At 63.0% G+C, this 51,840-nt stretch carries 47 protein-coding genes; 8 read left to right on the top strand and 39 right to left on the bottom strand.

Annotation, left to right across the window (positions count from 1 at the left end):
- On the top strand, positions 1–2,320 hold a 2,320-nt coding region (gltB, locus tag Q8M42_RS16080), incomplete at its 5' end, for a glutamate synthase large subunit (RefSeq protein ID WP_305284807.1).
- Between the two features lie 34 nt (positions 2,321–2,354).
- Positions 2,355–3,773 carry an FAD-dependent oxidoreductase gene (locus Q8M42_RS16075; protein ID WP_304863901.1) on the top strand — a complete coding sequence of 473 codons (1,419 nt, stop codon included), beginning with the start codon at positions 2,355–2,357 and terminating at the stop codon, positions 3,771–3,773.
- A gap of 69 nt (positions 3,774–3,842) precedes the next feature.
- Here the strand turns inward: Q8M42_RS16075 and Q8M42_RS16070 are convergent, their stop codons facing one another.
- Positions 3,843–4,604: a hypothetical protein gene (locus tag Q8M42_RS16070; RefSeq protein WP_304863904.1), complete on the bottom strand. Its 762-nt coding sequence runs from the start codon at positions 4,602–4,604 to the stop codon at positions 3,843–3,845.
- Between the two features lie 236 nt (positions 4,605–4,840).
- Between Q8M42_RS16070 and hemE the strand changes: the two genes are divergently transcribed.
- Positions 4,841–5,908: a uroporphyrinogen decarboxylase gene (gene hemE / locus Q8M42_RS16065; RefSeq protein WP_304863906.1), complete on the top strand. Its 1,068-nt coding sequence runs from the start codon at positions 4,841–4,843 to the stop codon at positions 5,906–5,908.
- Positions 5,909–5,961: 53 nt separating this feature from the next.
- Here hemE and Q8M42_RS16060 read toward each other — a convergent pair whose 3' ends face one another.
- The 23 genes from Q8M42_RS16060 to Q8M42_RS15950 form a co-directional block, all read right to left on the bottom strand.
- Positions 5,962–6,291, bottom strand: coding sequence for a cytochrome c (locus tag Q8M42_RS16060; protein WP_304863908.1), 330 nt, complete (start codon positions 6,289–6,291; stop codon positions 5,962–5,964).
- A complete protein-coding gene (locus Q8M42_RS16055) occupies positions 6,281–6,724 on the bottom strand; it encodes an excinuclease (protein WP_304863910.1) in 444 nt (147 codons plus the stop codon). The genes Q8M42_RS16060 and Q8M42_RS16055 overlap by 11 nt, the downstream gene beginning before the upstream one ends.
- A 23-nt stretch (positions 6,725–6,747) precedes the next feature.
- Entirely contained in the window at positions 6,748–7,152 is a 405-nt protein-coding gene (locus Q8M42_RS16050) for a hypothetical protein (RefSeq protein ID WP_304863912.1), read from the bottom strand.
- 24 nt (positions 7,153–7,176) lie between these two features.
- Entirely contained in the window at positions 7,177–8,412 is a 1,236-nt protein-coding gene (locus tag Q8M42_RS16045; RefSeq protein ID WP_304863914.1) for a beta-ketoacyl-ACP synthase, read from the bottom strand.
- Positions 8,412–9,140, bottom strand: a complete 729-nt coding sequence (gene fabG, locus Q8M42_RS16040; RefSeq protein ID WP_304863916.1) for a 3-oxoacyl-ACP reductase FabG — start codon at positions 9,138–9,140, stop codon at positions 8,412–8,414. The genes Q8M42_RS16045 and fabG overlap by 1 nt, the downstream gene beginning before the upstream one ends.
- A 5-nt stretch (positions 9,141–9,145) precedes the next feature.
- A complete protein-coding gene (locus Q8M42_RS16035; protein WP_304863918.1) occupies positions 9,146–9,601 on the bottom strand; it encodes a hotdog family protein in 456 nt (151 codons plus the stop codon).
- A complete protein-coding gene (locus Q8M42_RS16030; RefSeq protein ID WP_304863920.1) occupies positions 9,598–10,821 on the bottom strand; it encodes a beta-ketoacyl-[acyl-carrier-protein] synthase family protein in 1,224 nt (407 codons plus the stop codon). Before Q8M42_RS16030 ends, Q8M42_RS16035 begins: the two co-directional genes overlap by 4 nt.
- Positions 10,821–11,321: a hypothetical protein gene (locus Q8M42_RS16025; protein WP_304863921.1), complete on the bottom strand. Its 501-nt coding sequence runs from the start codon at positions 11,319–11,321 to the stop codon at positions 10,821–10,823. The genes Q8M42_RS16030 and Q8M42_RS16025 overlap by 1 nt, the downstream gene beginning before the upstream one ends.
- Positions 11,318–12,046 (bottom strand): class I SAM-dependent methyltransferase, encoded by a 729-nt coding sequence (locus Q8M42_RS16020; protein WP_304863923.1) that lies wholly within the window; start codon positions 12,044–12,046, stop codon positions 11,318–11,320. The genes Q8M42_RS16025 and Q8M42_RS16020 overlap by 4 nt, the downstream gene beginning before the upstream one ends.
- A gap of 8 nt (positions 12,047–12,054) precedes the next feature.
- Complete coding sequence (locus Q8M42_RS16015; protein WP_304863925.1) at positions 12,055–13,314, bottom strand: NAD(P)/FAD-dependent oxidoreductase; 1,260 nt, start codon at positions 13,312–13,314, stop codon at positions 12,055–12,057.
- Positions 13,301–14,458, bottom strand: coding sequence for a sodium:proton antiporter (locus Q8M42_RS16010; RefSeq protein WP_304863927.1), 1,158 nt, complete (start codon positions 14,456–14,458; stop codon positions 13,301–13,303). Before Q8M42_RS16010 ends, Q8M42_RS16015 begins: the two co-directional genes overlap by 14 nt.
- Positions 14,455–16,806, bottom strand: coding sequence for an MMPL family transporter (locus Q8M42_RS16005; protein ID WP_304863929.1), 2,352 nt, complete (start codon positions 16,804–16,806; stop codon positions 14,455–14,457). The genes Q8M42_RS16010 and Q8M42_RS16005 overlap by 4 nt, the downstream gene beginning before the upstream one ends.
- Positions 16,796–17,425 (bottom strand): outer membrane lipoprotein carrier protein LolA, encoded by a 630-nt coding sequence (locus tag Q8M42_RS16000; protein ID WP_304864145.1) that lies wholly within the window; start codon positions 17,423–17,425, stop codon positions 16,796–16,798. Before Q8M42_RS16000 ends, Q8M42_RS16005 begins: the two co-directional genes overlap by 11 nt.
- Positions 17,426–17,451: 26 nt before the next feature.
- Positions 17,452–17,877, bottom strand: a complete 426-nt coding sequence (locus tag Q8M42_RS15995; RefSeq protein ID WP_304863932.1) for a thioesterase family protein — start codon at positions 17,875–17,877, stop codon at positions 17,452–17,454.
- Positions 17,870–19,411 (bottom strand): histidine ammonia-lyase, encoded by a 1,542-nt coding sequence (gene hutH / locus Q8M42_RS15990; RefSeq protein ID WP_304863934.1) that lies wholly within the window; start codon positions 19,409–19,411, stop codon positions 17,870–17,872. The genes Q8M42_RS15995 and hutH overlap by 8 nt, the downstream gene beginning before the upstream one ends.
- The gene (locus Q8M42_RS15985) at positions 19,392–20,330 is read right to left on the bottom strand and encodes a glycosyl transferase (protein WP_304863936.1); all 939 of its coding nucleotides are present in this window, start codon (positions 20,328–20,330) and stop codon (positions 19,392–19,394) included. Before Q8M42_RS15985 ends, hutH begins: the two co-directional genes overlap by 20 nt.
- The gene (locus Q8M42_RS15980) at positions 20,327–21,061 is read right to left on the bottom strand and encodes a glycosyltransferase family 2 protein (protein WP_304863939.1); all 735 of its coding nucleotides are present in this window, start codon (positions 21,059–21,061) and stop codon (positions 20,327–20,329) included. The genes Q8M42_RS15985 and Q8M42_RS15980 overlap by 4 nt, the downstream gene beginning before the upstream one ends.
- Positions 21,062–21,154: 93 nt before the next feature.
- Positions 21,155–22,822, bottom strand: a complete 1,668-nt coding sequence (locus tag Q8M42_RS15975) for an acyl-CoA synthetase family protein (RefSeq protein WP_304863942.1) — start codon at positions 22,820–22,822, stop codon at positions 21,155–21,157.
- Positions 22,819–23,364, bottom strand: a complete 546-nt coding sequence (locus tag Q8M42_RS15970) for a hypothetical protein (RefSeq protein ID WP_304863945.1) — start codon at positions 23,362–23,364, stop codon at positions 22,819–22,821. The genes Q8M42_RS15975 and Q8M42_RS15970 overlap by 4 nt, the downstream gene beginning before the upstream one ends.
- On the bottom strand, positions 23,364–23,624 hold the full coding sequence (locus Q8M42_RS15965) for an acyl carrier protein (protein WP_304863947.1): 261 nt from the start codon (positions 23,622–23,624) through the stop codon (positions 23,364–23,366). The genes Q8M42_RS15970 and Q8M42_RS15965 overlap by 1 nt, the downstream gene beginning before the upstream one ends.
- 11 nt (positions 23,625–23,635) lie before the next feature.
- Positions 23,636–23,896, bottom strand: coding sequence for a phosphopantetheine-binding protein (locus tag Q8M42_RS15960; protein ID WP_090249897.1), 261 nt, complete (start codon positions 23,894–23,896; stop codon positions 23,636–23,638).
- Positions 23,871–24,686, bottom strand: coding sequence for a 1-acyl-sn-glycerol-3-phosphate acyltransferase (locus Q8M42_RS15955; protein ID WP_304863955.1), 816 nt, complete (start codon positions 24,684–24,686; stop codon positions 23,871–23,873). Before Q8M42_RS15955 ends, Q8M42_RS15960 begins: the two co-directional genes overlap by 26 nt.
- Positions 24,659–25,375 carry a beta-ketoacyl synthase chain length factor gene (locus Q8M42_RS15950; RefSeq protein ID WP_304863958.1) on the bottom strand — a complete coding sequence of 239 codons (717 nt, stop codon included), beginning with the start codon at positions 25,373–25,375 and terminating at the stop codon, positions 24,659–24,661. Before Q8M42_RS15950 ends, Q8M42_RS15955 begins: the two co-directional genes overlap by 28 nt.
- A gap of 227 nt (positions 25,376–25,602) precedes the next feature.
- Between Q8M42_RS15950 and Q8M42_RS15945 the strand changes: the two genes are divergently transcribed.
- Positions 25,603–26,373 carry a ParA family protein gene (locus Q8M42_RS15945; RefSeq protein ID WP_304863960.1) on the top strand — a complete coding sequence of 257 codons (771 nt, stop codon included), beginning with the start codon at positions 25,603–25,605 and terminating at the stop codon, positions 26,371–26,373.
- 196 nt (positions 26,374–26,569) lie between these two features.
- Here Q8M42_RS15945 and Q8M42_RS15940 read toward each other — a convergent pair whose 3' ends face one another.
- From Q8M42_RS15940 to Q8M42_RS15920, 5 genes are all read right to left on the bottom strand, one after another.
- Complete coding sequence (locus Q8M42_RS15940) at positions 26,570–27,370, bottom strand: universal stress protein (RefSeq protein ID WP_304863962.1); 801 nt, start codon at positions 27,368–27,370, stop codon at positions 26,570–26,572.
- Between the two features lie 88 nt (positions 27,371–27,458).
- Positions 27,459–27,902 carry a YiiD C-terminal domain-containing protein gene (locus tag Q8M42_RS15935; protein WP_304863964.1) on the bottom strand — a complete coding sequence of 148 codons (444 nt, stop codon included), beginning with the start codon at positions 27,900–27,902 and terminating at the stop codon, positions 27,459–27,461.
- 94 nt (positions 27,903–27,996) lie between these two features.
- Positions 27,997–28,431: a thioredoxin TrxC gene (trxC, locus tag Q8M42_RS15930; protein ID WP_275960483.1), complete on the bottom strand. Its 435-nt coding sequence runs from the start codon at positions 28,429–28,431 to the stop codon at positions 27,997–27,999.
- Positions 28,432–28,491: 60 nt separating this feature from the next.
- Entirely contained in the window at positions 28,492–29,769 is a 1,278-nt protein-coding gene (locus Q8M42_RS15925) for a bifunctional O-acetylhomoserine aminocarboxypropyltransferase/cysteine synthase (RefSeq protein WP_304863966.1), read from the bottom strand.
- Between the two features lie 123 nt (positions 29,770–29,892).
- Positions 29,893–31,689, bottom strand: coding sequence for an SLC13 family permease (locus Q8M42_RS15920; protein ID WP_304863968.1), 1,797 nt, complete (start codon positions 31,687–31,689; stop codon positions 29,893–29,895).
- 237 nt (positions 31,690–31,926) lie between these two features.
- On the opposite strand from Q8M42_RS15920, the gene Q8M42_RS15915 reads away from it, so the two are divergent.
- Complete coding sequence (locus Q8M42_RS15915; RefSeq protein WP_304863970.1) at positions 31,927–32,622, top strand: aspartate/glutamate racemase family protein; 696 nt, start codon at positions 31,927–31,929, stop codon at positions 32,620–32,622.
- A 65-nt stretch (positions 32,623–32,687) separates the two neighbouring features.
- On the opposite strand, the gene selO is transcribed toward Q8M42_RS15915, so the two are convergent.
- From selO to Q8M42_RS15890, 5 genes are all read right to left on the bottom strand, one after another.
- Positions 32,688–34,148 carry a protein adenylyltransferase SelO gene (gene selO, locus Q8M42_RS15910; protein ID WP_304863973.1) on the bottom strand — a complete coding sequence of 487 codons (1,461 nt, stop codon included), beginning with the start codon at positions 34,146–34,148 and terminating at the stop codon, positions 32,688–32,690.
- 75 nt (positions 34,149–34,223) lie between these two features.
- On the bottom strand, positions 34,224–37,580 hold the full coding sequence (gene mscK, locus Q8M42_RS15905; protein WP_304863976.1) for a mechanosensitive channel MscK: 3,357 nt from the start codon (positions 37,578–37,580) through the stop codon (positions 34,224–34,226).
- Positions 37,581–37,657: 77 nt separating this feature from the next.
- Positions 37,658–39,403, bottom strand: a complete 1,746-nt coding sequence (locus Q8M42_RS15900) for a potassium/proton antiporter (RefSeq protein ID WP_304864147.1) — start codon at positions 39,401–39,403, stop codon at positions 37,658–37,660.
- Positions 39,404–39,611: 208 nt separating this feature from the next.
- Positions 39,612–41,429 carry an acyl-CoA dehydrogenase gene (locus tag Q8M42_RS15895; protein WP_304863978.1) on the bottom strand — a complete coding sequence of 606 codons (1,818 nt, stop codon included), beginning with the start codon at positions 41,427–41,429 and terminating at the stop codon, positions 39,612–39,614.
- 212 nt (positions 41,430–41,641) lie between these two features.
- Positions 41,642–42,685 carry a nitronate monooxygenase family protein gene (locus tag Q8M42_RS15890; protein WP_304863980.1) on the bottom strand — a complete coding sequence of 348 codons (1,044 nt, stop codon included), beginning with the start codon at positions 42,683–42,685 and terminating at the stop codon, positions 41,642–41,644.
- A gap of 115 nt (positions 42,686–42,800) precedes the next feature.
- Here Q8M42_RS15890 and Q8M42_RS15885 point away from each other — a divergent pair, with 115 nt between their 5' ends.
- Positions 42,801–43,649, top strand: coding sequence for a 23S rRNA (adenine(2030)-N(6))-methyltransferase RlmJ (locus Q8M42_RS15885; protein WP_304863982.1), 849 nt, complete (start codon positions 42,801–42,803; stop codon positions 43,647–43,649).
- Here Q8M42_RS15885 and Q8M42_RS15880 read toward each other — a convergent pair.
- Both Q8M42_RS15880 and Q8M42_RS15875 read right to left on the bottom strand, forming a co-directional pair.
- Complete coding sequence (locus Q8M42_RS15880; RefSeq protein ID WP_304863985.1) at positions 43,646–44,899, bottom strand: HD-GYP domain-containing protein; 1,254 nt, start codon at positions 44,897–44,899, stop codon at positions 43,646–43,648. The two genes, Q8M42_RS15885 and Q8M42_RS15880, sit on opposite strands and share 4 nt — an antisense overlap.
- Before the next feature lie 86 nt (positions 44,900–44,985).
- Entirely contained in the window at positions 44,986–45,522 is a 537-nt protein-coding gene (locus Q8M42_RS15875; RefSeq protein WP_304863986.1) for a PadR family transcriptional regulator, read from the bottom strand.
- 127 nt (positions 45,523–45,649) lie between these two features.
- On the opposite strand from Q8M42_RS15875, the gene Q8M42_RS15870 reads away from it, so the two are divergent.
- Entirely contained in the window at positions 45,650–47,302 is a 1,653-nt protein-coding gene (locus tag Q8M42_RS15870) for an NAD(P)/FAD-dependent oxidoreductase (protein ID WP_304863988.1), read from the top strand.
- Here the strand turns inward: Q8M42_RS15870 and Q8M42_RS15865 are convergent.
- The 3 genes from Q8M42_RS15865 to Q8M42_RS15855 all read right to left on the bottom strand — a co-directional run bounded on the left by Q8M42_RS15865 (position 47,299) and on the right by Q8M42_RS15855 (position 50,866).
- Complete coding sequence (locus Q8M42_RS15865) at positions 47,299–47,496, bottom strand: putative motility protein (protein WP_304863990.1); 198 nt, start codon at positions 47,494–47,496, stop codon at positions 47,299–47,301. The genes Q8M42_RS15870 and Q8M42_RS15865 overlap by 4 nt on opposite strands.
- 18 nt (positions 47,497–47,514) lie before the next feature.
- Positions 47,515–48,162 carry a peptide-methionine (S)-S-oxide reductase MsrA gene (gene msrA / locus Q8M42_RS15860; protein WP_304863992.1) on the bottom strand — a complete coding sequence of 216 codons (648 nt, stop codon included), beginning with the start codon at positions 48,160–48,162 and terminating at the stop codon, positions 47,515–47,517.
- 61 nt (positions 48,163–48,223) lie between these two features.
- Positions 48,224–50,866, bottom strand: coding sequence for a bifunctional diguanylate cyclase/phosphodiesterase (locus Q8M42_RS15855; protein WP_304863993.1), 2,643 nt, complete (start codon positions 50,864–50,866; stop codon positions 48,224–48,226).
- A gap of 132 nt (positions 50,867–50,998) precedes the next feature.
- On the opposite strand from Q8M42_RS15855, the gene Q8M42_RS15850 reads away from it, so the two are divergent.
- Complete coding sequence (locus Q8M42_RS15850) at positions 50,999–51,475, top strand: hypothetical protein (RefSeq protein WP_304863994.1); 477 nt, start codon at positions 50,999–51,001, stop codon at positions 51,473–51,475.
- Positions 51,476–51,840 lie beyond the last annotated feature (365 nt).

Below are 51,840 nucleotides of genomic sequence, written 5' to 3'. Positions count from 1 at the left end.
GCTGAAGATCCTCTCGAAGATGGGCATCTCCACGGTTGCGTCCTACCGTGGTGCGCAGCTGTTTGAAGCGGTCGGTCTGGCCGATGACGTCACCGAGCTGTGCTTCCGGGGTGTGGCCAGTCGCATCAAGGGCGCGCGCTTCGTCGATATCGAAAACGAGCAGAAGCTGCTCGCGGCCGAAGCCTGGAACGCACGCAAGTCGATCCAGCAAGGTGGCCTGCTCAAGTTCGTCTATGGCGGCGAGTACCACGCCTACAACCCGGATGTGGTCAACACCCTGCAGGCGGCTGTGCAGCAGGGCAGCTACGAGAAATTTAAGGAATACACCACGCTGGTCGACACCCGTCCGGTGTCGATGCTGCGCGACCTGCTGCAGCTGAAGCTGGCCGATCAGCCACTGGCGCTGGATCAGGTCGAGCCGCTGGGCGAGATTCTCAAGCGCTTCGACTCCGCCGGGATTTCCCTCGGCGCGTTGTCGCCAGAAGCCCACGAAGCGATTGCCGAGGCGATGAACCGCCTGGGCGCGCGCTCCAACTCCGGTGAGGGCGGCGAAGACCCTGCCCGTTACGGCACCGTGCGCAGCTCGAAGATCAAGCAGGTGGCCACCGGCCGTTTCGGTGTGACCCCGGAATACCTGGTCAACGCTGAAGTGCTGCAGATCAAGGTGGCCCAGGGTGCCAAGCCCGGTGAGGGCGGCCAGCTGCCGGGCGGCAAGGTCAACGGTCTGATCGCCAAACTGCGTTATGCAGTGCCGGGCGTCACCTTGATTTCGCCGCCGCCGCACCATGATATCTATTCCATCGAAGACCTGGCGCAGCTGATCTATGACCTCAAACAGGTCAATCCACAGGCGCTGGTGTCGGTCAAGCTGGTGGCGGAAGCCGGTGTCGGCACGATCGCCGCCGGTGTGGCCAAGGCTTATGCTGACCTGATCACCATCTCCGGTTACGACGGTGGTACCGGCGCATCGCCGCTCACCTCAATCAAGTACGCCGGTGCGCCGTGGGAACTCGGCCTGGCCGAAACCCACCAGACCCTGCGCGGCAACGACCTGCGCGGCAAGGTACGGGTACAGACTGACGGCGGCCTGAAAACCGGCCTGGACGTGATCAAGGCCGCCATTCTCGGCGCCGAAAGCTTCGGCTTCGGCACTGCGCCGATGATCGCCCTGGGTTGTAAATACCTGCGTATCTGTCACCTGAACAACTGCGCCACCGGCGTGGCCACGCAGAACGACAAGCTGCGTAAGGATCACTTTATCGGCACCGTCGAAATGGTGATGAACTTCTTCACTTTTGTGGCCGAAGAAACCCGCGAGTGGCTGGCCAAGCTGGGCGTACGTAGCCTGGAAGAGCTGATCGGGCGTACCGATTTGCTGGAAATGCTGCCGGGCGAAACCGCCAAGCAGGGTCATCTGGACCTGACGCCGCTGCTCGGCAGCGACCACATTCCGGCCGACAAGCCGCAGTTCTGTCAGGTTGACCGCAACCCGCCATTCGACCAAGGCCTGCTGGCCGAGAAGATGGTCGAGCTGGCCAAGTCGGCGATTGATGCTGCTAGCGGTGCCGAGTTTGAGCTGGAAATCTGTAACTGTGACCGCTCGATTGGTGCCCGTGTCTCCGGCGAAATCGCCCGCGTACATGGCAACCAGGGTATGGCCAAGGCGCCGATCACCTTCCGCTTCAAGGGCACGGCAGGGCAGAGCTTCGGTGTGTGGAACGCCGGTGGCCTGAACCTGTACCTGGAAGGCGACGCCAACGACTACGTCGGCAAGGGCATGACCGGCGGCAAGCTGGTGATCACCCCGCCGCAAGGCAGTCCGTTCAAGACCCAGGACAGCGCCATCATCGGCAACACCTGCCTGTACGGCGCCACTGGTGGCAAGCTGTTCGCCGCAGGTACTGCGGGCGAACGTTTCGCCGTGCGTAACTCCGGTGCCCACACCGTAGTGGAAGGCACGGGCGACCATTGCTGCGAATACATGACTGGCGGCTTTGTCTGCGTACTGGGCAAGACCGGCTACAACTTCGGTTCAGGCATGACCGGCGGTTTCGCCTACGTGCTGGATCTGGATAACAGCTTCTACGATCGCGTTAACCACGAGCTGGTGGAAATTCAGCGGATCAACAATGAGTCGATGGAGGCTTATCGTAGCCACCTGGAGCGCGTGCTTGCTGAGTACGTCCAGGAAACATCGAGTGAGTGGGGCATCAACCTGCTGGAAAACCTCGACGACTACCTGCGCAAGTTCTGGCTGGTCAAACCGAAGGCGGCAAGCCTGAAGTCGTTGCTCTCCAGCACCCGTGCCAACCCGCAATAAGAATGCGCCTGAAGTGGTTTGATGAGGTATTGCAATGACTGAACGTCTGAATAACGACTTCCAGTTCATCGAAGTCGGGCGCAAAGACCCGAAGAAGAAACTGTTGCGTCAGCGTAAGAAAGAGTTCGTCGAGATCTACGACAACTTCAAGCCTGCGCAAGCGGCCGACCAGGCGCATCGTTGCCTGGGCTGCGGCAATCCCTATTGCGAATGGAAGTGCCCGGTGCACAACTTCATTCCCAACTGGCTCAAGCTGGTGTCCGAGGGCAACATCCTCGCCGCCGCCGAACTGTCGCACCAGACCAACACCCTGCCGGAAGTCTGCGGCCGCGTGTGTCCGCAGGACCGTCTGTGTGAGGGTGCCTGCACCCTGAACGACGGCTTCGGCGCGGTGACCATTGGCTCGGTGGAGAAGTACATCACCGATACGGCGTTCGCCATGGGCTGGCGTCCAGACATGTCGCGCGTGGTGCCAACCGGCAAGCGCGTTGCGGTCATCGGCGCGGGTCCGGCTGGCCTGGGTTGCGCCGACGTACTGGTGCGCAACGGCGTGACCCCGGTGGTGTTCGACAAGAACCCGGAAATCGGCGGTCTGCTGACCTTTGGTATTCCTGAGTTCAAGCTGGAAAAGAGCGTGCTGAGCCATCGTCGCGAAGTCTTTACCGGCATGGGCGTCGAGTTCCGCCTGAACACCGAGATCGGCACAGACATCAGCATGCAGCAGCTGCTGGATGAGTACGATGCCGTGTTTATGGGCATGGGCACCTACACCTACATGAAGGGCGGCTTCCCTGGTGAAGACCTGCCGGGTGTCACCGACGCGCTGGATTTCCTGATCGCCAACGTCAACCGCAACCTCGGTTTCGAGAAGAATGCGGAAGACTTTATCGACATGAAAGGCAAGCGCATCGTCGTCCTCGGCGGCGGCGACACCGCGATGGACTGCAACCGCACCTCGATTCGCCAGGGTGCCAAGTCGGTCACCTGCGCCTATCGTCGCGACGAAGAGAATATGCCGGGCTCGCGCAAGGAAGTGAAGAACGCCAAGGAAGAGGGCGTGAAGTTCCTGTTCAACCGTCAGCCCATCGCCATCGTTGGTGAAGGCAAGGTTGAAGGCGTGAAAGTAGTCGAGACCCGTCTCGGCGAGCCGGATGCCCGTGGCCGTCGCAGCCCTGAGCCTATTCCGGGTTCTGAGGAAATCATCCCGGCAGAAGCCGTGTTGATCGCCTTCGGTTTCCGTCCAAGCCCAGCGGCGTGGTTCACTGACTTTAAGATCGAAACCGACAGCCAGGGCCGTGTAGTGGCGCCCGAGCAGAGCCAGTTCAAGCATCAGACCAGCAACCCGAAGATCTTCGCCGGTGGCGATATGGTTCGCGGTTCTGACCTGGTGGTGACGGCGATCTTCGAAGGCCGCAATGCTGCTGAAGGTATCTTGGATTACCTCGGCGTGTAACGAGCGAGCGGTTATGCCGTTATGCACAAAGCCAGCCCTAGGGCTGGCTTTGTTGTTTCTGCGTTTGGCTTAGCTATTGGGCGTGGCAGCGAACCCCACAGTGCGTTCGCGGCGCGTGCTCCAAACCGCAGCAGCTACCAGCACTACCAGGGTAATCGCCAGTGCTGCGGATGAGCCCACCGTGCCAAACCCCATACCGCCGTGATCCAGCGGTTTGCTGAGGAAGTCGCCCAAGGTGGCACCAAATGGGCGGGTTAGTACAAACGCCAGCCAGAACAGGATGACCGGCGATATACGGGTGAAATACTTGGCTGCTGCAACGATGGCAATCAGGCTGCCGATCAACAGTGCGCCACCGGCGAAGCCCAGGCCGGAGTCGTCAGCCAGATAATCGCCCAAGGCGGTGCCGAGGGTGTTGGAGAACAGAGTCGCGGTCCAGTAGAACAGCTCTCCACGGCGACTTTGGATATGCTCGACCGACAGGGTTTTTTCGCTCATGTACCAAATCGCGAAGATGGCGATCAGCAAGGCGACTAATAAGGCTGAGCCGGTGGCGTAGCCCAGGCCCAGGGTGCGGTCCATAAAGTCGGAGATGGTGGTGCCGGCGGTACTGGTGGCCAGAATGACCGTCCAGTACAGCGCTGGGTTGTAGCTGCGGGCGCGCAATTGGCCGATCAGGGTGAGCAGGAACAGGCTGATAAGTATCAACGAGCTGGCTGCATAGCCGACATCCAGGGTCATGGAAAGCAGGTCCCCAGCGGTTTCGCCCAGGGTGGTGGCGCAAATCTTCATCACCCAGAAGATCAGGGTGATGGCGGGCAGTTTGTTCATCGCGGGTGTCCATCAGGGAGGGGGCGGTTGCTAAATTAGGGCTGCGGATGTGAAAAGCGCGTCAAGAACTCATCAGCGATTCGTGATTTAGCGCTTCTTTTTGCTGGGTTGGCTGGGCCGCGAAGCGAGGCAAATCGTCGCAATGGATAAAAGGCATGACCCTCGCCGTGCCTTTTGTGTGGTGCTCTGCGAAAATGCCCGCACTTTTTTTCTGACTACTTTTCTCGGGAACTGCCATGACCGCCCTGAAGAACGACCGCTTCCTTCGTGCTCTGCTCAAGCAACCTGTCGACGTCACCCCCGTGTGGATGATGCGCCAGGCCGGTCGTTACCTGCCGGAGTATCGCGCCACCCGCGCCAAGGCGGGTGATTTCGTCAAACTGATGAAGAACCCGGAGCTGGCCTGCGAGGTCACCATTCAGCCGCTGGATCGCTACCCGCAACTGGATGCGGCGATTCTGTTCTCTGACATCCTGACCATTCCCGATGCCATGGGCCAGGGTCTGTATTTCGAGACCGGTGAAGGCCCGCGGTTCAAGAAGGTGATCAGCAGCATGGCTGATATCGAGGCGCTGCCAATTCCCGATCCTGAGCAGGACCTGGGTTATGTGATGGACGCTGTGCGTACCATTCGCCGCGAGCTGAACGGCCGCGTGCCGCTGATTGGCTTTACTGGCAGCCCCTGGACCCTGGCCACCTATATGGTCGAGGGCGGCTCGTCGAAGGATTTCCGCAAGTCCAAGGCCATGCTCTACGACAACCCGCAGGCCATGCACGCGCTGCTCGATAAGCTGGCGCAGTCGGTCACCGCCTACCTCAACGGGCAGATCAAGGCGGGCGCACAGGCCGTGCAGATTTTCGATTCCTGGGGTGGCTCGTTGTCAGCGGCGGCGTACCAGGAGTTCTCTCTGGCCTATATGCAGAAGATCATCGACGGCCTGATCCGCGAGCACGACGGGCGCCGTGTGCCAGTGATTCTGTTCACCAAGGGTGGCGGTCTGTGGCTGGAGTCGATGGCCGACAGCGGTGCCGAAGCCCTGGGCCTGGACTGGACCTGCGATATTGGCAGCGCTCGCGCCCGCGTCGGCAACAAGGTGGCACTGCAGGGCAACATGGACCCGAGCGTGCTGTACGCCAACCCGGCGGCGATCCGCGCTGAAGTGGGGCGTATTCTTGCCGCTTACGGGCATGGCAGCGGTCAGGTGTTTAACCTTGGTCACGGCATCACCCCGGAAGTCGATCCGGCGCATGCCGGCGCGTTCTTCGAAGCGGTGCATGAGCTGTCTGGGCAGTACCATCAATAAACGCAGATAAAACAAAGGCCGCATTAGCGGCCTTTGTTTTATCTGCGTGCTGTTCAGGGTTGACGTAAATCGCGCACTGCCCTTACCAGCGCCAGCTGTTCGGCTTCGCTGAGCTTGTCGGCGTAGCCGGGCATGGCACCAGGGCCCTCCTGAATGGCTTCGAGGATGTCACTGTCGCTGGTGTTGTCCTGCCACTTGGCTTTGCTCAGGTTCTGCGCAAAGTACAGCCAGCCGCGCATGGTGTTGGCGCGGCCGTCTGCGGCGTGGCATTTGGCGCAGTGCTGGCGGTACAGCTGCTGGCCATCCACTTCGGCCAGCGCGGGCAGGCTGGCGAGCAGAGTCAGCGCAGCGAGCAGGCCAAGCAGCGCTGGCTTATTTGACATTGGCCAGGTTTCCCTTGAGGGCGACGCCCGCCATCACCGCGCCGGCGTGGCATTCGTACTTCTGGCTGTCCTTGTACTCGATGTTCTTGTAGTTGCTGGCCAGGTCGACCACGGCATTGGCGCCGGCAGCCTTGGCCGTGTTCTGGAAGCGGATCAGCGCGGACTGCAGAGCCCAGCTGCAGGCGGCTTCATCGCTCTTGTTGAAAGCATTGGTCTTCTGGCTGGTGGTGACGCCGGATTTGACCACACTGACCGCACCAGCCGGTTTGTTACCTGCCAGGTAGAACTTCACGCTGCCGTCGAGGCGGCCGGCGTTGAGGGCTTCCTGCACAGCGGCTTCGAACGGCAGAAAGTGGGTAGTGTCACGGGCTTGGCTGATGCTCGGCAGTGCCGCGAAGCAGGCAACAGCGACGAGTAGGTGGCGCAATTTCATGGTGACCTCCGTGGTTCTTATGTTTATGAGCTGCTTGGCTCAGGATTGATCGACAGTTTCATATAGTGCTGGGTCAAGCCGTGCAAGCGTTTCACCAAGGCGTTATAGCGCTTGTGAATCTTGCCATCTGCATAGCGTAGCTTTTCGCTGTCGCGGTACAGGATGTCATAGCGAGTGGCGCTGTAATTAAGGGTAATCGAGGCGCTGTGACCCCGGAAGTCGATGCGCGCCAGGATCTGTTGCGGCCTGTCTTCTTCGACCACCCATTTGCCGTGTGCCAGCGCTTGCAGCAGGATTTGATGAAAGTCGCCGTTGTAGTTGGCGAGAGGCACGGGTTGATGAATTTCGCGGATCGGTTGCACCCGACTGCAGGCCAGCAAAGAAACGATGGCAAGGCTGATGAGTAGCAGCTTAGTGAAGCGGTACATGGTGGACTCCTTGTCCAGTGTGGTTTAAGTCCAGCGTTTAAAGATCAACGAAGTGTTCACCCCGCCAAAGGCGAAGTTGTTATTCATCACGTACTGGTGGCTCATCTGGCGGAACTCACCGCGCAGGTAGTCCAGTTCGCCGCAGGCCGGGTCGATTGTGTCCAGGTTCAGGGTCGGCACATAGCTATCCGCATTCATCATTTCGATGCTGAACCAGGACTCCAGCGCGCCGCAGGCGCCCAGGGTGTGGCCGAAGTAGCTTTTCTGCGAGCTGATCGGCATCTGGCTGCCGAACAGTTCCTGAGTGGCCTGGGTTTCCGCCACATCGCCCTGGTCGGTGGCGGTGCCGTGGCCATTGACGTAGCCGATGGCAGAAGGCTGTAAACCGGCATCCTGCAGCGCCAGTTCCATTGCCCCGCGCATGGTCGCCTGCACTGGCTTGGTGGCGTGCTGGCCGTCGGAGTTGCAGCCAAAACCGACGATCTCGGCATAGATGGTCGCGCCACGGGCCAGGGCGTGTTCCAGTTCTTCGAGTACCAGAATGCCGGCACCTTCACCGATCACCAGGCCATCGCGGCCGCTGTCGTAGGGACGCGGCGAGGTGTGCGGCGCATCGTTTTTCAGGCTGGTGGCGTACAGCGCATCGAAGACCATGGCCTCGGTCGGGCAGAGTTCTTCGGCACCGCCGGCAACCATCATCTGCAAGCGGCCGAACTTGATCGCCTCATAGGCATAGCCGATGCCCTGGCTGCCGCTGGTACAGGCGCTGGAGGTGGGAATCAGGCGGCCCTTGAGGCCGAAGAAGATGCTGATATTGGCCGCCGTGGTGTGCGGCATCATGCGGATATAGGAGTTGGCATTCAGGCCATCAGCGACCGAGTTGAGCAGCATATTGCCGAAGGCTTTGACCTCTTCGGTACTGCCGGTCGAGGAGCCGCAGGCCACGCCCATGCGGCCGTCCTGAATGCACGGGTCGCACAGCAGACCAGCGTGCTCCAGCGCACGTTCAGCGGCATACACGGCGAGTTTGGAGACTCGGCCCATGCTGCGCGTTTGCTTGCGCGTCCAGCGTTTAGGCGCTTCAAAGTCATCAACCGGGCCGCCGAGACGGGTGTTCAGCTCGCTGAACCTGTCCCACTCATGCATATAGCGGATACCGCTCTTGCCGGCCTTGAAGTTCGCTTCAATCGTCGGCCAGTCGCTGCCCAGCGAGGTCACGCCGGCCATGCCGGTGACTACAACCCGTTTGCAACCGCTCATCAGCACAATCCACCGTTTACGGCGAGGACCTGGCGGGTAATGTAAGCCGCTTCCTCGGACATCAGAAAATTCACTGCACCGGCCACTTCTTCAGGGGTGCCCATGCGCTGCGCCGGGACCATCTTGAGGATTTCTTCAACCGGAACATCGGCATCGAGGATTTCGGTGTCGATCAACCCTGGTGCCACACAGTTGACGGTGATTTTGCGCTTACCCAGTTCGATCGCCAAGGCCTTGGCTGCACCAATGATGCCGGCCTTGGAGGCGCTGTAGTTGACCTGGCCACGGTTGCCGATCAGCCCGGATACCGAGGTGATGCAGACGATACGCCCGGCTTTGCGGCGACGCACCATAGGCATGGTCAGCGGATGTAGCACATTGTAGAAACCGTCGAGGTTGGTGCGCATGACAATGTCCCAGTCGTCCTCACTCAGCGCCGGGAAGGCGCCGTCGCGGGTTAAGCCGGCGTTGCATACGACACCGTAATACGCGCCATGCTGCTCGACATCGGCCTCCAGCGCGGTGCGGCAAGCGGCACGGTCGGAGACGTCGAATTGCAGGATGCGTGCCTGCTGGCCCAGTTCGATGATCTGCGCCTGCACCGCTTCGGCTTCATCGCGGCGGGCGCGGCAATGCAGCACGATGTCATAGCCGCCCTTGGCCAGACGCAGGGCAATCGCCCGGCCGATGCCACGGCTGGAACCGGTGACCAGAATGGTTTCGCTCATGGCTGTTATTCCTGAAAGTCTTCTTGAAGATAGCTGGCCACCTGGGGTGGACGGAATACGTTAAGGCGGGCCAGGGCCTCGATGCCGGGGCCGCGCAGCTGGCACTCGAATACGCCCATGCCGTTGTCATCCTGCAGCGAGCGGCTCGCATGGATATGCAGCTCGGCTCCTACTGGGAAGCGTTCGACATTGCACTCGTACTTGCGCGTGCCGAGCAGAAAACCCAGCTCTACCGGCTCGCCGCGCAGACGCGCCTGGCAGCCGGCGTAAGCGGCCACGCTCTGCGCCATCAGCTCGATGCCGACCCAGGCCGGCAGGCTGCCGTCGGCCTGATTAAACAGGCCTTCAGGGCGAACAGTGAGCTGGGTTTCGATGTCCTCGTCGCCAAAGCGCAGCACCTGATCGATCAGGATCATGTCGGCGGCGTGGGGGATCAGTTCGGCGATTGGCCATTGGCTCATGCGGGTTCTCCTGGCGCTTCGCTCAGCTCATCACCCAAGAGCAGGCTGATATTGTTACCGCCAAAGGCGAAAGAGTTGCTCATCAGTCGGTGTGCGCTGCTGTTGCTCAGGCGGGTTCCGGGCTGCACCAAATTTAGCGCTGGCAGGGCTGGGTCAGCCTGGCCATCCCACAGGTGCGGGGGCAGTAACTGCTCAGGGTTGTATTCGCTTAAGGTCAGCCAGCAGAAGGCTGCTTCCAGGGCGCCGGCCGCGCCGAGGGTATGGCCGACCATGGATTTGCTGGATGAACACGGTACGCCGTGGGGAAAAATCGCCTGCACTGCCTGGCTTTCCATGGCGTCGTTGTGGGTGGTGGCGGTGCCATGCAGATTGAGGTAATCGACCTGATCAGCGCCGATCCCGGCCGCAGCCAGGGCTTTGCGCATCGCCGCCTGGGCACCGAGGCCATCGGGCTGCGGTGCGGAAATATGGTGCGCGTCAGAGCTGGCCCCGCCGCCGAGCAGGGTGACTGTAGCGCAGCCGGGTAGCGCTTCTCTGCTCATCAGATACAGCGCCGCAGCCTCGCCGATATTGATGCCGTGGCGATTCACGGAAAACGGGTTGCAGCGCTCGGCCGAGACGGCTTCCAGGGCGGTAAAACCGTTGAGTGTCAGGCGACACAGGCTGTCCACACCGCCGCAAATCACTGCATCACATACGCCCAGGTTCAGCAGACGCTGCGCGCTGAGCAGTGCCCGCGCACCTGAGGTGCAAGCGGTGGAGATGCTAAAGCAAGGCCCGCTCAGGCCCAGCCAATCACTAAGAAAGTTCGCCGGTTCAGCCAGCTCCTGCTGGGCGTAGTGATAATTCGCCGGCAACTCGCCCTCTTTGAGATAGGTGGCGATGCTCTGGCTGGCTTCCTCAATGCCCGAGGTGCTGGTGCCGAGTACCACGGCGATACGCTCGGCGCCGAAACGGCTGATGGCGGCGCGTAGTTCTGGCTCGATTTCCAGTGCCGCAGCCAGCAGCAGCTGGTTATTGCGGCTCGGTGGATGGCCCGGCAGCTCGGGTAAATCCGGCAGGTCGCCAGGCACGGCACCGACGGTCAGCGCGCGCTCGGCTACCCAGCCGGTTTGCGCTTGCATGCCGCTGCTATCGCCGGCAAACAGCGCGGTTGCCACCGCCTGCTTGCCTTGGCCGAGGGCGCAGTTAAGGCCCAGTGCGTTGAGGTAGACCGGCATCAGGGAATCTCTTCGTCGGCGAGGGCATAGACCCGGTAACTCAGCATCTGGCCCTGACTCAGGGTGAAATCCAACGGCGCGTGGTAGTCGATCAACCAGTGCGGATTAAGCCGGCGCTGACCGTCGGCCAGTTGCTGCCAGGTGTCCGGTGCATAGCTGGCAGGCAGTTTGTCGATTGGAGTGAGGGCGAACAGTAGGGCAGCGAACAGCTCCTGTGCCTCGCTATTGGGCGGCAGCAGGCCATCGGCACGCCACTGGCCTGCTTCCAGCAGCTGCCGCGCCAGGGGCACGCCGAGGGGGTCGAACAGCGACCAGCGCAGTGCCGATTGTTCGGCCTGCACCACCAGCCACCAGGTTTGCTGGTCCGCGCCTTGCTGGCGTTCGACGCGCAGCGCGGCGGGCAGTGGCGCGCCAAAGCTCGGTGCGCTCAGCGGCAGCGGCGTGCGGGCGGCGCAGGCGCTGAGCAGCAGGCCGAGGCCGATGAGGACGAGGCGCTTCATGCCGAAGTTGCCTCGAGCGGCTTGCGTGCCACCACATTGACCAGGGTTTCATTGCGTTGGCCGACCGGCTTGGGCTTTAGCAGCCCCCAGCGTTCCAGCAGGCCAAAGTCTTTGGCGCGGCTCCACCATAGGTAGGGATAGGAGACATTATTGGCGGCGAACTCGAAGCCCTGGCCGCGCAACATCTGCAGATAGCCTTCGGCGCTTTTCTGCACATGCATGGGGTGGCGGAACAGCCAGCGGATCACCCAGGTGTCGATGTAGTACTGGGTGGATTCGGCGAACAGCAAGCGCCCGCCCGGCTTGAGTACGCGCCAGAATTCGGCCAGAGCCTGCTCCTGCTCGACCAGGTGATGGAAGGTCTGGTGGCAGAACAGCAGGTCGACGCTGGCATCCGGTAGGTCGATGGCCGCGCAGTCGCTGGCGATCAGCTGCACATCCAGGCCCAGACGCTCGGCTTCAGCGCGCGAGCAGTCGAGGCTGTGCGGGTCGGCATCCAGGCCGATCATTCGCGCCGGTTTGAATGCCTCGGCGAGCAGGCCGAAGGATTTGCCCTGGCCGCAGCCGGCATCCAGCAGCACCGGCGCCTCTGGCAGTGGCTCGGCGAACAGGCCACGCAGGTCATTGATTGCCACGCGCAGCACATGGTGGTGCCAGACATGGCTCTGCAAGAACCAGAAGCCAAAGCGGGTTTCCTCGACGTAGGTGGCGGCCGGGTTGTTCATACATGTCCTTATTCGTGGCTGGCGCAGATTTCAGCAAGCACGCGCAGGCGTCGCTTGGGTTCGGCGACGTAGGGGTTGCTCTGGTCCCAGGCGTAGCCGGCGAGGATCGAACTGATCATGCGGCGGATTTCCGGCTGGGCTTTCTCGAAATAGATCACGTCCTGGAAGCTACCGTCGTACCAGCCCTCGACATACACGCGGAAGGTGTCGACGCCGCGCTTGAGCGGGATGGCAAAGTCTGCCTCCCAGTCCACCGTCTCGCCGCTGAGCTGGCGGTGCAACAGGGCGGCGGCCATGCTCGCCGAGCGCATGGCGATGGTTACGCCAGAGCTGAACACCGGATCGAGAAACTCGGCGGCGTTGCCGAGCAGGGCAAAGCCCGGGCCGTGCAGGGTTTTCACGTTGGCCGAGTAGCCGCCGATGCTGCGCGCCGGGGTGTCCCATACGGCATTTTTCAGCACCTTGTGCAGGCTGGGCGTCTCCTCAATAAACTGCTTGAGGCAGGCGTCCAGGTCGTCTGGGCGGCCCTGGAAACGGGTGGCATCCGCGACCACGCCCACCGAGCAGCGGCCGTTGCTGAATGGGATGGTCCAGAACCACACATCGCGCAGTCCGGGGTGGGTGCTGATCAGGATTTTTTCGCGGTCAAAGCCGCTGCCCTCGCTGCGGTCTTCGACGTGGGTAAACACCGCCTGGCGCACCGGGAAGCTTGAGGGGGTGTCGAGGTCGAGCAGGCGCGGCAGCACCCGGCCGTAGCCGCTGCCGTCAAGGACGAAGGCGCATTCGACCTGGTATTCGTGGCCATCGGCGAGGCGGCGTACGCTCAGGCGTGGGCAGTTGCCACTGCGCACGCCACTGAAATCGACGGCGAAGATTTCCTCTTCATAGCGGATTTCCACGCCCTGCAACTCGGCCTGGTCGGCCAGCAGTTTGTCGAAGTCGGCGCGCAGCACCTGATAGGTCGAACCCTGACCTTTGGTGAAGGTGTCGCGGAAATCGAATTCGGTATACCGCTCACCCCAGCCAAAGGCCGCGCCATGCTTGGTCTGAAATCCCGCCGCACGCACCGCGTCGAGCATTCCGGCTTCTTCGACGAAGTCCAGGCAGTGCGACAGCAGGCTCTCGCCGATCGAGAAGCGCGGGAAGCGCTGGCGCTCCAGTACCAGCACGTCATGGCCATTACGCTTGAGCAGCGCCGCGGCAATCGCCCCGGAAGGGCCGGCGCCTATGACTACAACCTGGCGTTGTTCGACTTCAAGAGACTTCATGGCGGCTTCTTGCCTCGTTAATGGCATGGGTGGCTGGGCGCGTGCCGAGCAGGGCTGGCAGCAGTGTGGAAAACAGGCTCATCAGCAGCAAGCTGAAATACACCAGGGCATCGATTAACTGCAATTGCAGCAGCAGGTTGAGGAAGACAATTTCGGTCAGCCCGCGAATATTCAGCAGCAGGCTTTCCTGCCACTTGATCTGGCTTGAGGCCGCCGGGTCGGCCCAGTGCAGGCCCAACCAGCTGCCCAGTACCTTGCTCAGCACCGGCAGCACCAGCAACGCGCCGAGGTAGAGCCAGGAATAGTGCGCGCCGATGTTGTGGAAATCCACGCGCAGCACGCCGTAGGTGAGGATCAGCGGCACTGCCAGGCCATTCAACAGCAACTTCCAGTGATGCGCCGGCAACGGCAGGCGAAACGGCTGCTTAAGCCAGGCCAGGCAGAGCATATAGGCGATGCCGAATACCAGGGCGTTGAGCTTGAGTTGTTGGAACAGCAGCATCAGGGCAAAGAACGGCAGGCTGTAGAACAGGCCGTGACGCAGTTTCAGCGCGCGCAGCAGCAGTGGCAGGCCGGCGGCCAGCAGTGGCCAGAGCAAAGTAGCCGGGTTGCTGCTGCCCTGGGCCAGGCCGAACAGGCTCCAGCACATAAAGTCCATCAGGATGGCCGCGTGCAGCAGGCGTTTGGTCGCTTCCAGCGGGTAGCCGATGCTCTGCAGAAACAGGTACAGCACCGGGATCGCGGTGATCGAAAACAGCAGGCCGATGCCCACCGCGCTCAACCAGTCGCGCTCGCCAGGCAGCAGCCAGACGGCGCAGGCCAAACCGGCCAGCATCGGCACGAGGAAACTCGGCAGGGCGATCTTCAGGCAGGCAGCATTCACCTCCAGGTCGATCACATCACTGAGGATGTAGCCCAGCAACAACGCGAAACACAGGCCGTAGGCCAGGTTCAGCCATTCGGGCGCGAGCAGCTGTTTGGCGCTGAGCTGCCAGTGCGGCTCGACCCACAACAGCAGCAACGCCGGAATCGCCAGGCTGGCGACCAGCAACTGGCCGACGATGGGAATCAAGCGGCGGCCGCCGACCCATGCCACCAGCGCATAGATCGCCAGGGCCAGCAGCCAGAACCCGATAACACTCATGACGCTATTCCTTGATTACGAATTGGCGCGCTCACCTGTTGGGTACCGGCCCAGGGCGCGAGCAGGAAGCAGAACAGCAGGCCAAGGCTGATCGCCAGGCCGAAGTTGGCAATCGCCGGGGTGTCGCTGATCAGCAGCAGGCCGAACGACAGCCAACTGGTCAGCGCCGAGAGCAGGGTGCCGAGCAGGCTGACCGCCGGCCCGCCGATGTTCTCGCGCATCAGAATGGCGTAATCGACGCCGATGGCGGTGATCAACAGCAGGCCAAACAGGCTGAACAGGGTCAGCGGCTGGCCCAGCCAGCCGAGGCAGGCCAGCGCCGCTAGCGCCGCCAGCAGCGGCAGGCAGACCACCCGCAGTGCGCCGCCGAGGCCAAACGGCAGGCACAGCAGCAAGAGGATCGCCACGCTGGAGATGAGTTTTAATTCTGCGGCGCTAAGTTGGGTGGCGCTAAACAGCGCGTTGAGTTCGCTGATTCGATCCACCAGCTGCACCCCCGGCAGGCCCTCGACCAGCGGCTTGAGTTCGCTGCTGTTGCTAAGCCCTTGCAGGCTGACCAGCCCGGCTACGCCTTCTGTATGAGAACCCAGCCATAACGGTCGCCAAGCCTCGCCCAAGGGGCTGGCCAGGGCTTGCTCCAGGCTCGCCTGGTTGTTCTGTTGCAGCGTCAGCAGTTCGCCTTGCAGCGCGGCTGGCGGAATGCCCAGGTCGAGCAGCGGTTGCCAGTGCTGCGGCAGTGCGCCCAGCGCAGCGCGCAACTCCTGTAGCTGACTGTCCGGAGCGACCAGCTGGCTCAGGGCGCGGTAGTCACGCAACTGACCGTTCTGCACCGCCTGATCCAGACGCTGACTCAACGCCGCCTGGCGCTCCAGCAGCTGCTGCGGATTGTCGGCACGCACCAGAAAGAACTGGCTGGTGGGCTGCTGGCCGGTCAGCTCGGCGATGCGCTGGGCTTCGGCGAGCAGTTGCGGCTCCTTGCCCAGCCACTGGCGCAGATCATTCTGCGTATGCAGTTGCCACAGGCCGCCGGCGCAGAACAGCAGCAATAGCATCAGTAGCGGCGCGCTCCCAGTTTTGCTCAGCAGGCGTGCCCGTCCAGCCAGCAGGCGTTGGCTAAGGCTCAGCAGCTGTGGTGATGGGCTTAGGCGCAGGCCGCGCAACCAGGCCGGCAGCAGGCATACCGAGCAGAGGTAAGCGGCGATCAGCCCAGCGGCGGAGAACAGCGCGACCTGGGTCAGCGCCGGAAACGGGGTAAAGGCCAGCGCCAGGTAGCCGATCAGATTGGTACCCAGGCTCAGGCTCAGGCCCGGCAGGGTGGCATGCAGCGCGCCCCAGCTGGTCCAACCGTCCGCGCCCTCGACGTTGCTCCAGCTTTTACTCAAATAGTGTTGCGGGTAGTCGGCGGCGACCCCGACCAGGCTGGCACCCAGTACCAGGGTCAGGGCGTTGATCTGGCCGAACACCAGCACGCAGGCGGTGCAGCCAGCGAGTAGCGCCATGCCGATGGGCAACAGGCTGACCAGCACCCGCACGCGGCGGAAGGCCAGCAGCAACAGCAGCAGGGTGCCGAGCGTGGCGCCGCCGCCAATCAGGCTGATCTCGCGGGTGGCCTTGGCCTGGCCGGCTGCCGCATACAACACGCCACCGGCCGCGAGCAGTTTGCCGCCGGCTGTTTCAACCTGCGCGCGGGTAGCGGCGACTTGGGCGGCAATCAGCGGTGGTTCCTGCATATCGAAGGCGCTGCCTTGGGCGCTGGCGCGCAGCAGGGCCCAGGTCATGCCCGGTTCTTCCAGCAGTAAGGCGCCGCTGCTTAGGTCGGCCTGGATACGGCTGCCGGGGTTCAGTGCCTGCTGTGCGCGTACGCCCAGGCCCAGCCAGTCCTGCTCGATGGGTAGCAGGCTGAAACCGGCGAAGGTGTCGAATAGCTGCGCGGCGCGTTGTTCAATCAGTTGTTGTGGTTGCTCCAGCAACAGCTGGCGATCCGCCGCCGGCAACAGGGCCAGACGGTTGCTGCGCAGGTAGTCGCGCAGCGCCACGAGGTCGCTGTCGACGCTCCACTGCACCTGAGCGAAACGCCCACTGCCGCGCCACTGCTCGCCAATCTGCTGCACCAGGGCAACCGCCTGTTCGCGCTGCGGGTGGCCGATTAGCAGCAACAGGTCGCGATTAAGCGGCTCCTGCATGCGTTGTTCGGCCTGCTGCACCAGGGCGTCGCCGTTACCGGCTGGCAATAGCGCAAGCATATCTGCCGCCACAGGTGGGCCATCGCGCCACTGCCAGGCGGCGAGTGCCAGCAGGGCCGCGAGCAGCAGTAGAAAGCCGCGCGGCAGCCAGCGTTCACTGGGCAAAGTTGCGTTGCTCCTGCTCGGTCAAGGCAGCGCCGGCCTGGCTTTCCGGCAAGCGCAGCACGCTGTGGTCGCCCTGGGTTTCATGCAGCTCGATACGCTGCACCAGGGCGCCGCCTTCGATCTGGATGCGGCTAAAAATCTGCTTGAGCAGTACCGAGTTCGGCACCAGACGCAGCTGCCAGGCTTCGGCGGTGCCGCTCAGGTGCAGCTGAAAATCTTTGGACAGGCCGCTGTGGTCGCCTTTGAGTACGGCGAGAAACAGCCGGCTCTGTTGGGCGGCAACATCCTGCCCCGGTTGCTGTTGCCAGCCTTTGGGCGTGCGCTTGGCGATGCCCTGGCCGTCGATGCGGTAATCCTGTTTGAGCGGGCTTTGCAATTGCCAGAGCAGGCCGAGGTCGCGGCTGAGGATGAACTGGCCACGACTGGTCAGCGGCTGCGGCAGGGCGCGCAGATGCTTTTCCTGAATCAGCGGGCCGCGTACTACGGCAGGTTTGGCTAGCTGGGCGCTGAGTTGGTCGAGGTCGAAGGCATAAGCTTGTGGTGTCAGAAGCAGGAGTAGCAGTAGCCCGGATGCAATCCGCGAGCGTTGCAAGGTCGGAAAACGCTTCCCGGATTTCATCCGGGCTACGAGGTTGTGCAGGCTGTTCACGCCACCACCTTTTCAACGGCGTCGATCAGCGCCTTAGGCGATGCAAATTGCATCTCCCGCGTGGCGATTTCCACCGCCACTTGCACGCTGCTGCCACGGGTCATGCGCTCACCGCTGGCGGCGTCCACGATCAGGTAGTTGATCTTCAGGCGGTTCTCCCACTCCACCAGATCGGCGCGCACGATGATCTTCTGACCAAACTGGGCGCCACGGATATAGCGCAGTTGCAGGTCGATCACCGGCCAGGCATAGCCGGCGTCGCGCATCTGCACGTAGTTGTGGCCGAGCTTGTCGAGCAGGGCGCAGCGCGCCTCTTCGAAGTATTTGACGTAGTGGCCGTGCCAGACCACTTCCATCATGTCGACGTCGAAGAACGGCACCTGCAGTTCGATTTCCGCCTGCAATACCCCCTTGCTACGCATAGAGCCTCCAGTGCTGTGCGCGGATGCGCACCAGGCACAGGCGCAGTTCGGCTTCCAGGGCGCGGTCTTCGATCACCGGGTGGAAGTCCACGGCCAGCTGTTCGCGCATGGTGGCGATCGGCGCGGGGATGTCGTTCTTGCCGTCGCGCAGGCGCAGCCACACGCCCTGGTTGGCGGCCAGCAGGGTGGCGGCGGCGACCTGCTCGGTCAGTTCCAGGCTGCGCAGGGCGTCGCGGGCGGCGATGGTGCCCATGCTCACCTTGTCCTGGTTGTGGCACTCGGTGGAGCGTGAGAACACGCTGGCCGGCATGGTGTTTTTCAGCGCTTCGGCAGTCCAGGCACTGGTGCCGATCTGCACGGCCTTGAAACCGTGGTTGATCATCGCGCTGACGCTCGGCGCGCCGGACAGGTTGCTTGGCAGACCGTGGTTGTAGCGGGTATCCACCAACAGGGCGAGCTGGCGGTCGAGCAGGTCGGCGACGTTGCCCACCAGGTTTTTCAGGCTGTCCATGGCGAAAGCGATATGCCCGCCGTAGAAGTGCCCGCCGTGCAGCACGCGCTCGGCTTCGGCGTCGATCAGCGGGTTGTCGTTGGCGCTGTTCAGTTCGATCTCGATAAATTGGCGCAGCAGACCCAGGCTGTCAGCCAGCACGCCGAGCACATGCGGCGCGCAGCGCAGCGAGTAGCGATCCTGCAGGCGGTGCAGCGGCGCGGTCGGCGCGTCGATGGCCAAGTCCTGGCGCAGCCAGGCGGCGACTTGCATCTGCCCCGGGTGTGGCTTGGCGGCGAACAGGCGTTCGTCGAAATGCTCCGGGTTGCCTTCCAGCGCCACCACGTTAAGCGCGGTGATACGCGTAGCCAATTTCAGCAGGTAATCGGCGCGCGAATAAGCCTGGCAGGCCAGGGCGGTCATTACTGCTGTGCCGTTCATCAGCGCCAAGGCTTCTTTCGGCCGCAGGGTCAGCGGCGTCCAGCCGAGTTCCTTGTGCACATCGGCGGCGCTACGGCGCTCGCCCTTGTACATCACTTCACGCTCACCGCTGAGGGTGGCGGCGACATAGGACAGCGGCGTGAGGTCGCCGCTGGCGCCCACCGAGCCTTCTTCCGGGATCAGCGGCAGCACATCAAATTCAAGAAACGCCTGCAGGCGTTCCAGCAGCTCCACGCGCACCCCGGAGACGCCCTGACACAGCGACTGCAAACGCGCGGCAAGCACGGCGCGGGTCGCTGGCTCATCGAGCAGCTTGCCCAGGCCGCAGCCGTGGAAGGTGTAGAGGTGACGCGGCAGCGCCTCGACCTGGTGCAGCGGCACAGCCACCACGCAGGAGTCGCCGTAGCCGGTGGTGACGCCGTAGATCACGCCTTCCTTGTCCAGCAGGCTGTCGAGAAAACGCGCGCCCTTGGCGATTTTTTCGCGGTAGGCGGCATCGCTTTGCAGCTGCGCCGGGGCGCTGCGGCTGGCTAGGGCGACGACCTGCTCGATGCTCAAGGGGCGCTCGCCAAACACGATGGGATCAGGCTGATGTGTCGTCATCTTCATTCCAGAACGGGTAGAAATTGAACCATTGCAGGGGCGCATCCAGGCAGCGTTGCGCGAGCTGGTCGGCGTAGCGCTGGGTCCAGTGGCGGATCACCTCGTCCCGTTCGCTGCGCTTCCAGTGCAGGCGCTCGGCGAAGGGGTCGATGATCACCTGGTAGCGGTTATCGATTTTCAGGCAGTGAATCAGGTTGACCGGGCATTGCAGCAGCCCGGCCAGCAACCACGGGCCTTGTGGGAAGGCAGCGGGCTTGCCGAGGAAATCCACGCTGACCTTGCGGCTGCCCTTGAGCGGCACCCGGTCGCCGGCAATCGCCAGCCATTCGCCGCGCTCCAGACGCTCGGACAATTGCAGCATGATCGCCGCGTCCAGTTCGCTGACCTGGATCAGCCGCAGGTGGGTGGCACCTGCTTCGCCGAGCAGGCGGTTGAACTGTTCGGCATGTTTGGTGTGCACCAGCACGTTCATCGTCACCCGCTCGCCGAGTTCGGCGAGGGCACGGCAGACTTCCAGATTGCCCAGGTGTGCGGCCACCAGCATCTGCCCGCGGCCTTGCTGGTGCAGCTGCGCGCAGGCATTGCTTGGGTCGATCAGGGTCACCTGCTCCAGCCCGAGCTTGCCGTTCCACACATCGAGCTTGTCGAGCAGGGTGTCGGCGAAGCTCATAAAGTGGCGCAACACCGACAGGCGGCTGGGCTGCAGCTCGGCCCGCCCGCTCCAGTTGGCCAGGTTGCGCTGGTACTGGCGGATGCTGCGCCGTGCCTTGGTGCCGAACAGGTAGAAATACAGCACGATCAGGTACAGCAGCGGGCTGATCAGCCTGCGGCCGAGCAGGCGCGCCAGCAGCGCGGTGAATTTCATCAGGATAAAACTGCCGCGCTCGCGCTGCCCGGCCCAATGCTGCTGGCCACTCATGCGCGCCACCTGTGCCAGAGGATCAGCGGGGCGCGCAGCAACATGCCGAAGAACAGTTTGGTGTGCATCTTCGAGATCAGCGCGTTGTCGAGCCACAGGCGAAAGTGCGAGAGGCCGTCCAGCGGGTAATGCACCTTGGTCGGCAGCCAGTGCATCGGCTGATTGCGCCAGGCCAGGCGCACCAGAATCTCGGTGTCGAAATCCATGCGCGTGCCGAGGTTAACCGCGTCGATCAGCGCCAGGGTGGCCGGCAGCGGATAGACGCGAAAGCCGCACATGGAGTCGCGAATACTCAGCGATAGGGTGTTGATCCACACCCATACGTGGGTCAGGTAGCGCGCGTAGAGGCGGCCTTTCGGCACGCTGTCGTCGTACTGCGGATAGCCACAGATCAGCGCCTCAGGGGCTGCCTGCGATGCGTTGATGAAATGCGGCAGGTCGCTAAGGTCGTGCTGGCCATCGGCGTCCACCTGCAGCGCATGACTGAAACCCAGGCGCGCTGCTTCACGCAGCCCGGCCATGACCGCACCGCCCTTGCCCTGGTTGACCGCCAGGCGCACTAGATGGGTGTCGGGCTGTGTGGCCAGCTGATCCATTACTGCCGCGCAGGCTGAGCTGGAAGCATCGTCCACCAGCACGCAGGGCAGGCCGGCCGCGTGCAGTGCAGCGACCACCACGGGCAGCGCGTGCTCGTGGTTGTAGACCGGTATTACCGCGCAGGGCTTATGCATGGCGTGACGCACCGTAGGATGGGTGGAGCAGCGCGATACCCATCGCCGGCCTGTTGGGTATCGCTGCGCTCAACGCCAACCTACAAAAGCCATTCATTGCGCAGGCCCCAGCAGAATCCGCCCGGATGAGCAGGGGGCTTCGCCGTTGCGGAAGGCGAAGTACAGCTTGCCGCGTGCGGCGTCGAAACGCAGGGTCAGTTGCAGCTGATCGCCGGGGCGTACCAACTGCTGGAACTTCAGTACCTCCATGCCGCTGAAGCGCGGCGGCAGGCCTTTGATCAGGCGGCGCGCCAGTTGCTGCGCCCAATCGACCTGCACCACGCCCGGTAGCACCGGGGTCTGCGGGAAGTGGCCGGTGAAGTGCGCGAGATCCAGCGGCACCACCAGCTCCAGCTGCCATTCGCCGTCCTGTTCGACAGCCGACAGTGGCTCCACTTGGGTTGGGCGTGGCGCGGCCAGCAGTGCTTCGACCGTGGCTTGCGCCAGTTTGCCTTGGTTGGTGTAGGGCAGCTGAGCGAGCAGCCGCCAGCGTCGTGGCAGGGCGATGGCTTCGCAATGACCGGCCAGATGCCGACGCAGGGTTTCGCTGACGGTCTTGCGTCCCTGGTTGCGCAGTGCGTGCAAACCGGCCGGGCTCAGGGCCACCAGCGCACCGAGGTAGGCGCGGCCTTCCTGCACCACGCCCAGGCGGGCATCGCTGAGCCACTCGTGGCTGCTTAGTGCCTGTTCGAGCATGGGCAGGGAGATACGTTTTTCTTCCAGTTTGATAATCCGGTCCAGGCGGCCGCGCAGGGCGAAGCGGCCATCGGCCTGCAGTTCCACCGCATCGGCGGTCTGCTCGCGGTGGCCGGCTGGCAGGTAGGGCGAGGTCAGGTGCAGCGCGCCTTCGCCGTTCTGTCCCAGTTCGATGCCGGCAAAGGGCGTCCACAGTTCGCCGCCCTGGCGCCAGGCAATGCCGCCGGTTTCCGAGCTGCCGTAGATTTCTGTGGGCCATTGGCCAAGCAGCTCATGCAGCTCGGCTGCTGTCTCGCTGGGTAGCGCACCGCCCGAGGAGAACACCTGGCGCACTGCACGTAGGGCAGGCCAGTTGAGGTTGTCGCCCATGCGTTTTAACAACGCAGGGCTGGCTACCCAGGCGAAATCAGTGCCGGTTGCCAGACTTTCGCGCTGCAGATCTTCGGGGAACGGCTGGGCGCGGCGCAGAAAGACGCGGCCGGCGCAGAGTGGCCAAAGCACGCGAAACAGCAGGCCGTAGATATGCTGGGTGGCGACGCTGCCGAGGATGGTCGCACTGCCCAGTTGCTCGCCCCACAGTTGCTCCAGGGCTACGACTTCATTGGCCAGCTGGCGCAGGGATTTGTCGATCAGCTTGGCTTCGCCGCTGGAGCCAGAGGTGCACAGGGTCAGTCGGCATTGGTCGAGATCAAGCGGGGCGGGCGGCAGCGCAGCGCTGTCGGCGTTAAGCAGGCCATCGAGATTGTCCAGCCACAGGTCGCACTGCGTGCTGAGGCGCTGGCGGGTTTGCGGCTGGGCGTCGGCCGGCAGCAGCACGGCAATCCCCGCGTGCCAGGCGGCCAGCAGGGCGATGGCCAGCTCAGCGGCATCGTCGAGGTACAGCGCCAGGCGTTTTACGCCACGGCGTTGCAGCTCAGCCGCCAGCTGCAGGGCGTGCTGGCGCAGCTGGGGGTGATCCAGCTCTGCGGTTACTGCGCGCCCTGGGTGGGCGTCGAGCAGCAGGTGCTCGAGGGGCAGCCAGTTCATTCATGTCTCCTTACACGCTGGCGCACCAGCCACTCACCGGCAAACAGCAGGCCCATCAGGCCGTAGGCGATCAGCCCGGTATACAGCGTCCACCAGCTCAGCGGCGCCCAGAAATTCAGCGCCACTACCACCAGGCCGTTGGCCAGGAAGAACCAGGCCCAGACCTGGGTGACAGTGCGGGTATAGCGCACCGCCACTTCCGGCAACTGCGGTTCGCTCAGGCGCGCCAGGCGTTCGATCAGCGGCGGGCCGAACTTCAGGCTCAGGCCGAACAGCGCCAGCAGCAGGCCGTTGAGCAACACCGGATACCAGCGCAGCAGTGCAGGCTCACCGGCCAGACCCAGCAACAGGCAGAAGCCCAGGGCCACGGCGGTCATCCAGCGGTTGCCCGGTTTGCCCCATTGGCTCAGCGCACGCACCAGCCATAGACCGCCGAGCACGGCGGCAAACAGGCGTGGCGACAGATGCTCCATGCCGTAATACACGGCAAAGGGATAGAGCAGCCCGGCCAGCAGCAGGAGCAGGCCAAATAGGCGACTCATTATTCGCTGGCTGGGGCGTTGACCAGCTGCAGCACCGCCTCGACCACGTCACCGACGGTGCGCACCGCCTTGAACTCTTCGGCCGCGAGTTTTTTGCCGGTCTGGCGCTTGATATGGTCGATCAGGTCAACGGCATCAATGCTATCGATCTCAAGGTCCTGATAGAGGTTGGCTTGCGGCGTAATACGTTCGGGCTCCAGCTCGAACAGCTCGACCAGCGCGTCACGCAGGGTGTCGAAAATCTCTTCACGGGTTTGCATCGGCGGCTTCCTCAGGCGGTCTGTTGCGATGACACGAATGCCGCCAGGCTGGCTACGTTGGCAAAGTGCTTGCGGGTGTCTTTGGCTTCGGCGTCGATCTTGATGCCGAAACGTTTCTGGATCGCCAGGCCGAGTTCCAGGGCGTCTACCGAATCCAGGCCCAGGCCTTCACCGAACAGGGTCAGGTCGGCGGCGATGTCTTCGGCAGCCATGTCTTCCAGGCCGAGGGCGTCAATGATCAGGTTTTTAATTTCCAGCTGCAAATCGCTCATCTTTGGCGAGCTCCTTCATAAAGTGTTGGTGCAGAAAATCGTTGAGTTTGCGTGAGGCGATTGGCGGCGGCCCCATGGCATTGAACTGCTGTGGGTGGATATCCTCGCCTACGCGCAGACGAATGTGAAAACGGCGCGACGGAATGCTGTACCAGGGCTCGGCTTTGGTCAGAGTCGTGGGGCTAACGCTGATCACCACCGGGGTAACGATGCGCGCGCCGCGAATGGCGATGGCCGCCGCGCCACGGTGAAATTCTGGTGCCTGCCCCGGCGTGGTGCGCGTGCCTTCGGGGAAAATCACTAGGGTCTGGCCGCTTTGCAGCGCACCGGCCGCTTCGTCGAGCATGTCCATGCTGCCGCTGTTGCTGATGTAGTGGGCCGCGCGCAGTGGCCCGCGCATGCTCGGGTTATCCCACAGGCTCTGTTTGACCACGCAGTTGGCGTCGCGAATAAAGGCGATCAGCACCACCACGTCGATCAGTGACGGGTGGTTGGCGATGACCATCTGCCCTGGCTGGCCGAGGCGCTCGATGCCTTCAACCTCGTAGGTCAGCACGCCGCTGCGGTACATAAAGCGCACGAACAGGTAGAAGGTCTTGCTCACCACCGCGCGCGCGCGGGTGCGTCGGCTCAGGGCATCGCCGGGCAGCAGGGCCAGCAGCGGGAAGATCAGCACGCGCAGCAGCACACCGCCGATGCCGAACAGGCTGAAACTCAGGGCCGTGGCAATCAGCCGCCAGACATAGGGCGCGCTGTAACGGCTCAGGCCTTGTTGCGTGACCAGGTCCATTGTCGGCTCTTCCAGTGGTGCTGCAGGGTCGGCTGATCGCTGCACAGGGCGCGGACCAGATTGAGGGCATGGGGCCATTCGCTGCCAGCGCCTTCGCCCCGGCTCAGTTGCAGCTGCCAGTCATCACCTGGCGTCAGCAACAGGCCAACGGCATAGGGAAACGGCACGTCATCGATAAACGGTGCGTAAAGCTCGGGTGGGGTTTCCTCGGCAATCACCAGCAGCACCGCCGGTGCGCCGTCATGGAGCATGCCGCAGGCTTCCAGTATGGCGTTTTCCAGGCCATCGCCAGCGCCGGCTATCGCGGTCATTTCGCTGTGATCGCCGCGCTGGATCGACCACAGGCCGATGATCGCGTTATGCACCGAGAGGCTGAACTGGGTCGGCGACAGCGGCTCGCCATGCGCCAGGTCGCTCAGAATCGTCAGGGTGCGTGGGGTTTCGCCATGCCGACTGGCGAACACCATGGGTAATTGCGGGTGTGCTTCGGCCAAGGGCCAGGCGACGTGAAAGGCCATCCGCGCCAGGCGGCTTAAGCGTCTGCGCTGCATGGCCGGCAGTGCGCTGACATCCGGCTGCTGACCAGCATCCACCAGGCGCGAGGGTGCCTGATGCCAGGCGCACCAGTCAGCCGTGCTGTCCAGGCCAGGGGCCCAGGCACGCCATTGTTCGATCCTGAAATGTGTCACGCGGTGGGCGTCCATGTCGGCTACGGCCAGCCGCAACCAGCGAAGGGCTTGGCAGCAGGTGTGGCGAAGTGCTGGCATTATCCAGACCGTACGGGCCATGCGCAAATCTGTGGCCTGCTGTTCTGACCGGAGGCGGCGCGGTTTTGCCGAAAATCTCGCCCTTGTCACGTAGTTTGCATAGAATCCGGGACCATTTCGGGGTTTATGCGGGATTCAGGGGGTATTTCATGCGGCGCGTGATCTTCAATCAGAAGGGCGGTGTGGGTAAGTCCAGTATTGCCTGCAACCTGGCCGCGGTGAGCGCTTCCCAGGGCTATCGCACGCTGCTGATCGACCTGGACGCCCAGGCCAACTCGACCCATTACCTCACCGGCCTGACCGGCGAGGACATTCCCATGGGCATTGCCGAGTTCTTCAAGGGCACCCTGTCATCGGCGCCGTTCGGCAAGAAAGGCAGCGTGGATATCTACGAAACGCCGTTCGACAACCTGCATGTGGTCACCGCCACCGCCGAGCTGGCCGATTTGCAGCCCAAGCTGGAGCAGAAGCACAAGATCAACAAGCTGCGCAAACTGCTCGAAGACCTCAGCGAAGACTACGAGCGCATCTACCTCGATACCCCGCCGGCGCTGAATTTCTACACTGTCTCCGCCTTGATCGCCGCCGACCGTGTGCTGATTCCCTTTGATTGCGACAGCTTCTCGCGCCAGGCGCTGTATGGCCTGCTGCGCGAAATCGAAGAACTCAAGGAAGACCACAACGAAGGCCTGGAGGTCGAAGGCATCGTGGTTAACCAGTTCCAGCCGCGCGCCACGCTGCCGCAGCAGCTGCTCGATGAGCTGGTCGCCGAGGGTTTGCCGGTGCTGCCGGTTAACCTGATGAGTTCGGTGAAAATGCGCGAGTCGCACCAGGCCTGTACGCCGCTGATCTACCTGGACCGCAGCCACAAGCTTACTCAGCAGTTTGTCGAGCTGCATGACCTGCTTAACGCCAGCTAATACGGCGGATGGAAAACAAAAAAGCTGCCTAGGCAGCTTTTTTGTTGGGCTGGTTCAGAGCCTGTTGACGATCTCGCGAGCTAGAGCCATGCAAGGCGAAAACAGGTGAGGAAGCGGAGTGTACTTTTGTACATGAGCATTCCGAACCTGTTTTCAACGCAGCAGGGCCGACGCGCAGCAGATCGTCAGCAGGCTCTTAGCGAACGACGTAGATATCGCAAGGCGCCTTGTGCAGGAAGTGCTGCGCCAGGCTGCCGAGCAGGGCTTGCGACAGTGCGCTGCGGCCGTGGCTGCCGAGTACCAGCAGCTCGGTGTTGGTGCTTTTCAGGCGCGCTTGCAGGCAGCGCAGGATGCCGCCTTGCTCCACCGAGTGGGTCAGGGTCGGGCCTTGCTCCGGCAGGTTCTGTGCTTCATCTTCCAGCAACTGGTTGATCAGGGCTTTCTGCGTGCTCAGTTGTGCTTCGACCTGCTTGGGCGTGCCCTTGTCCGGCTCGAATACGTGCAGGGCATGCAGTTCGGCGGCTTCCGGCAGCAGGCGGTAAGCCTGGCCGAGGGCGCTGCAGGCGCAGAGCGAGAAGTCGATGGCGGCCAGGGCGCGCTCATACGGGCGCGAGTCGTTACGCGCGACCAGCAGCAGCGGCACCGGGCAGTTACGCGCAATGCGGTCGAGGCTGGTGCCGGAGAAGAAATCGTGGCGCTGGTGATGGCCGCCCAGTACCAACAGGTCGCAACCCAGCTCATTGAGCTGCTGCAGCACCACTTCCGAGGGTTTGATGCCGGTGCGGATCAGCAGCTGGCTACCGGGCGGGGCGAACTGGGTCAGGCTGCGGTCCAGTGCCTGCTTGGCCTGCTCATGCTCCTGGCTGCTCTTGCTCGGGTCGAGCACATGGAGGATGGTCAGTTTGGCGTTGAACTGCTTGGCCAGCTGCGTGGCGCGGCACAGGGCCATATCCGCAGTGTCGCGCAGGTCGTGGGCAATAAGGATGTGACTGGGCATGGTCGGCGTTCTCCTGCCGATGCATGTCGGCACATTTATTGTGACCTCGAGTCATAGCTGGACTTTTGACCCAGGGCAAGGTCAGGTGTCAGCGTGCGCGTAATTGGTACAGACCGCGACTCTCGACCACTACTTCACCACTCTCATCGGTCAGCTGCAACTGTAAAACATACTCGGCTTTGCCAAGTTCTGTTGCCTGCTTTTGCAACTGCTGGATTTCTTCCGCTGTAAGGCGTGCCTCGACCCAGATATCGCCGCTGGCGGGGCGGCGAAAGCGCAGGTTCATTTCCTTGACGATGGGGTAAAAACGCTGGGCATCGAAGCTGGTGAGGAACAGCGCGCCGCCGGGAATTTCCGCCAGGGTAAACAGCGCGCCGGCGTACATGCTGCCGATATGGTTCTGGTTACCCACCAGTGGCATGCGCAGGCGCACGTGACCCACTTCCAGCACTTCGGCCTCGAGCCCGCTGCGCTTTACAAAGGCGATCTGTTCTTCGGTCAGCTGGCGTACCAGCTCAGTAGGCATCGACATGCTCGGCTCCACACGTATTGTTGTGCAGCCAGCCTAAAGGTTGGTCGATGGCAGAGTAATGACCAGCAGGTCGCCGCTCGATTGACCGATTCGCTCAGATGCCCTGCTGGCGTAGCCAGCCAAACAGTTGCGGCAAGGGCAGGGCGCCGCTCTGCCGGGCGACTTCCACGCCACCCTTGAGCAGGATCAGCGTGGGGATCGAGCGGATGCCCATTTCTGCAGACAGTTGCGGGTTGGCTTCGCTGTCCAGTTTGCTCAGGCGGCAGTGGCCTTGCAGCTGCGCGGCGGCTTGCTCATAGATGGGCGCAAAGCTGCGGCACGGGCCGCACCAGCTGGCCCACACATCGATCAGCAGCGGCAGGTCGCCCTTGTTCTGCGCATCGAAGTTGGCCTGGGTTAGCTCGAAAGGCGTGCTCGGCAGCACCTCGGCCTTGCAGCGGCCACAACGCGGCGCATCGCCCAGGCGCTCGGCGGGAATACGGTTGAGGCCGTTGCAGTGCGGGCAGGGGATCAGCAGGGGATTGGACATGGGCGACTCCAGAGGCGGTTATCCCTAATCTGGAGTCGCTTGCGCGGATATCAAGGGCGATCAGCTCGCCGCAGCGTCCAGCGCCTGAGCCAGGTCGGCGAGGATATCGTCGCTGTGCTCGATGCCGATGGACAGGCGCACCATGTCGCGCGGCACGCCGGCGCGCTCCAGCTCTTCGTCATTGAGCTGGCGATGGGTGGTCGAGGCCGGGTGGCAGGCCAGCGATTTGGCATCGCCGATATTCACCAGGCGCACCACCAGCTTGAGTGCATCGATAAACCGCGCCCCGGCAGCCTGGCCGCCGACGATGCCAAAGGAAAGGATTGAGGCCGGTTTGCCGCCGGTGTAGCGCAGCGCCAGGTCATGCTCGGGATGATCCGGCAGGCCGGCGTATTTCACCCAGGCTACCTGCGGGTGGTTCTGCAGGTAGTGGGCGACCTTCAGCGCGTTCTCGGTATGCCGCTCCATGCGCAGGGCCAGGGTCTCCAGGCCTTGCAGAATCAGGAAGGCATTGAACGGCGACAGCGCCGCACCGGTGTTGCGCAGCGGCACCACGCGGCAGCGGCCGATAAAGGCGGCGGGGCCAAAGGCTTCGGTGTAGGTCACGCCATGGTAGGACGGATCTGGGGTATTGAGCAGCGGGAAGCGCACTTTGTTGTCGGCCCAGGGGAACTTGCCGGAGTCGACCACGATGCCGCCGATGCTGGTGCCGTGGCCGCCGATGTATTTGGTCAGCGAGTGCACAACGATGTCCGCGCCATGCTCGAACGGGCGGCAGAGAATCGGCGTGGCCACGGTGTTGTCGACGATCAGCGGCACGCCATGGCGGTGCGCGGCAGCGGCGAGGGCAGCCAGGTCGACGATATTGCCGGCCGGGTTGCCGATGGATTCGCAGAACACCGCCTTGGTGCGCTCGTCGATCAGCGCTTCGAGGGCGGCGATATCGTCGTGGGCGGCAAAGCGGGTCTGGATGCCGAAGCGCGGCAGGGTGTGGGCCAGCAGGTTGTAGGTGCCGCCATAGAGCTTGGCCACCGAGACGATGTTGTCGCCGACCTCGGCCACCGTCTGGATCGCGTAGGTGATGGCGGCCATGCCCGAGGCCACGGCCAGTGCACCGACGCCACCTTCCAGCGCCGCCACGCGCTCTTCGAGCACGGCGTTGGTCGGGTTCATGATCCGCGAATAGATATTGCCGGCGACCTTCAGGTCGAACAGGTCGGCACCGTGCTGGGTGTCATCGAAGGCAAAGGAGCTGGTCTGGTAGATCGGCACCGCCACTGCCTTGGTGGTCGGATCGGGGCTGTAGCCGGCGTGGATGGCCAGGGTTTCCAATTTCATGCGCGCGTTCCTTCAGAGCAGATTGAAAGGTTGGCAGCATGGGCAAAGCAGCAAGGCCCGGTCAATGCGCTGGAGCAATGAAAAGGGCCTTGGCTTAGATCGATATGTTCGCCGCTTATGCCGTCAAACCGGTGTCAGCGGGAAGAACCAGGGGATGACGAAACTGGCCACTATCCACAGCAGCAGATTGAGCGGAATGCCGACCTTCATAAAGTCGGTAAAGCGATAGCCGCCGGCGTTATACACAAAGGTGTTGGTCTGATAGCCGATGGGCGTGGCGAAGCTGGCGCTGGCGGCGAACATCACTGCGACCACAAAGGCACGCGGGTCGACGCCCAGGTGCTGGGCCATGCCGATGGCAATCGGGGTGACCAGCACGGCGACGGCGTTGTTTGAGAGCATCTCGGTAAGGATCGAGGTGAACAGGTAGATAAAGCTCAGCATCAACAGCGGCCCAGCCCAGGGCAGCCAGCCCATGACGTTTTCCACCAGCAGGGTGACCAAGCCGACCTTGGCCATGGCGATGCTGATGGCCAGCATGCCGAAGATCAGGCTGAGGATCTTCCAGTCCACCGCCTTGTAGGCGTCTTCCACATCCAGGCAGCGTGTGGCCAGCACGGTCACTGCGCCGATGATCGCCAGGCCCTCGATGGGCATCACGCCGAACGCGGCGAGGATCATTACCGCGAGGGTGGCGATGATCGCAATCGGCGCCTTGTCGCGGCGGAAGGCGCGTTCCTGTACGGCGTTGAGGCTGATCAGTTCACCGTTGTCGGCAAAGCGCTTGATCTGTGTCGGGGTGCCTTCCACCAGCATCACGTCGCCAAACTGCAGCTCGAAGTCGTCGAGGTTGCCCTGGATATTCTCGTCCTGTCGGTGTACGGCGAGTACGGCAATGCCATAACGCGCGGTCAGGTCGAGGTCGCGCATCGGCCGGTGGCTGTAGCGCGAGTTACGCCCGACGATGGCCTCGGCGAGGATCACGTCATGGCTGCTGATGGTCTCGAAGGCATCGCTGCGGTTGAAGATCAGGTGGCCGCTTTCACGCAGATCGACCACGTCCTTGACCTGGCCGTGCAGCACCAGGCGGTCGCCGCTGGCCAGCAGGGTGTCGGCAGCGGGCTCGGTGAGTTCCAGCTCCTCGCGAAACAGTTTCAGCACCAGCAGGCCGCTGCCGCCGTTGAGGTTGGCTTCGTGCAGGGTCTTGCCGATTACCGGCGAATCGTGCGGCACCAGCAGCTCGGTCATAAAGGTGCGGTCCAGATCCGGGCGCAGCTGCTTGGACAGGGTTTCGCGGTTAGGCAGCAGGTGGCGGCCGATGGTCAGCAGATAGAGCATGCCGACACTGGCCAGGATCAGGCCCGCGCCAGTGATCTCGAAGATGCCGAAGGGCGCCAGGCCCGCCTTGCGCGCCACGCCGTCGACCAGAATGTTGGTCGAGGTGCCGATCATCGTCAGGGTGCCGCCGAGGATGGTGGCGTAGGACAGCGGGATCAGCAGTTTTGACGGCAGCGTGCCGGCGCGGCGGGCCAGGGCGATGGCCACCGGGGTGAGGATGGCCACCACCGGGGTGTTGTTCAGGCAGGCGGAAATCACCAGAGCGGTGACGGTCAAGCCGGTGAGCACGCGAATCGGACTGGTGCCCACCAGATTGCCCAGCCAATTGCCGAGGGCGTCGATGCAGCCGGTGCGCTCCAGCGCGGCGGACAGCACGAACATGCAGGCAATGGTCACCGGCGCCGAGTTGCTCAGCACGCTGAGCACTTCCGCAGGCGTCAGCAGCTGGGTAATCAGCAGCGCCGCCACGGCAATGGCCGCGACGATATCCGGGCTCCATTTCTCGCGCACAAAGGCGTACAGCACCCAGATCAGTAGGGCGCCGACAAACAGCAAGGGCAGGGGCAGTGAATCCCAGAACATGGACATCCTTAGCGTGCGAATCTCGTGTGAGGTATCGGGCGCGCCAATCCAGACGGGGCGGCCACGCAGGGCGGAGAAGATAAGGGTTGCTGCTTAGAGAGTCTAAGAATGTTTGGAAAGGTTTATATGCCTTTTCGATTTAATAGATAAGGCTGTACCGACCGCTCTGCCACGCACTGTGCCTGTGCGCCGGGGCGGTGGCGGATTAGGCTCAGGCTTTAGTGAGTGGGAGGTGATATGCGTCAGCTAGGCATTCTGGGTGGCATGAGTTGGGAGTCCACGGCCAGTTATTACCGCGTGCTCAACCAGGGCGTGCGCGAGCAGTTGGGCGGTCTGCATTCGGCACCGCTGCTGCTGCATTCCGTGGATTTTGCCGAGATCGCCGAGCTGCAGCGGCGTGGCGACTGGCAGGCGGCTGGGCAAGTGCTGGCGCAGGCGGCTCAGGGTCTTGAACGAGCGGGAGCAACGGCCTTGCTGCTGGCCACCAACACCATGCACAAGGTGGCGCCGGCCATTGAAGCTGCGGTGGATATTCCCTTGCTGCATATCGGCGATGCCGTGGGCCAGGCCCTGCAACGTCAAGGTGTGCGCCGTGCAGCCTTGCTCGGGACGCGCTTTACCATGCAGGAGGACTTCTACCGTCAGCGCCTGGCCGAGCGCTTTGCCATCGAAGTAATCACCCCGAACGCGGCGCAGATGGCGGAAGTCGACCGGGTGATCTTTGCCGAACTGTGCCAGGGCCATTTTTTGCCGCCGGCGCGGGCGTTCTATCTGGATTGTTTGCGCGCGCTGCAGGGGCAGGGCGCCGAGGTGGCCATCCTCGGTTGCACCGAGATTGGCTTGCTGCTCGATGGTTTGGACGCGTCGCTGCCGCTGCTCGACAGCACCGAGCTGCATGTGGCCATGGGGCTGGAATGGATGTTGGGTTCGTAGGTTTTTTATCATGTGGGAGGCGCTTTAGCGGCGATTGTCGCGGCTAAAGCCCCTCCCACGTCTGGCTACGATGAACAGCTGATTTCCAGGTGTTTACCCCATTCCGGCGGGCGCTGGGCGTAGCGCTCGAAGCCGGGCTGCTCGTCGAAGGGCCGCGACAACACCTGATGCAGCTCGCGCACCGGTGCGTAGTCGCCCTGTTCGGCGGCTTCGATCGCCTGCTGCGCCAGGTAATTGCGCAAAATGTACTTGGGGTTGGCTGCGTGCATGCGCGTGCGCCGTTGCGTGTGCTCGTCGCCATCCAGAGCGCTGCGCGCCAGGTAGTCAGCGGCCCAGGCGTCGAAACCAGCCAGGTCGGTGAAATCGTCGCGCAGACGCGCTACGGCTTGCGCAGCCGGGCCGTCGCCGAGTTCGCGGAAGAACAGGGTGTAATCCACCACGCTGCTCTGCATCAGTTGCAGCAGGCGCTGCACCAGGGCTTCATCGCCGTCATCGGCACTGAGTAGGCCCAGGCGCTTGCGCATCAGGTCGAGGTAATGCGTCTGGTACAGCGGTAGAAACAGGCCGAGGGCTTCACGCAGCGCGTCGACATCGACCAGCGGCACCAGGGCCTGGCCGAGGGCGGCGAGGTTCCACTGGGCAATGGGCACCTGATTGCTGAACGAGTAACGGCCGCTGTCATCGGAATGGTTGCAGATGTGCTGGGCATCGAAATCATCGAGAAAGGCGTAGGGACCGTAGTCGAAGGTGATGCCGAGGATCGACATATTGTCGGTGTTCATCACCCCATGGCAGAAGCCGTAGGCCTGCCAGTAGGCGATCATCGCCGCGTTGCGTTCGATAATCTCGCGGAACATCGCCAGGTACGGCAACTCCTGCTGCAGGCAGTCGGCATAGTGGTTGTGCAGCACATGTTCGGCCAGCTGTTTGAGCTGCTCATGCTGCTGGGTGTAGTAGAAATACTCGAAGTGACCGAAGCGGATATGGCTGGGCGCCAGGCGTAGCACCATCGCTGCGCTTTCCTGCTTTTCGCGCCACACCGGGGTGCTGGAGCCGGTCACACAGAGCGCCCGCGAGCTGGGGATGCCGAGGGCGTGCAGGTGTTCGCTGGCGAGAAATTCGCGGATCGATGAACGCAGCACCGCGCGGCCGTCGCCCATGCGCGAGTAGGGCGTTTGCCCGGCGCCTTTGAGGTGCAGGTCCCAATACTCGCCGGCGTCGTTGATTACTTCACCGAGCAGCAGGCCACGGCCATCGCCCAGGCGCGGGTTGTAGCCGCCGAACTGATGCCCGGAATAGACCATGGCGCGTGGCTCGGCGCTGCTCCACAGCTTGTGCCCGGCGAAGATCTGCGCAAACACCTCGCTCTCGGCTTCACTCGGGTCCAGATCAAGCAGGGCCATGGCGGCCGGGCTGGCAACGACCAGGCGCGGCTCGGCAATCGGCTCGGGCAGCACGTGGGTGGAGAACGCGTCGCCGAGGCGGGCAAAACGGTTGTCGAACTGCAGCTCGATAAGCGGCTTCACGGTCAGGCTCCAGCCGGGCAGATGCGGCCCGGCAGTATGAGGTGGCGGCCCGCGCAGGCAGGCCGAGTGGCTGGCTTACAGCGGGTCTACAGAGGGGGTAGGCGGCAGCTGCTCTTGTTTCGCGGCGGCCGCTGCCCCCGCGTTTATAAGCTGTCCGCTACTCAGATTGAGTTCCTGGCCTTGCAGGTTCTTGATCATCACCTCGACCTGATTGAAGGCCATTTCCACTCCGTGCTCACGGAAGCTCAGGGCGATGCGCGTAAGGATTTCGTCGGTGGACGCGTTGCGGTCGCCCAGCTCGCGCACATGGAAGCGCAGCTCGTAATCGAAGGTGCTGGCACTGATATTAAGGAAGAACAGCTGCGGAGTGGGGTCGCGCAGCACCCGCGGGTTTTCCTCGGCGGCCTGCATCATCAACTTGCGCGCCAGCGGCAGGTCGGTTTCGTAGGCCACGCCAATCTTGATGATCACTCGGGTGACGGTGTCGTTGAGCGACCAGTTGATCAGTTGATCGGTGACGAAGGTCTTGTTCGGTACGATGATTTCTTTGCGGTCGAAATCGGTGATGGTGGTGGCGCGAATGCGGATCTTGCTCACGGTGCCGGACAGGTTGCCGATGGTCACCACGTCGCCGATGCGTACCGGGCGCTCGAACAGGATGATCAGGCCGGAGATAAAGTTGGCGAAGATTTCCTGCAAGCCAAAGCCCAGACCCACCGACAGCGCGGCCACCAGCCATTGCAACTTGTCCCAGCTGACCCCGAGTGTCGACAGGGTGATGACAAAGCCGATGCCGACAATCGCGTAGGACAGCAGGGTGGTGGTGGCGTAGGCGCTGCCCTGGGCCAGCTTCAGCCTGGAGAGCACCAGCACTTCGAGTAGACCCGGCAGGTTACGCCCCAGCGCCACGGTGATACCGATGATGATCAGCGCGCCGAGCACGTCGCTGAGGCTGATCGGCACCAGAGTGGCGGCATCGCCGGTACCGCTGCTGTATTCGTACAGGGCGATATTGTCGAGATAGGTGAACACCGAGATCAGGTCCGCCCAGACCCAGTACAGGCCTGCGATAAAGGTGCCGAGCAATGCCAGGCGGATCAGGCGCAGCGACTGCTGGTTGACCTGCTCGATATCCAGGGTCGGTTCCTCGACCACGTTTTCCGTGCCTTCGCCGCTGTCCTTGCTCTGTGCCTGGCGTTTGCTCATGGCGCGCTGGTAGGCCAGGCGGCGTGCTGCAACGCCCAGGCCGCGGACGAAGGTAGCCTCGACGACCAGCCAGATCACCAGCAGATACAGCGTATTGATCAGGCGGTCGCTGAGTTTCAGCGCGGTGTAGTAGTAGCCGAAGCCGACCGCGACGATCAACGCCAGTGGTAGCAGGCTCAGGGCCATGCCGATCAGCATGCGCAAGGCCGAGGCATGCTCGCGGGCCGGGCCGGTGAGCAGCAGCTTGTGCAGCAGCCAGACCATCAGCGCATAGCCGCTCAGCACCACGGCCAGGCCAATCACATCATCGCCGAGGCCGGCCGGCTGGTGTTTGGCAATCGTCACCACCGCCACCAGCGCCATCACCACCAGGCCCAGGCGGCGCACTTGTTTATGCAAGAAGGCCACTTGCGGGCGGCCCCAGCGGAAGTGCAGCTCGGCCACACCGCCGTCGGCGAGGATGCGGTACAGGGTGTAGAACACCAGCCAGGCCTGGGCCATCTGGAACAGCGCTTCCCCCAGGTTGGCGTTCTGCCCGCGGGCGTCCATCTGCAGGGCGAAACCGCACAGTGCCAGGAACAACGTGCCGGGCAGGGCCAGCAGCACGTTGAGCATGATCGCCATCGGCGTGTGCAACTGGCTGTCGCGTTTGAAATGGCCGATGTCCTGATGCAGCTCGGCGAGCTTGCGGTACAGGTAACCACGGCGCCACAGCAACACGACTATCAGCAGCAGCAATGGCAGGAACAGCAGCGGTCGTTCGGTCAAGCCGGCGCCCAGCTGGCGCAGGTTGGCTCCCCAGGGCAGTTCGGCGATCTGCCGCTCGAGCAGGCGTGGCGCCGATTTGAACCATTCCAGATCCAGCGGCTTGTTGCTGGGTATCCAGAACATTTGCTCGTCGAGGGTGGCGCGCAGGGTGTCTGCGGTGCTTTTCAGCTGTTTCTGACTCAGCTGCAGGGTGATCGACTCGTTGAGCAGGGCATTCAGCTCACGGTTGAGGCGGTCGATCAGCTCGCGGCGGGTGTTGATGATTTCCAGCAAGTCAGTACGCAGCGCCAGGGTGTCGGCGTTGCTGTCAGCAGTGGTGAGCAGCTTCTCGACATACACGCTGGGGTTGTTGATGGCTTCACGCTGCTGGTTGAGCTCGAACTGATACAGGCGCAGGTCGGCGATCTGGTCAGGCAGGCTGCTGTCTATTTTCAGCGTTGGCAGCGCTTGCTGCTGCTTATAAAGGATGCGCGAAAGCAGCAGGCTGCCCTGCAACACGCTGATCTGTTCGGCCAGGGCCTGGTCGCTCTGGCTCAGGCTGTCGAGTTGTTGCTTGGTTTGCAGGTTCAGGCGGGTCAGCTCATTGAGCCGGTCGGTGGCACGCAGCAGGTAGTCGGAAAGCTTCAGGTTGAGCGCGCTTTCGCGGGCCAGTACGGTGTCGCTACCGGCTTTTTCGGCTTCGCGCGATTGCTCGGCAACGGTCTGCTCGGACAAATCGCGGCGCTTGCTGTTGATCAGGTTTTGCAGGTCGAGTAGCTCTTTTTCGAGGCGTTTGATGCGCTCTTCCAAGAGGCTGCGGCGGCTGTTGCCGAGGTCTTGCAGCAGGCTGTTGCCGGCCAGTTCCTGGCGGCGCAGCTGGGTTTGTGCATTGAGCTTGGCCAGCTCGGCATTCAGTTGGTCACGCCGCTCGCTGCTCAGGGGCTTGTTGGCCTCGCGGCCGCTTTTCAGGATGCCGTTGATCGTCTGGCTGCGTGTCTGATTGCTGCTGATTTCCGCCTGGGCGCGCTCCGGGCGGGTTTGCGAGGTGATCACCAGGCTGTTGGCGTCGATGATCTGTTTCTGCCACTCGTTGAGCTGCGCGTTGCGCTCGGCCAGCAGCTGTTCGAGCTGCGGCAGCGCGCTTTTGCCATAGCGCAGATTGACCTCGGTGGGCACGCTGTTTTTCAGTCGATCAAATTCGCGCTGTGCCTCGCCAATCAGGCGTGGGGCCTGCTGCAGTTGTTTTTCCAGGTCAGCCAGGCGCTGTTCGCTGTCGGCTTTTTCACCCAGCAGCGCCAGGGTTTTCTCCAGGGTCTGCTTGACGGCCAGTTGCTCGGCTTCCGGCAGCTTGCGCTCGGCCAGGTTGTCCAGGCTGCTTTGCACGGCCGCGCGGCTCGGCGCCTCGGCGGCATGCAGCAACGGGGCGCTCAGACACAGCCCGAGCAGGGCGACAGCAAGATAAGTGCTAAGAGACGGCATAGTGACGATCGTTGGCTCGAAAAGAAGCTGAGTTTAACAGGCGCCCGACTAAGCGCCTGTGCCGCGTATAACGGCTATTAGAGGAAGAGTCCTGGTCCTGGGCGACTGCCTTCGGGGAATCTGACGCCGACCTTGCGGATCTTGTTCCCTTCCATGGCGGCCACGGTCCAGGTCAGGCCTTGCCATTCCACCTGGTCGCCGATGACCGGCGAGCCGCCAATCTTGTGGGCAATAAAGCGGCCCAGGTGCAGCTGGCCTTCGGCGCCTTCCAGTTTCAGGCCGTAGAGGGCGGCGATGGCGGCCAGTTCGGCATCGCCTTCCAGCACGAAATCACCGAAGAAGCGCAGGTCCTGGCCGCGTGTGGGCGCCTGGCTGAACAGCTTGCCGAGGGCGGGCAGGTCGTGTTCATGGCCGACCACGCAGAGCAGGTCACCGGCATCCAGGGTGGTGCTGCCGGAGGGGTGCAGCAGCTCCTTGCCACGGAACAGTGCGGCGATGCGCGTGCCTTCGGGCATCTTCAGCTCGCGCAACGGCGCGCCGATGCACCATTTTTCCGCCCCGAGACGGTAGATAAACAGCTCCCACTGGCTGGTCGGATGCACGTCCAGCCCCGCGCGCGATACGGGCGCCGGCTCCGGCGGTACGGTGACGCGCAGCAACTTGGCGGCAAACGGCAGGCTGGTGCCCTGCAGCAGCAGCGAGACCAGCACGATAAAGAACGCCACGTTGAAGAACAGCTGGGCATTCGGCAGGCCGGCCATCAGCGGGAACACCGCGAGAATAATCGGCACCGCGCCGCGCAGGCCGACCCAGGCGATAAAGGCGCGCTCGCGGTCATGGAACGCCTTGAAGGGCAGCAGGCCGAGAAATACCGACAGCGGCCGGGCAAACAGGATCATCCACAGCGCCAGGCCCAGGGCCGGCAGGGCAATGGGCAGCAGCTCGTGGGGGGTGACCAGCAGGCCAAGGACCAGGAACATGCCGATCTGCGCCAGCCAGGTCAGGCCGTCGAGCATATGCAGGATGCCGTGGCGCGAGCGGATCGGTCGGTTGCCCAGCAGCAGGCCGCACAGGTAGATCGACAGAATGCCGCTGCCGCCGACGGCGGTGGTGATGGCAAAGATGATCAGGCCGCCGCTGACCACCAGCAACGGATACAGGCCGTTGGCCAGTTCCATGCGGTTGATCAGGTTGAGCAGCAGCCAGCCGCCACCGAGGCCGAACAGCGCGCCGATGCCGAACTGCTGCAGCAGCTGCACCAGCAGGCTCCAGCTCATGCCGTCCTGGCCGCTGGCGAGCATGGCGATCAGGGTAACGGTGAGGAACACCGCCATCGGGTCGTTGCTGCCGGATTCGATTTCCAGGGTGGCGCTGACCCGTTCGTTAAGGCCGCGCCCGCCGAGCAGGCTGAATACCGCAGCCGCATCGGTGGAGCCGACGATGGCGCCGATCAGCAGGCCTTCCATCCAGGTCAGGTCGAACAGCCAGGCCGCCGCGACACCGGTTAACCCGGCGGTCAGCAGCACGCCCAGCGTGGCCAGGGACAACGAGGGCCACAAGGCCACACGAAAACTGGAGACCCGCGTACGCATGCCGCCATCGAGGAGGATGATGGCCAGCGCCAGGTTGCCAACCAGGTAGGCCAGCGGGTAATTGTTGAAGATGATGCCGCCAGGGCCGTCGGTGCCGGCGAGCATGCCGACAGCGAGAAAGATCACCAGAATCGGGATGCCGAAACGCGAACCGAAGGCGCTGACCAGAATGCTCATGGCCACCAGCATTGCACCGATCAAAAACAGATTATTGATGGTGCTGGCATCCAAGGCGCGTACTCCGTGCGGGTTGGTGAGCGTGCCACTATGCATGGCGCGTGCCAGCGATTCTAACCGCTGACCGGTTTTGCCGCTGAAAAAAAAACGCCCCGCGTTCAGCGGGGCGTCAGCATTGCGTAGCCCGGATGCAATCCGGGGGGGGGCGCACAAACTGCTCCCGGATTGCATCCGGGCTACGTCGTTGTCAGCGTTGAGCTTCTTAGAACCAGGCGTCCTGCATCCCCAGACAAGTGTCGTCGCGAGCCTCGAGTATGGCCAGGTCGTGGTGGCAGCTCGGCACTTCCCAGGTGAGGAAGTAGCGCGCGGCCTGCAGCTTGCCCTGGTAGAAGTCGGCATCGGCACTGTTGCCCTCGCCGTTATCGAGGCGTGCCAGGCCTTCTTCAGCGCGGATCGCCTGTTCCAGCCAGCGCCAGCCGATCACGGTATGGCCGAAGACTTTCAGGTACAGCGCCGAGTTGGCCAGGCCCTGGTTGACCTTGCCGCTCATCAGATCGCCCAGCAGTGCCAAAGTCACCGTTTGCAGGCGTGCCAGCAGTTGCTCCAGCGGCTGGCGCAGGGCGGTCAGCGAGGCGTGGGCTTCGGCGCGCTGGCAGGTGCCGTGGATCAGCTTGAGCAGCTGCTTGAGCGCCGCGCCGCCATTCATTGAGACCTTGCGGCCGAGCAGGTCGAGGGACTGGATGCCGTGGGTGCCTTCGTGGATCGGGTTCAGGCGGTTGTCGCGGTAGTACTGCTCCACCGGGTAATCGCGGGTGTAGCCATGGCCACCGAGAATCTGGATCGCCAGCTCGTTGGCCTTGAGGCAGAACTCCGAAGGCCAGGATTTGACGATCGGGGTGAGCAAGTCGAGCAGTTCCAGGGCGATACGGCGCTCGTCTTCAGTCGCCAGGGTCTGGGTGTCATCGAACAGTCGTGCGGCGTACAGGCCGAGGTCGAAAGCGCCTTCCACATAGGCTTTCTGGGTCAGCAGCATGCGCCGCACATCGGCGTGTTCGATGATCGCCACCTGGTTGGAGGTCGGGTCCTTGCCGTCCGGCAGGCGACCTTGCGGGCGTTGGCGGGCGTAGTCGAGGGAGTACAGGTAGCCGGCGTAGCCGAGCATCACCGCGCCCATGCCGACGCCGATGCGCGCCTCGTTCATCATCTGAAACATGTAGCTCAGGCCATGGTGCGGTTTACCCACTAGGTAGCCCACGCAGTCGCCGTTATCACCAAAGTTCAAAGCAGTGGAGGTGGTGCCGCGCCAGCCCATCTTGTGGAACAGGCCGGCCAGGACTACGTCGTTGCGCTTGCCCAGGCTGCCGTCGTCGTTGACCAGAAACTTCGGCACGATAAACAGGCTGATGCCTTTCACGCCTGGTGGGGCATCCGGCAGCTTGGCCAGCACCATATGCACAATGTTTTCCGACAGCGGGTGGTCGCCGCCGGAGATAAAGATCTTGTTGCCCTTGAGCCGGTACGTGCCGTCTTCGGCAGGTTCCGCGCGGGTGCGGATGTCCGAGAGTGAGGAGCCGGCATGCGGTTCGGTCAGGGCCATGGTGCCGAAGAAGCGGCCATCAATCATCGGTTGCAGAAAGCGCTGTTTCTGCTCATCGCTGCCGAACGTCTCGATCAGGTTGGCCGCGCCCATGGTCAGGAATGGGTAGGAGGTGGTCGCCGCGTTAGCCGACTGGAAGTGGGCGAAGCAGGCCTGCGAAAGCAGGTTGGGCAGCTGCATGCCGCCGACCTCGAACTCGCGGGTGGCGTTGAGAAAGCCCGCTTCGAGGAAGGCGTCCACCGCCGGTTTGACCTCGGGGATCAGCACCGCCGCGCCGTCGACATACTCCGGCTCGTGCTCGTCGTTCTTGCGATTGTGCGGAGCGAACAGGTTCTCGGCGATGCTGCGCGCAGTGTCGATGGCAGCATCGAAGGTTTCGCGGCTGTGCTCGGCGAAACGCTCGCGCTGGGTCAGGCCTTCGGCGTCCAGCACTTCATACAGCTCAAAGGCCAGGTTGCGGGAACTGAGCAGGGACTCGGACATGCGTATACCTCCGGTTGCGATGGGTCGAGTCTAAGCAGCCATGTGCGCAGCTCCCAGCACTATCAATTAGCGTGATAGAGGCTTAGCTAGCAAAGCCACGGGCCAGCGCTCAGGTAGGGTGGATGACGCTGTTTTCATCCACCAGTGCCCTGTGTAATTGGTGGATGGGTGAAGCGTCATCCACCCTACGGTTTGCAAGGCCGCGCTCGAGTTTATTGGACAAAGCCTTGAGCCAGCTCGCGGGTTAGTTCGGCGGCGCCGATGCTTTTGCAACCACTGACATTTTGCCCTGCCCACAGTGGCGAGAAGTCACCACTGCCCTGGCTTTCCGCCTTGGCCCGCAAAGGCGCAACGGCCGCCGTGGCTAGAGGGAAGGCTGGCGCCAGTGGGCTGATTGGGCCCAACTCACGCATCAGCCGATTGACGATGCCCCGTGCCGGCCGGCCGCTAAACAGGTTGGTCAGGGCGGTGTGTTGCGCCGCCGGGCTGTGCAGGGCGGCGCGGTGGATGGTGCTGGTGCTGGCTTCGTTGCAGCACAGGTAGGCCGTGCCGATCTGTACCCCGGCCGCGCCGAGGGCCATGGCTGCGCGCACGCCTTGTGCGTCGGCAATAGCGCCAGCGGCGATCACCGGCAGCTGCACGGCCTGGACGATCTGCGGCAGCAGGGCAAAGGTGCCGAGCTGGCTGCTCAACTCATCAGTGAGAAACATGCCGCGATGGCCTCCGGCTTCCAGGCCTTGGGCGATGATCGCGTCAGCACCGTTGGCTTGCAGCCACAGCGCTTCCTCCAACGTAGTCGCCGAGCTGAGCACCTTGGCCCCGCAGGCTTTGACCCGCGCCAGCAACTCGGCCGAGGGCAGGCCGAAGTGAAAGCTCACCACCGCCGGGCGAAACTCATCCAGCAGGTCGGCCATCTCGGCACTGAACGGCAGGCGACCGGGGCCGCTGGCGATAGTCGTTGGGTCGATGCCTAGCTCGGCGTAGTAAGGGCTTAGCGCCTCGCGCCAGGTTGTGTCGCGAACAGAGTCGATGGCTGGCGGGGTATGGCAGAAGAAATTCAGGTTGTAGGGCTTGCTGGTTTTCTCGCTCAGCGCCTGCAGCTCCTTGCGCAACCCGGCCGCGTCGAGCATGGCGCAGGGCAGCGAACCCAGCGCCCCGGCATTCGACACGGCAGCGGCCAAACCATGCAGCTGCACGCCGGCCATCGGTGCCTGAATCAGCGGTAGCGGGGTGCCCAATAGGTCTTGCAGTTGCATGTCGGTTCTCCCTGGCCAGACGGATCAGCGGCCACCGTACTGATCCATCTGGCGCATGGCAAATGCCGTCACCCTGTTGCCCTGTTAAACTGCCCGGCCACAGGAGCCCGCCCCGATGAACTACCGCCACGCCTTCCATGCCGGCAACCATGCCGATGTGCTGAAACACTATGTCTTGAGCCGTCTGATTGCCCTGCTGTCACGCAAGGAGGCACCGTTCGCCTACCTCGACAGCCATGCGGGCATCGGTCTGTATGACCTGCGCGGCGACCAGGCCAGCCGTACCGGTGAGTGGCTGGAAGGCATCGCCCGGCTGTGGCAGGCCACGGAGGTGCCGGACCCGCTGCTGGACTATCTGGAAGTGATCCGCGCAATGAACCCCGATGGCGAGCTGCGCCATTACCCCGGCTCGCCGGAGCTGGCGCGCCTGCTGACCCGCGAGCAGGACCGCCTGCACCTGAACGAGAAGCACCCGGAAGACGGCCGTCTGCTCAAGGAAAACATGCACGGCGACCGCCGTGTGGCGGTGCACCTGGGCGAAGGCTGGTATGTGCCGCGCGCCCTGCTGCCAACCCGCGAGAAGCGCGCGCTGCTGTTGATCGACCCGCCGTTCGAGCAGGTCGATGAAATGGAGCGCTGCGCCCAGTCGCTGAGCGAGGCCATCAGCCGTATGCGCCAGGCGGTGGTGGCGATCTGGTACCCGATCAAGGACCTGCGTCAGCTGCGCCGTTTCTACAGCGACCTGCAGAAGAGCAAGGCGCCCAAGCTGCTGCGCGTGGAGCTCTATGTGCATTCCACCGATGAGCCGACGCGGTTAAACGGCTCCGGCCTGGTGATCAGCAACCCGCCATGGGGCTTGGAAGACGAGCTCAAGCAGATTCTGCCCTGGCTGGCCAAGCTGCTTGGGCAGACGCAGGGCGGCTGGCGTATGGATTGGTTGATCGAGGAAAGCAGCGGCAGCTAACGGCTCTGGCTAGGCTCAACGAAGTACGTCAGCTGCTGGCGCGGATTGAGGTACTCCAGCGCTTCGCGCGGCAGCTGGGCCGGGCGCAGGCTGGCGGCGATGCTCAGGCGTGGCTCCTGTTCCAGATCGATGATCAGCGCCTCGTTCTTGGGCACGGCGGCGTCGTAGACAATCAACGTCGGTTTCAGCGGCTGGCTGGGGTTCATACCCAGTACCAGGCCATAGCGCTGATCCTCCAGCTGCACCAGGCTACCCGGCGGGTAGATGCCCATCACCCGGATAAAGGCCTTGAGCGCCACCGCATCGAAGCGCGCACTGTATTGCTTGAACATCAGCGCCAGCGCCTCGTGCGGGCTCAGGCCGTCACGCGGGTTGAGCGGGTTACACAGGTTGTCGAACTGGTTGGTGATGCACACCAGGCGGCTGAGTCGGCCGATGGCGACCTCGCGCAGCTGGCGCGGGTAGCCGCTGCCGTCGCAGTACTCGTGGTGCTCGTTGATGATGCGCAGCACCTCATCATCCAGCATCAGTTTATGGCCCATGCGCAGGCCGAACTCGCAGTGCAGTTGTAGCAGTTGCTGCTCGGGGCGGGTCAACGGCTCGCTTTTCAGCAGCACCTTGCTCGGTACTTCCAGCTTGCCGACATCGTGCAGCAATGCCCCCATGCCGAGGATATGGCAGTCCTCGCTGTCCAGACCGAGTTGGCGACCGAGCATCAGGCTCAGCACGGTAACGTTCAGCGAGTGCAAGTAGCTGTCTTCGGCGGCCTTGCTGTTGATGCTGTGCAACACCACGCCGCTGCCGCCGAGCAGGGTGTCGACCATGGCGCCGACAATCTCGCCGGCCTGTTTGCTGGCATCTTCCGGGCGGCTGCGCAGGGTCTGGTTCAGCGTCTTGACCTGTTGGCTGGCCTGGACGAATTTGCGGTCCACCTCGGCCAGGCGTTTGCGCAACGCCTTGAGCTTTTCCGCGCGGGCCTGGCTGGCTTGTGCGGCCGGGCTGGGCGTCGGCGCTGTTACGGGCTCGGCCGCAAGCGGAGCCGGGCTGGCGGCCAGCGGCGGGCAATCACTGCGCGCCGGGTCATAACGCAGGCGCTCCAGGCCGAGGGCGCGCAGCGCGCTGATCTGCGCCTCATCCTTGATCTTGAAGTTGCTGAAGGCAAAGTTGTGTTCCCACCAGGCCAGTTCGAGCTGGATATACAGGCCGACGCACAGCTGATCGGGGGATATGTAGGCGGAGGTCGCAGGCATGCGGGTATCAGCGATGGTGGCTATTGGCTGGCAGTCTAGCGGTTTGCCTATCAGCTGGCAGCAATTGCCAGTGAGTTCTGCGGCGCTTAGTTTTTCCGCAGTTCTTGCTCGACTTCATCCGCCCAGGTCAGCCAGGACTGTTCGCCGAGTATGCCGCGGCGCAGGGTCAGGTAGGGCAGGCGCAGCGCCTGGCGTTGCTCATCGGGCAAGGCCTGGTAGTCGCGCTCGATGTTCAGCAGGCTGTCCAGGGTCTTGCGGTGTACGGCGACATGGCGCTGCATTTCCTCGCGCAGGTTATCCAGCGAGGTATGCGCACCGGCGTACAGCTTCACCAGCAACGCATCGTTGATGGTGTTCGGCTGCACCGGCTCGCCCAGCCAGCGCAGCAGCTCGGTGTGGCCGGCCGGCGTAAGGCGGTAGTTCTTCTTGTCCGGGCGGGTGTCCTGGGCCTGCGCCTCGAATTCCAGCCAGCCGGCTTCACTGAGCTTTTTCAGCTCCAGATAGACCTGCTGGTGCTTGGCGTTCCAGAAGTAGCCAAGGCCATCCTTGAAGCGCTTGAGCAGGTCGTAGCCGCTGCCAGGTTCGCTTTCCAGGAGGATAAGGATGGCGTGCTTGAGCGACATAGGCGGGTTTCACCGGCTGCTGTTGGAGGTGCGCCGCAGTATACGGATTATGCAAAAAGTTGCATCGACTCCAATCGCTGTCTAGTATGCAAAAAATTGCATAACAAAAATAACGCAGGAGCTTCCCATGAAACGCACTGGTACCCGCTTGCGTCCGCGCCTGGTTCAGGGTGATTACGACGCCATCATTATCGGCTCCGGCATCGGTGGCCTGACCACCGCCGCGCTGCTGGCCAAGCTCGGCAAGCGCGTGTGCGTGCTGGAGCAGCACTACACCGCCGGCGGCTACACCCACAGCTATGAGCGCGAAGGCTATGAGTGGGATGTGGGCGTGCATTACATCGGCGAGGTGCACAAACCCTGGTCGGCGATCCGCCGGGTGTTCGATGTGATCAGCGACGGCAAGCTGGAGTGGGCGCCGATGGATGCGCACTATGACCGCATCGTCATCGGTGACAAGACCTATGACTACGTGGCCGGGCGCGAGGAATTCAAGGCCGAGATGACGCGCCACTTCCCCGGTGAAGCGGCGTTGCTTGAGCGCTATGTCGACCTGCTTAGCGAGGTCAGCGCCAAGGTGCCGCGCTTCTTCGCCGGCCAGGCGCTGCCGCGCTCATTGGGCATGCTCTACAGCAAGCTGCGCCGCCTGTGGCTGCCGGATTACTTCTTCAAAACCACCCGTGAAGTGCTCGAAGGCCTGACCAGCAATCAGGAGTTGATCGGTGTGCTCACCGCGCAGTGGGGCGATTACGGCCTGCCGCCGGCCGAAGCCGCCTTCGTGATGCACGCCATGGTCGCCAAGCACTACATCACTGGCGGCAACTACCCGGTGGGCGGTGCGACGAAGATTTCCGAAACTATTATCCCGGTGATCGAGGCGGCGGGCGGCCAGGTGTTCACCTATGCCGGGGTCGACAAGATTCTGGTGGAGAAGGGGCGTGCGGTCGGCGTACGCATGCAGAAAGACGGCTTCGAGATTCGTGCGCCACAGATTGTCAGCTGCGCCGGCCTGGTGCCGACCTATACCCGCCTGCTCGACCATCAGGTGGCCAGCGAATATGGCCTGCTGGAGCAACTGCCCAAGGTCAAGCTGTCGGCCGCCACCCTGTGCCTGTACGCCGGCTTCAAGGGCAGCGCCGCCGAGTTGAAGCTGCCGAAGACCAACTACTGGGTCTATCCGACGCACGATCATGACCATAACGTCAGCAGCTTTATGGCGGGGCAGAACCCGGCAATGCCGCTGATCTATATCAGCTTCCCCTCGGCCAAGGACCCGGCCTGGGATGCGCACTACCCGAACAAGGCCACGGTGGAAATCGTCGCGCCGACCCAGCCACAGTGGTTCGCCCAGTGGAAGGGCACGACCTGGGGCAAGCGTGGCGCCGACTACGAGGCGTTCAAGGCCGAGCTGACTGCACCGCTGCTGGAAACCCTCTACCAGCATCAGCCGCAACTGCGCGGTGCGCTGGACTTCTGCGAGCTGGGCACGCCGCTGTCCACCGAGTGGTATCAGTGGAACGAGCAGGGCGAGATCTATGGCATCGACCATACGGTGCAACGCTTCGAGCAGCACTGGATTCACAGCCAGACGCCGATCAAGGGCCTGTATCTGACCGGCGCCGATACGGTGACTGCGGGCGTTGGCGGCGCGCTGATGGCCGGCGTGTTGACCGCTTCACGCATGCTTGGCTGGCGTGGTTACAAGGTCGGCAAGCTATTGAGAAGCTGGAAGGCGGAAACGGCCGCCGATAGCAGTGCGGCGGCGAATGTAGCGAGCTAAACCACTACGTCGACGCTATTGCCCAGGTTTGGCGGATTGCTCGGCGCGCTGGCCGGCGTGGCGGCCTCAACCAGGCCGCCGATGCTGGCAGCCTGCAATTCCAGGGTCTTGCGCAGCAACAGCAATGAGGCCAGGGCAGAGGCCTGAGCCGCTGCCTGGGTAGAAACCTGGTTGGTCAGGCTGCTGAGTTCCATCGCGCTATCCCCTCTGTATCAGCCCGGCAGGCAGGCGCCCGTGCCGCCCAGGCCGCAGTAGCCGCCAGGATTCTTCGCCAAGTACTGCTGGTGATAGGCCTCAGCGTAGTAGAACGGCGGCGCCTCGCGCACTTCGGTGGTGATGGCGCCGAAACCGGCTTTGCTCAATTCGGCCTGGAACTGCGTCTGCGTGCTCTTTGCTGCCGCCAGCTGTTCAGCGCCGTAGCAGTAGATCGCCGAACGGTACTGACTGCCCGTGTCGTTACCCTGGCGCATGCCCTGGGTTGGGTTGTGCGCCTCCCAGAACACTTTCAGCAGTGCGGCGTAGCTGGTGAGCTTTGGATCGAACACCACCAGCACCACTTCGGTGTGGCCGGTCAGGCCCGAGCAGGTTTCGTCATAGGTCGGGTTTGGCGTATGGCCGCCGGCATAGCCAACCGCCGTACTCCACACGCCCGGCTGCTGCCAGAAGCGTCGCTCGGCGCCCCAAAAACAGCCCAGGGCGAATACCGCCTGTTCTAGGCCAGCGGGAAATGGCCCTTGCAGTGCGTTGCCGTTGACGAAATGCGCAGCGGGCACCGCCATGGCTTCGGCGCGGCCAGGCAGGGCCTGCTCGGCGGTGGGCAGTTCGAGTTTGTGGGCGAGAATTTGCGAGCGCAGAACCATGAGCCATTTCCTCAGCAGAAGCATGTGTGTCATAGACCGTCAAAGGGCGAGCTTGTTACAGCTAGCCTCGGTTTGGATAACGCTTGAGGCTTTCCAGTAGGTCGCGGCTGGCGATGGGTTTGTCGAACAGGTAGCCCTGGCCGATATCGCATTGCTGGCGGCGAAGGAAACTCAGCTGCGCCGCCGTCTCGATACCTTCGGCCACCACCTTGAGTTTCAGGTTATGCGCCATGGCGATCACTGCCGAGGTGATTTCCATGTCGTCCTGATTCTCCGGGATGTCCTTGATAAAGCTGCGATCAATCTTGATCACATCGATGGGGAATTTCTTCAGGTAGCTGAGCGAGGAGTAACCGGTGCCGAAGTCGTCCATGGCCAGGGTCAGGCCCAGGCTTTTCAGGCGGCTGAGCTGGTGGCGGGTATCGTCGGTGGCTTCCAGCAGCAGGCTTTCGGTCAGCTCAAGTTCAAGCAGCGCGGGGTCGAGCTGTTCTTCGTGGAGGATGGCGGCGATCTCGCCGACCAGGTCCGGGTCGGAGAACTGTTTGGGCGACAGATTGATGGCCATCTGCAGCGGCATGTGGCCGACGGCGATCAGCTGTTTACTCATGCGGCAGGCCTGGCGAGTGACCCATTTGCCGATGGGGATAATCAGGCCAGTTTCTTCCGCCACGCTGATAAATTTGTCCGGGCTGATCATGCCCTTGTCCGGGTGATGCCAGCGCAGCAGCGCTTCCAGGCCCAGCAGTCGGCCGCTCTTCAGGCACAGCTTGGGCTGGTAGAACACTTCCAGCTCGTTCTGCATCAGCGCGCGGCGCAGGTTGCTCTCAACGAACAGCTTGTAGTGCGCCTCGGCATTCAGCACATCGGTAAACACTTGCAGCTGGTTTTTGCCGTTGGCCTTGGCTTTATGCAGGGCCAGGCCGGTGTGCTTCATCAGGGTTTGCGGGTCGTCGCCATGCTCGGGCGCGCAGCCCAGGCCGATGGAACCGGTGACGCTGATCAGCTGGTTGTCGACAAACAGCGGCTTGTCCAGGGTGTGCAGCAGCTTCTGCGCCACCAGCTGGCTGTCGGCCTGATTGGCTTCGAGCAGCACGGCGAATTCGTTGCTGGCAAAGCGCGCCAGCACGCTGCTGGGATGCAGGGTGTTGCGCAGACGGCGCGCCAGGCTGACCAGCAGTTTGTCGCCGGTCTGGTGGCCAAGGCTGTCGTTGATCCGCTTAAAGTTGTCGATATCCACCAGCAGCAGGCTGATCGGCTTGCCGGGGTGCGCGCTGAAGTGATCTTCCAGCGAGCGGATAAAGGCGTAGCGGTTGCCCAGCCCGGTGAGGTTGTCGCGAAACGCCAGGCGCTCGATATGCTGCTGCGCCTGCTTGCTCGCGGTAACGTCTTCGTAGATGCCGATGTAATGGGTCAGGCTGCCGTCGTCGGCATGCACTTTGGACAGCGACAGCTGGCCCCAGTAGGGGTCGAGGTTCTTGCGCCGGCTCTTGAATTCACCCTGCCAGCTGTTGTGTTCGGCCAGGCTGGAGCGCGCGTCGAACAGCAGATCACTGAGGTTTTCCAGGGCGGGGATTTCGGACAGGCGGCGGCCCTGCACTTCGCTGGCGCTGTACAGGGTGATGGCGGTAAAGCTTGGGTTGACGTACTCCACCAGGCCATCGCGGTCGAGCAGGATAAAGGCGCTGGAACTCTGCTCAACGGCGCGCTGGAACAGGTACAGGGCATTGGCCGCGGAGCGCCGTTGCTGATTGGTCAGCACCTGGGCGTACTGGTCGGCCAGCTCGCCGGCAAAGGCGATTTCGTCGGCCTGCCAGGTGCGCGGCCCGCCGATATGTTCCAGGCACAGTACGCCCACCACTTCACCGGCGATGCGGATGCTGGCATCAAGCATGGAGGTGATGCCCATAGGCAGCAGGTAGCTGCTGCTCAGCTCGCAGGTGCGCGGGTCCTGGTGCGCGTCATGCGCGTCCAGCGCTCGGCCGCTGTGCAGCGCCTGCAGGTAGGCGGGGTAGGGGCTGGCGTCGATATCGTCCTGGGCGACATACCGGCCCTGGTCCTGTTGATAGAGGGCCACCGCTTGCAGCACATGTTGATTGAGGTTCCAGATGCCGACGCGGCTGACGCCATACAGCTCGCAGGCGCTTTTGCTGATCAGTTCGGCGGCTTCACGCAAGGGGTCGCTGTCGCCGTAATGATGGCGCGCGAGGGTGACGATCAACTGTTGCTGGGCCTGCGTGCGTTGCTGCTGCGCCTGCAGCTCGGCCTGGCTGCGCTGGTAGAGTTCGAGGGTCTGTGGCGAGGGAGCGGTCTGCTCGTTCATCACCAGCAAATAGCCGCGCAGCAGATGCCGCCCGCGTTGCTTGAAGGCTTCGCCCACTTCCATCAGTGTCAGGCTGCCGCGCGGGGTGTGCAGGCAGTACTGCACGCTGTAGTGCCGACGGTCGGCAAGCTGTTGCGCAATACTGTCGTGCAGCTGGTGGCGAACCGCAGGTTCCATCAGGCTGGCGTAGGGCGCATCGAGCAGGGAGCAGAGTTCATGAGCGGGTAGGCCAAACTGTTGTTCGCAGCCCGCGTCGAGATACAGCAGAGCCCAGCTGGCTTCATTCAAGCGCTCGAAACGCAGCAAGCCAAGGCGCGAAGGCACTGGCAACTGCGTCACAACCTCGGCCGCTAAACGACTCGCGGCATCGGGATGGCTTTTCATTCGGTGGCTGGCTTCCAGTATGCTGATCGAAGCGGCAATCGACTCACTTCAATTTATAGCGTCGGGTAAGGGTGCATCATGCAATTGCGACTGACAAGAAAACTAATATCCGCCGTGTTGCTGACTAGCTGTATGGCCGCCTCACCGGTGTTCGCCGCTGAGCCTGGCGCGGGTTTGAGCAGTGCCGAACAGGGCAATTACCTGCTCGAACTGAAACGCCTTTATCTGACCCAGAATGACCGCCAGGCGCTGTTGGCGCACTGCAATGATCTGCTGAAAACCTACGCGCTGCGCGCCGCCTATCAGGTCGGTCAGGCGCAGCGCCAGGACCTGTTCTATCAGCTGCGTCAGGGCGAGTCCGGCGAGCTGCTGCTGCGTGAGGAAACCCGTGGCCAGCAGGGCACCGATATAGCCGTGCGCAATCAGCGCGTGCCGCTGTTTGGCGTCGACCCTTTCGTGCGTTACGAGTGTCCGACCAGCGGTATCAGTTGCGTGCTGCGCAACCCCAACGACGGCAGCCCAATGCTGACCATCGTGCGTGATCACAAGGGCGCCGCCGAACTGGCCAAGGCCCTGAGCTTTCTGATTCGTAATCTGCAGAAGGGCTGATCCACCTCCCACATTTCTGCCGCTGTCTTAAGTCTAGAAAAGGCTATGTACCCGTTAGATGTTGAGTCATCCCGAGCAGCGATACGGTGCATGAAACGCGGTAAAATGTAGTGTGGGTTAGGCGCGAACCGGGATCAGGCAAACACCACCGATTTTCAACGCGCCGTAACCCACCATGGCGGTCTACCGGCAAACCGCAATGGTGGGTTACGCGGCGCCCGAATTGCGTGGTGCCGGCCATCACACGCCTCAGCGCCACTAACCCACCCTACAAAAGCAGCCTGCAACACAGTTTTGGTACAGAACCTAAAAAAAACCCCGCCTAACAGGGCGGGGTCGAGGATACGAGCGTGGCTGCTCGAAAG

It is taken from the genome of Pseudomonas sp. (assembly GCF_030684895.1).
In the GTDB taxonomy this organism is placed as follows: Bacteria; Pseudomonadota; Gammaproteobacteria; order Pseudomonadales; family Pseudomonadaceae; genus Aquipseudomonas.
The sequence above is the reverse complement of the archived record's forward strand: the minus strand, read 5'-3'. Positions and strand labels throughout refer to the sequence as shown.

Bases quoted from the DNA above. Each gene is read 5' to 3' on its own strand.
- Q8M42_RS16075 (WP_304863901.1), top strand. From the start codon at position 2,355: ATGACTGAACGTCTGAATAACGACTTCCAGTTCATCGAAGTCGGGCGC.
- Q8M42_RS16070 (WP_304863904.1), bottom strand. From the start codon at position 4,604: ATGAACAAACTGCCCGCCATCACCCTGATCTTCTGGGTGATGAAGATT.
- hemE (WP_304863906.1), top strand. From the start codon at position 4,841: ATGACCGCCCTGAAGAACGACCGCTTCCTTCGTGCTCTGCTCAAGCAA.
- Q8M42_RS16060 (WP_304863908.1), bottom strand. From the start codon at position 6,291: ATGTCAAATAAGCCAGCGCTGCTTGGCCTGCTCGCTGCGCTGACTCTG.
- Q8M42_RS16055 (WP_304863910.1), bottom strand. From the start codon at position 6,724: ATGAAATTGCGCCACCTACTCGTCGCTGTTGCCTGCTTCGCGGCACTG.
- Q8M42_RS16050 (WP_304863912.1), bottom strand. From the start codon at position 7,152: ATGTACCGCTTCACTAAGCTGCTACTCATCAGCCTTGCCATCGTTTCT.
- Q8M42_RS16045 (WP_304863914.1), bottom strand. From the start codon at position 8,412: ATGAGCGGTTGCAAACGGGTTGTAGTCACCGGCATGGCCGGCGTGACC.
- fabG (WP_304863916.1), bottom strand. From the start codon at position 9,140: ATGAGCGAAACCATTCTGGTCACCGGTTCCAGCCGTGGCATCGGCCGG.
- Q8M42_RS16035 (WP_304863918.1), bottom strand. From the start codon at position 9,601: ATGAGCCAATGGCCAATCGCCGAACTGATCCCCCACGCCGCCGACATG.
- Q8M42_RS16030 (WP_304863920.1), bottom strand. From the start codon at position 10,821: ATGCCGGTCTACCTCAACGCACTGGGCCTTAACTGCGCCCTCGGCCAA.
- Q8M42_RS16025 (WP_304863921.1), bottom strand. From the start codon at position 11,321: ATGAAGCGCCTCGTCCTCATCGGCCTCGGCCTGCTGCTCAGCGCCTGC.
- Q8M42_RS16020 (WP_304863923.1), bottom strand. From the start codon at position 12,046: ATGAACAACCCGGCCGCCACCTACGTCGAGGAAACCCGCTTTGGCTTC.
- Q8M42_RS16015 (WP_304863925.1), bottom strand. From the start codon at position 13,314: ATGAAGTCTCTTGAAGTCGAACAACGCCAGGTTGTAGTCATAGGCGCC.
- Q8M42_RS16010 (WP_304863927.1), bottom strand. From the start codon at position 14,458: ATGAGTGTTATCGGGTTCTGGCTGCTGGCCCTGGCGATCTATGCGCTG.
- Q8M42_RS16000 (WP_304864145.1), bottom strand. From the start codon at position 17,425: ATGAAATCCGGGAAGCGTTTTCCGACCTTGCAACGCTCGCGGATTGCA.
- Q8M42_RS15995 (WP_304863932.1), bottom strand. From the start codon at position 17,877: ATGCGTAGCAAGGGGGTATTGCAGGCGGAAATCGAACTGCAGGTGCCG.
- hutH (WP_304863934.1), bottom strand. From the start codon at position 19,411: ATGACGACACATCAGCCTGATCCCATCGTGTTTGGCGAGCGCCCCTTG.
- Q8M42_RS15985 (WP_304863936.1), bottom strand. From the start codon at position 20,330: ATGAGTGGCCAGCAGCATTGGGCCGGGCAGCGCGAGCGCGGCAGTTTT.
- Q8M42_RS15980 (WP_304863939.1), bottom strand. From the start codon at position 21,061: ATGCATAAGCCCTGCGCGGTAATACCGGTCTACAACCACGAGCACGCG.
- Q8M42_RS15975 (WP_304863942.1), bottom strand. From the start codon at position 22,822: ATGAACTGGCTGCCCCTCGAGCACCTGCTGCTCGACGCCCACCCAGGG.
- Q8M42_RS15970 (WP_304863945.1), bottom strand. From the start codon at position 23,364: ATGAGTCGCCTATTTGGCCTGCTCCTGCTGCTGGCCGGGCTGCTCTAT.
- Q8M42_RS15965 (WP_304863947.1), bottom strand. From the start codon at position 23,624: ATGCAAACCCGTGAAGAGATTTTCGACACCCTGCGTGACGCGCTGGTC.
- Q8M42_RS15960 (WP_090249897.1), bottom strand. From the start codon at position 23,896: ATGAGCGATTTGCAGCTGGAAATTAAAAACCTGATCATTGACGCCCTC.
- Q8M42_RS15955 (WP_304863955.1), bottom strand. From the start codon at position 24,686: ATGGACCTGGTCACGCAACAAGGCCTGAGCCGTTACAGCGCGCCCTAT.
- Q8M42_RS15945 (WP_304863960.1), top strand. From the start codon at position 25,603: ATGCGGCGCGTGATCTTCAATCAGAAGGGCGGTGTGGGTAAGTCCAGT.
- Q8M42_RS15940 (WP_304863962.1), bottom strand. From the start codon at position 27,370: ATGCCCAGTCACATCCTTATTGCCCACGACCTGCGCGACACTGCGGAT.
- Q8M42_RS15935 (WP_304863964.1), bottom strand. From the start codon at position 27,902: ATGTCGATGCCTACTGAGCTGGTACGCCAGCTGACCGAAGAACAGATC.
- trxC (WP_275960483.1), bottom strand. From the start codon at position 28,431: ATGTCCAATCCCCTGCTGATCCCCTGCCCGCACTGCAACGGCCTCAAC.
- Q8M42_RS15925 (WP_304863966.1), bottom strand. From the start codon at position 29,769: ATGAAATTGGAAACCCTGGCCATCCACGCCGGCTACAGCCCCGATCCG.
- Q8M42_RS15920 (WP_304863968.1), bottom strand. From the start codon at position 31,689: ATGTTCTGGGATTCACTGCCCCTGCCCTTGCTGTTTGTCGGCGCCCTA.
- Q8M42_RS15915 (WP_304863970.1), top strand. From the start codon at position 31,927: ATGCGTCAGCTAGGCATTCTGGGTGGCATGAGTTGGGAGTCCACGGCC.
- mscK (WP_304863976.1), bottom strand. From the start codon at position 37,580: ATGCCGTCTCTTAGCACTTATCTTGCTGTCGCCCTGCTCGGGCTGTGT.
- Q8M42_RS15895 (WP_304863978.1), bottom strand. From the start codon at position 41,429: ATGTCCGAGTCCCTGCTCAGTTCCCGCAACCTGGCCTTTGAGCTGTAT.
- Q8M42_RS15890 (WP_304863980.1), bottom strand. From the start codon at position 42,685: ATGCAACTGCAAGACCTATTGGGCACCCCGCTACCGCTGATTCAGGCA.
- Q8M42_RS15885 (WP_304863982.1), top strand. From the start codon at position 42,801: ATGAACTACCGCCACGCCTTCCATGCCGGCAACCATGCCGATGTGCTG.
- Q8M42_RS15880 (WP_304863985.1), bottom strand. From the start codon at position 44,899: ATGCCTGCGACCTCCGCCTACATATCCCCCGATCAGCTGTGCGTCGGC.
- Q8M42_RS15875 (WP_304863986.1), bottom strand. From the start codon at position 45,522: ATGTCGCTCAAGCACGCCATCCTTATCCTCCTGGAAAGCGAACCTGGC.
- Q8M42_RS15870 (WP_304863988.1), top strand. From the start codon at position 45,650: ATGAAACGCACTGGTACCCGCTTGCGTCCGCGCCTGGTTCAGGGTGAT.
- Q8M42_RS15865 (WP_304863990.1), bottom strand. From the start codon at position 47,496: ATGGAACTCAGCAGCCTGACCAACCAGGTTTCTACCCAGGCAGCGGCT.
- msrA (WP_304863992.1), bottom strand. From the start codon at position 48,162: ATGGTTCTGCGCTCGCAAATTCTCGCCCACAAACTCGAACTGCCCACC.
- Q8M42_RS15855 (WP_304863993.1), bottom strand. From the start codon at position 50,866: ATGAAAAGCCATCCCGATGCCGCGAGTCGTTTAGCGGCCGAGGTTGTG.
- Q8M42_RS15850 (WP_304863994.1), top strand. From the start codon at position 50,999: ATGGCCGCCTCACCGGTGTTCGCCGCTGAGCCTGGCGCGGGTTTGAGC.